The sequence below is a fragment of the Terrabacter sp. Soil810 genome, assembly GCF_001429645.1.
Taxonomy (GTDB): Bacteria; Actinomycetota; Actinomycetes; order Actinomycetales; family Dermatophilaceae; genus Terrabacter.
Map to the genome: position 1 here is coordinate 702,157 of NZ_LMSW01000001.1, position 54,681 is coordinate 756,837.

Sequence of the window (54,681 nt, forward strand, 5' to 3'; positions counted from 1 at the left end):
ATGGGGTGCAACAGTGACGTAGCGAGTGGGCCTGGTCACCCGGCGGGCGGTGGGGGTCTGACGGCTACGTCACTGCTGCGTGGGGTGCAGCAGTGACGTAGGGCGCGGTGGTCAGTTGATCTGGTTGGGCTTGGCCCGGCGCAGGGCCGCGGTGGCGGCGTCCTTGGCGCGGTCGGTGGCCTTGACCTTGTCGTCGGGGCGGATCCGCTTCGTCAGGTCGGCGCGCTCGACGAGGGCCGGGAGCAGCATGTCGGTCTCGGGGTGCACGCCGACCGCCTCGTCGCCGCTGAAGACGACCCAGTGGGCGGCGTCGCCCTTGTAGACCTTGAGGATGCTGCCGTCGGCGAGCGACTTGGCGTGCGCCATCGCCTGGCGCCGGGCGCGTTCGCTCGAGATCGCCTTGTTGGCCGCCTCCTTGGCGGGCTCGCGCAGAGCCTGCGTGGCCACCCAGATCTGGGGGCCGTACTTGATGCCGAGCTTGACGGTCTGGGTGACGAGCTTGCCCTTGCCTGCCATCGTTGGTGACTCCTCACAGCGCCCCGGGCGGCCGGGGCTGTCGCCGGGCCCGCGCGCGCCGTGGCCTGACGTCCGCGCGGACCTTCTCGGGTCAACCCTAGTGTGGGGGTCATGGACAGCTCACCCCGCCAGCCGGCCCGGGAGGGCCTCGCCGCAGTGCCTCGCGTCGACTACTCCGGCGAAGGCCTCGTCGAGTCCGACGTGGCCGCGTCGCCCTACCTGCAGGCCAAGGCCTGGGTCGATGCCGCTCTCACCGCAGCCGACGACCGCGACGACGTGCCCGAGCCGACCGCCATCTCGGTGGCCACCGTCGATGCGACGGGCACCCCCGACGTGCGCACCGTCCTCATGCGCTTCTTCGACGAGCGGGGTCCGGGCTTCGTCACCAACCTCGGCTCGGCCAAGAGCGAGCACCTCCGGAGCAACCCTCGCGTCGCGGCCGCCCTCACGTGGCCGGCCATCTACCGGGCGATCCGCTTCCGCGGCACCGCCGAGCTCGTCGGCCGCGACGAGGTCGAGGCCTACTTCGACTCCCGGCCCTACGGCTCGCGCCTGTCGGCCTGGGCGTCCGACCAGTCGCGCCCGGCGGCCGACCGGGCCGAGCTCGAGCGCAGATGGCAGGAGGTGCTGGAGCGCTTCCCCGACACGGGCAGCGACCACGACGTGCCGGTGCCGGACTTCTGGGGCGGGTGGCGCATCGTGTGCGACGAGGTCGAGTTCTGGGCGGGGCGGCGCAACCGCCTGCACGACCGGATCGTCTTCCGCCGCACGGGTGACGGCGACCTCGCCGACCCCGACTCGTGGACGCGACTGCGCCTCCAGCCCTGACCCTCTCCCGGCCGGCCCACCGCCCCGAAAGCTGCGTTCGACTGCTGGGTGGACCCGTCCGGTGAGGGACACGGAACAGGGCAGCCCGACGTGTCGGACTGCCCTGCTTCATCCCTGGGTGTGGATGGGGACGCGGCTATCGCGTGGCCACCTCACACGCTCCGGAAGAAATCACTTCTCGGATCACCTCCCTTCGGTTTCGATGTCACGACCGTACGTCGGGCCCCGAGCGGCGGCAAGACCTTTTACACCGACGGCTTGTCGGGGTCCTGCGGCCCGTCCGGAGCCGGCTCGGTGGGCAGCGGGTCGCTCGTCGTCTCGTCCGCCGGCCCGGTGTCGGCGCCCTCGTCCGCGACCTCGCCCGCGACCTCGTCCCTCGCGCTGCCACGGACCTTCCCGGACGATCGCCGTCGCGTGATGCGGCCGAGGGCGACGATCACCGCCACGATCGCCAGGACGACGAGCGCGACGACGAGCATCGGACCCCAGGCGTTCTCGGGCGGCGCAGCGGCGTCGGCCGGTGCGGCCATGAGCACGCCCGGTGTCACGGACCCACCTCGGGCTCCGGGGCGACCGCGGCGGTCGCCTCGGGCCGCAGGTCGGCGCCACGCGACCCGCCGCCGGCCGGCGGCAGCGGCGTGGGCGGGGTCGGCGGCGTCCCGGAGCCGGCGCTGTCGCGACGCGGACCGGCACTGCCGGCCGGCGCGGACAGGCTCCGCGCCCCGACGAGCAGGGCCAGCAGCACCGGGAGCTCGAGGTAGGCGTGGTAGCTCGCCAGGGCGGCATACAACGCCTTGCCCTGGGCGAAGTCGAGGCCGAAGAGGACGGCGAAGAGCGCGGCCGCCACGAAGCCCGCGGCCCACAGCCGGGGTCCGGTCACCCACGGCACGCGCGCCTCGAAGGCCGCCGACGCGTCCGGCGCGACGCGGGGCAGCAGGGCGACCCACACGACGTAGTGCATCGTCTGCATGAACGCGAAGACGGTGAGGAAGCGCATCCCGAGCACCGTCGCCGAGGCGCTCGGTGGGGAGCTCGCCGCCAGGACCGTCTGCCCGTCACCGACGACGCTGCGCACGATCCCGGGGTCGGCGCTCAGCGACCCGTCGAGCAGCCCGAGCAGGATCACGGCCGGGATCGCGACGACCCACAGCAGCTGGACGGCGCGGAACGCCCGGCGTCCGCGGCGGGAGGTGATGCGACGCGACCACTCCCAGAGGAAGAAGAGGGGCACGACGTTGTGGAGGTGGGTCAGGACGACGAAGTAGTACGTCGGGAAGCTCAGCGAGACGGCCGCCGCGGCTCCGATGACGGCCCACGCCGCGACGCGTCGCCGGCCGTCCAACCCGTGGCGGGCGGCGGCCGCGAGGATGGCGTAGCCGAGGACGATCTCGGCGAGCTGTGCGGGTCGCCCGATGACTCCCGCGAGGAGCCGGCAGACCACGATGCCGCTGATGAGCGCGAGGAGCAGCTCGAGGAACGGCCGGCCGAGGAGACCCGAGAAGCGGCCCATGACGTAGCGGATCTCGAGGAGGTTGTGCAGGATGCCGAAGAGGATGAGGCCGATGACGGCGGTCGCGATGGGCGCCCCGAGCGCGATCGCGAGCGAGAGGCCGACGGCTGTCAGCACGAGGAGCGTGATGGTGCCGGAGCGATGCACGGCCACGGACGGGGCGGGCGTGTCGGACACCGAGCCACCCGGCCGGGTCTCGGCGGTCACGAGGTGAGCCTCCCGGCCCTACAGGCCCTCGTGCTGACGTTCGCCGTCGAAGTGCCGGTGCTCGTCGCGTTCGCACGGGCCGCGGGCTGGGCCGGTTGGGGCCGCGCGCTCGTCGGCGCGGTCGGCGTCAACGTCGTGACACACCCCGTGCTGTATGCCGTGTCGACCGGCTTCGGGTCGCCGTGGCAGCTCGCGGGGGCGGAGGTCGTCGTCGCCGTCGTGGAGACGGCGCTGCTCTGCTGGTGGTGGCGCGTGAGGGGTCGCGAGGACGCGGTGACGCTGGCACTCGCGGTCATCGCCGCCAACGCCGCCTCCACCGCCCTCGGTCTGCTCGTCCTCTGAGTCCTGGCCACGCCCCAATGCTTTCGTCGGCTGGTCGGCCCGGCCACCCGAGTAACCCGATCGTTAGGGTCCTGTGGCGTGACCGAGATTCGGGGGGACGGTGCGCAGGGGCGCCGGGGCAGCCTGCGCGCCATCGCCCTGTCGGCATACGGGCCGACGCTTCTCGGTTCGACGGGGGCCGGCGCCGTGTCGCCGATCATCGCCGTCTCGGCGCGCGAGCTCGGCGCCTCGGTCGGGGTGGCCGCGCTCCTCGTCGCGATGCTGGGCGTCGGCCAGCTGCTCGGCGACCTGCCGTCGGGTGCGCTCGCGGCGCGCATCGGTGAGCGGCGGGCGCTGCTCGTCGCCGCCGTCATCGAGGCAGTCGGCATGCTCGTGGCGGCGCTCGCGGGCGGTCTCGTCATGCTCTTCGCCGGCGTGCTCGTCATCGGCCTCGCCGGCTCCCTCTTCGGCCTGGCCCGGCAGGCCTACCTCACGGAGGCCGTGCCGGTGGCGATGCGTGCGCGGGCGCTGTCGACGCTCGGCGGCGTGCACCGGATCGGCTACTTCGTCGGGCCCTTCATCGGTTCGCTCGTCATCGTGCGGTGGGGCACGGAGGCGGCGTATGCCGTCGGCGCGGTCGCGAGCCTCGCCGCGTTCGTCCTCGTCCTCCTCGCCCCGGACATCACCGGGTCGGCGCACCGGGTAGCCGGCGGCGGCCCGCCCCGCAGCGTGGCCTCGGTGCTCCTCCAGCACCGGCACGTGCTCCTGACGCTCGGCACCGGGGCGATGTGCGTGGCTGGTGCGCGTGCCATCCGCGAGGCCCTCGTCCCGCTGTGGGCCGAGTCGGTCGGCTTCACCCCGGCGCAGACGTCACTCGTCTTCGGCGTCGCCGGCGCGCTCGACATGGCGCTCTTCTACCCGTCGGGCTGGCTCATGGACCGCCACGGCCGAGTCGCGGCAGCCGTGCCGAGCATGCTCGTGCTCGGCCTCGGGATGATGCTGCTGCCGCTCGCGACGAGCCTCGTCGCGGTGACGGCCGCGGCCGCGGTGCTCGGCCTCGGCAACGGTCTCGGCGCGGGGCTCATCATGACCCTGGGAGCCGACGCGTCGCCCTCGGACGGACGGGCGCAGTTCCTCGGCGGCTGGCGCCTCTGCGCGGACGTGGGAAGGGCGGCGGGCCCTCTGGCGTTGTCAGGGCTGAGCGCCATCATGTCGCTCGGCGCCTCCGCCGTCGTGCTCGGCGTGGGGGCCGTCGTCGGGGCGGGCTGGCTGCGCATCTGGGTGCCGCGGCACGACCCGACCCGGGGCCCGAGGACCGGCCCCACGACCGGGCCCGCGACAGGACCGGCCACGAGCGGTCCCTGACCGCTCTCCGACTCTGAGAAGGTATGACCGTGACGGACCTGATCGACACCACCGAGATGTACCTGCGCACCATCTTCGAGCTCGAGGAGGAGGGCATCGTTCCCCTCCGCGCGCGCATCGCCGAGCGTCTCGGCCACTCGGGCCCCACCGTGTCGCAGACCGTCGCCCGCATGGAGCGTGACGGTCTCGTCGCCGTCTCGGGCGACCGGCACCTCGAGCTGTCCGACCACGGCCGGCTGCTCGCGACCCGGGTCATGCGCAAGCACCGCCTCGCCGAGCGGCTCCTCGTCGACGTCATCGGCCTCGAGTGGGAGTACGCCCACGACGAGGCGTGCCGGTGGGAGCACGTCATGTCCGAGAAGGTGGAGCGCAAGATCCTCGGGCTCATCGGCGAGGGCCTCGAGTCGCCCTACGGCAACCCGATCCCCGGTCTCGAGGAGCTCGGGGTGCGTCAGGACGAGGACTTCCTGACGGGCCTCAGCACGCTGACCGCCGCCGTCGGCGACGCCCCGGCCGTGGTGACGATCCGCCGCATCGGCGAGCCCGTGCAGGTCGACCCCGAGGCGCTCGCGCTGCTGACGAGCGCCGGTGTCGTGCCCGGGGCGCGTGTCGAGGTCGTCCGTGACGGTGGCCGGGTCCTGGCCGTCCGCGAGGGCAGCGAGCCGTCCACCGGCGTGTCCCTGCCCGACGACGTCGCCGTCCACGTCTTCTGCCAGGCGGCCTGAACACGCCGTGTCCGGCAGGGTTTGCCCCGGTCTGCGGGGTCGTTTTGGCATGCCTTGCCACACCTCGTCCGAGCCCTTCCTGGCGTCGCTGAAATTTCTTTGACTTCCGGGAACTCGAAGGTGACAAGGCCCATGGACTTGGGTACGGTGGGCGAACTTGCTCTCCCCGTCGAGTGAGTGCCCCGGGTCGGACCGCCTAGTCCTGCCATCGACCTGAGGCTCAGTACGAACCGCACGGCAGGAGCGGGGGAACCACTTTCTCCGGGCGTCGAGAGACGCCCTCGGGGTGAAGCCCTCCGTGGACCGAACCTGGTCCGAGCGAAGGCCGGGCAGTACCTCCAGCCCGAACCCGACAGCTCACCTCGTAGGCGTCGAGAGGTCAAACGTGGCTCAGAACGTTCCCGGGCGCCACCGCGCCCCCGGTCGCTTCAACGCGATCTCGGAGCTCAAGACGATCGCCAAGGAGTCGGCCCAGCCCGCCGTGAAGGGTGCCGCCATCGTCGCGGCCTCCGGTGGTCTCGTCGCCTCGTTCGCCGGCACGGCGAACGCCGCTGACGGTACGAGCAGCGCCGCCGCCGGCCCTGCGGCCGTCGGCCCGGCCGTCGGCACCCTCAAGGCCGGCAACGCCCTGTCGGCGATCGGCTACGCCAAGCCCGCCCTCAAGCAGGCCACGGTCAAGCCCGTCGTCATCGAGGACGTCAAGGTCAAGGCGGAGCGTGCCGAGAAGAAGGCCGCCGCGAAGGCTGCCGCCGAGCGGGAGGCCGCACAGGAGCGCGCGTCGCGCTCCGGCTCGACCACGCGCGCTGCCCTCAACGTCGCGCCCAACCCCAGCGCCACCGGCATCGTCGGCATCGCCCAGTCGTTCTTCGGCGTGCCCTACGTCTACGGCGGCACGACGCCCTCCGGCTTCGACTGCTCGGGCTTCACGTCCTACGTCTACCGCCAGGCTGGCATCTCGATCCCGCGCACCGCCTCGGCCCAGGCCGCGGCCTCGACGCCGGTCAGCAACCCGCGCCCCGGCGATCTCGTCTTCTTCGGCTCGCCGATCTACCACGTGGGCATCTACGTCAGCCCAGGCCGCATGATCGACGCCCAGCGTCCCGGCACCGTGATCGGCAACCACTCGATCTGGACCCAGCCGTCGATGTACGGCCGCATCTGAGCGGTCACCTCTCGCGCCTCACGTTGCGCCCCCACCGGATCCGGTGGGGGCGCAACGCTTTTCCGGCCTCGACGGCGTCCGTGGTTGACTGAGTCGATGACCGATCAGCCTGCCGCCGAGTCCACGACCCTCATCGAGCTCGACCTCTGGAGCGACCTGGTCTGCCCCTACTCCTGGGTCGCCAAGCGGCGGGTCGAGGCCGCCGTGGCAGCCTTCGAGCGCCCGCACGACGTCACGGTGCGACTGCGCTCCTTCGAGCTCGACCCGGACGTTCCGGTGGGTGGCGCGGTGCCCGTCAGCGAGCACCTGTCGGTGCGGCACGGCGGCGACGCCGGTGCCGGCCGGCTGATGAACGCCAGGGCGAGCGAGGTGGCCGAGGCCGATGACCTCGTCTTCGACTGGGACCGTGCCGTGCGCGCCAACACCTTCGACGCCCACCGGCTCTGCGCCCTCGCCGGCGAGATGGGTGGCCCCGCGCTACGCTCCGCGGCGGTCGAGCGCTTCCACTCGGCCCACTTCGGCGAGGGCCTCGCCATCGACGACCACGAGGTGCTGCAGCGGCTCGCCGCCGAGTGCGGCCTCGACGAGCGCCGCGTGTCGGCCGTTCTCGCGTCGGACGAGTACGCCGAGCAGGTGCGTGCCGACGAGCAGCAGGCGCGCTCCATGGGCGTCACGTCGACGCCCTTCGTCGTCGCCAACGGCTATGCCGCCGTGACCGGTGCCCACCCGGTCGAGGACTACCTCGCACTCATGCGCGGGGTCGCTACCCAGACCGTCTGACGGGTCCGGGGGACTCGCGGAGGCGGCCGGACGGCATACGCCCCCGGTCAGGAGGGGTGGTCAGCGGCCGGACGGCCGAAGGTCACCGCCTCGTCGACGGCCGGTGGCGCCTCGGCGCGCAGCTGCTGGTCGGGGAGCGGGCCGAGGGCGTCGTTTACCGTCGAGAAGGCACGGCGCAGCGCGACGAAGACGGTGACCGCGAAGATCTGGCGGTCGTCGAAGCCGGCCGCCCGCAACGGCTCGAGGTCGGCCGGCGTGGTGGCGTTGGGGTTGCCTGCGACGGTCCGGGCCCACGCCGCGAGGGCCGCGTCGGCGGCGTCGAGCCCGTCGTCGTCGCCGCGGAGCACGGCCCCGGCGACCTCCTGCCCGGCCGCGGTGGCGAGGCGGCCGCCCCACGCGAGGGCGCAGTACGAGTCGCCGATGGTCGAGGCGGTCGCGGAGATGAGGATGCCGCGCTGACGGAAGGTCAGACCGGCGACGGAGACCATGTCGGCGAGCAGGCGGAACAGCGTGTCGTGGGCGGCGGGGGACTGGGCCCAGACGCGGCTGAGGTTCATGACGTAGCCGTGGTCGGCGACGTCGCTCGCGAAGTAGGCCTCGACGTCCGGCGTCGCGGTCGGCTCGGTCAGGAAGCCGTGGCTCGGGTGGGTGGCCGTCATGTGCTGCTCCCGGGAAGCGGGTCGTGGAACCTCCATCGTCGCACGCGGGGCCGGGCCGGATCAGGCTCGTGGACAAGGGGTCCGGGCTCTGGTGGGTGCTCCCGTCCCCTCCTCGGGAGCACCCACCACGCGGTGGAAGGCGGCCACGTCGCGGCCGTCCGTGATGCGCTCCCGCCATGGCCCCCACTGCTGGCTCGAACGTTCGGCCGAGATGACCGGCGCGGCGCATCACCAAGGAAGACGCCGCGGCGCGCCGAGTGTGTCGCAAACGCACGCAAATCACCCACTCCGGTTCCCACCCTGTACATCCGTGGGCATGTCGCGCCATGATTCGGGACCTCGCACGTCTCCTGGGGGGAGGATGCGTGAGGTGCGTTGCTGACGTGCCGACGGGTCGGGGACGGGACCCGGCGCCCGGTCACGCACCCGATGGAGTGACGGTCGAGGCAGCCGACGAGCGGTCGGCGTACGGGTGGGGGACGAAAGAGCGTGGAGCGGGCGCACGGCGAGCACGACGGGGTGACGGGCGAGCCCCTGGCGGGGACCGGCGAGGGCGGACGCGTCGACGGAGTCGAGAGCGACGCGGCGCTCGTCGACCGCGTGCGCGCGGGCGACGACACCGCCTACTCCGAGCTCTGGTCGCGTCACGAACCGGCGGCCCGACGGCTTGCCGCGCGGGTGGCCGCACCGAGCGACGTCGACGACCTCGTCAGCGAGAGCTTCACCCGCACCCTCGACGCCCTCCGCGGTGGCGGCGGCCCCGACACGGCCTTCCGGCCCTACCTGCTGAGCACGCTGCGCCGGGCCAACATCGACGTCGCGCGGCGCTACACGAACCGGGTCGTGCTCACCGACGACGAGACGACCATCGACACCCGCACCGCCGCCTCGGCGGAGGACGAGGCCGTCGACGCGGAGGAGCGCGACGCCGTGTGGGCCGCCTGGCGCTCGCTGCCCGACGAGTCCCGGTCGCTGCTCTGGCGTCTGGTCGTGCACGAGGAGAAGCCGCACCAGATCGCTCCCGGCCTGGGCACGACCCCCAACGGCGTGGCGAGCCGGAGCAAGCGCGCGCGTGAGCGGCTGCGCCAGACGTTCCTGTCAGAGCTCGTCGCGAACGCGGGTGAGCCGGACTGCCGCGAGGTGCGCCGCCAGCTCGGTGGCTACGTGCGCGACTCCCTGCCCGTCAGGGCCCGCGAGCGCGTCGACGACCACCTCGACCGGTGCGCCCGGTGCCGCGCGGCCGTGCTCGATGTCGTCGACGTCGACGCGGCGATCCGGCTGCGCGTCGCGCCGGTGCTGCTGCCCGGCGCCTTCGCCGCGGCCTCCGGAGTGGGCGCTGCCGGTGCCGTGGGGGCTGCGGGTGGCGCGGTCGCGGGTGCCACGGCCGCGGGCGGTCCAGGCGCCGGAGCAGCGGCTACGGGCGCGGGGGCCACGGTCCCGGTCGCGGTGGGAGTGGCCTCGATCATGGACGGCGTCGACGACCGTGAATGGTTCGCAGCCGATGTGGGCGGTGCCGGTCCCGGCGGCGGTGCGGGCGGTGTGGCCGGTCGGGTGCTCTCGGTGTCGGGTCGCTCGGCGGCCGCGGTGGTCGTCGCGGCTGCGCTCGTCGTTGCGGCAGCCCTCTTCCTGCTCCAGCTCGACCCGACGGGGCGCGTCTCGGCGGACGCCCCAGTGGGCCGCGACTCCTCGAGGGGAGCCGTGGACGGCACCGAGTCGTCCTACCCGGCCGAGACGTCCGCCTCCTCGGTGCCCACGTCGTCCGGGCCTCGACCCGTCATCGGCGTCGCGACGGCGGAGGGCGTCTCCCGCTTCCAGTCGTCGGGCGGGCGTGCGGGGAGCGCCGACCGGCAGATCCGGACGACGTCGAGCTTCCGCGCGACGAGCCCCACCTCGACCGCGGGCCCGACGTCGAGCCGACCGGCGACGAGCTCGACCGGCCCGTCGGCGCCGGTCGCCCCGCCTCCTGCCCCGAAGGGCACGGTGACGACCCTGACGTTCCGGCCGAGCGACCGTGGGTACCTCGCCCACCTCGAGGCACCGGCCGGGTGGCTCATCACGTCGGTGCGCGACGAGCACGGCGCCAAGGTCGTCGAGCACGTGAGCCGGCCCACGTCGCAGTTCGACGGCCGGCTGCGCGCGGGTGAGCTCGTCGTCGAGGTCACCCGGGAGGAGCCTGGTCGGACCGGGACGCTCGTGGCGCTCTTCACCGACCGCTCGGGCTCGCCCCTGCCCGGGTCCGGGAGCTATCCGTTGCGGTGACCGTCCGCGGTGTCCGTCCCGTCCGCGTCGGGCTCCGCCGCGTCTGCGATCGGTGGGGGCTCGGTCGAGGCGGGCACGCCGTCGTGCGGGAGGGCGGCATACGCCATCGGGTCGCTCGGCTCGGGGGCGCTCTCGTCGACGGGGATTACCTGGCTCAACCGGGTCAGCTCGATCACGGCGCGGATGGGTGAGCCGTCGGGGACGACGAGGCGCAGGTCCTGGCGGCGGTCGCGCAGACGCTGGGAGAGGCGGAAGAACGCGGCGATGGCGGCGCTGTCGAGGTAGGTGGTGGCGCTGAGGTCGACGACGACGTGCGTGACGCCGGTCGGGACGGCGTGGCCCAGGGCGTCCGTGAGCTCGCGGGCGTTGGAGAGGTCGAGCTCACCGCTGATGCGGACGAGCTGGGTGGTGCCGGTGCGGCGCGTGTCGACGCGGGCGAGGTCGCTCATCCCTCGCCTCCCATCTGGACGCGACGGCGGAGGCGGACGTCGGTGCCGCCGGTGGTGTGCTCGACGTCGACGTCGTCCATGAGGGCGTCCATGAGCTGCAGCCCCCACCCACCCCCACGGTCCGCGGCGGGACGCCAGTGGCCGTGGTCGCGGACGCGGACCTCGAGCCGGTCGTCGTCGAGCCGGGCCTCGACGACGAGCTCGCCGGACGAGGTCTGACCGCTGTAGGCGTGCTGGACGACGTTGGCACAGGCCTCGCCGCAGGCGACGAGGACCTCGTTGACGTCGTGGTCCGAGACGGCGGACTCCTTGAGCCAGCGGCGCAGGGCGCTGCGGACCTGCACGAGGTTGCGGGCCTCCGCGGGCAGGCGCACGTCGAGCTCGCCGTCGACGGAGATCGCGGGCCGCATGACGAGGATCGCGACGTCGTCCTCGATGTGGTCCTCGTCGAGGAAGGTGTCGAGGAGCCGGTCGCAGAGGGCCTCGATGTCGTCGACGGGTGCGGCGGAGGCCTCGCGGTCGAGGCGGTCGAGCCCGGCGGTCAGCGACACGCCGCGTCGCTCGACGAGGCCGTCGGTGTAGAGCAGGAGCGTCGCGCCCGGGGCCAGGACCTGGCTGGCCTCGGTGAACGAGCCGTCGACGGTGACGCCGACCGGAGGGGAGAGCGCGCCCTCGAGGTAGGCGCCATGGCCGTCGGTGAACGTGAGCGCAGGCGGGTGGCCGGCGTTCGTCCAGCGCAGGCGGCGCGTGGCCGGGTCGTAGACGAGGTAGATCAGCGTGACCATCTCGGGGACCGGGAGCTGGGCGACGAGCTGGTGGACGCCGCGCATGACGGCGGGCGGCGACGGGTCCTGGAGGGCGTACGCGCGCAGGGCCATCCGCACCTGGACCATCGTCGCGGCAGCCGTGAGTCCGTGTCCCGCGACGTCGCCGATGGCGAGCCCGATGAGGCCGTCGGGGAGCTGGACGACGTCGTACCAGTCGCCGCCGACCTGCACGTCGGCCGTCGCGGGCACGTAGCGCGCGGCGAGCGCGACGCCCGGCACGTCGGGGAGGCGGTCGGGCAGCAGGCTGCGCTGGAGGGTCTCGGCGATCTGGTGCTCCCGCTGCGCCCGGGCCTCCTCGTGGCTCAGCTGCTCCTGGGCCTCGGAGCGCTCCTGGATCTCCTGGACGAGACGGGTGTTGGCCGCGGAGAGCTGGGCGGTGCGCTGCTCGACGCGACGCTCGAGCTCGGAGGCGGCTGCCGAGAGGGCGGCGGCGGTCTGCATGCGCTCGCTGACGAGCGCGGAGAGGAAGAAGGAGGTGAGGGCGACGCACGCGTTGAAGGCCTGGAGCGTCACCATCTGCTCGAGCAGCGTCCTGCCCTCGAAGGGCCCGACCTGCTCGGCGGCCGCCCACGTCGCGACGAGCGAGGCGATGAGGGCCGCCGGGGCCGCGCCCCGGAGCTGGAGGCGCCACGCGGCCCAGCCGAGGACCGGCAGGGTGAGGAAGATGATGTGCGGGCCGGTGGTCGCGACGCTCGCGACGACGAGCGTCGCCACGACGATGATCGTCACGGCCTCGACCCACCGCCGCAACGGCCAGCGGCGCTGCTCCCAGAAGAGGGGCAGGCACAGCAGGAACGGCGCGACGGCGAGGACGCCCATCGCGTCACCGGTCCACCAGACCGCCCATGCCGCCGGGAGCTCCGCTGTCGTGATGGAGCCCGAGGCGACGAGCGTGACCGCGCCGATCGTCGCGCTGACGAGCATGCTCGCGAGGGCACCGAGGAAGACGATCGCGATCGCGTCGCGCTGCCGGTCGAGCTCGCGACGGAACCCGACGCGCCGGAGCAGGGTCACGGCGACGACGGGCGCCAGCGTGTTGCCGACGGCCGTCACGACCGCCGCCAACGGGTTGGCGCTGATCGGCAGGTTCACCGCGAGTGCCGCGACCGCCACGGCCGGCCAGTAGGACCGTCCGAAGACGATCAGTGCCGCGACGGCGACACCGGTCGGCGGCCAGAGCGGCGTGACGTCGTTGCCCACGAGCGAGAGGCGCAGGCCCAACCGGGCACCGAGGTAGTAGGCGACGGCGATCGCGGCGAGACGGGCGATCCGGCGGGCAGGGGATATGACCGCTTCGTCCCGAGCCGGTGGGTCGAACGGGCCGGCGGCGGGCAGGGGAGCAGGGCCCGAGGTCCCCACCGCCCCCACGCCTGTCGTCATCGTCGGGAGCAGCCCAGCCGCCCATGCCCCGCCATGGCAGTGACTCTAGGAGCAGGGAGTGTCGCGTGACGAGCCTTTCGTGCAGGGCAGTGTGCAGCCACCGGTCAACGACGCGTTCCGGTAGTCGCAGGTGGCTTGGTGAGCGGTTGTGACCCGGTGGGGGGGCGATCAGGCGCGGTGAGGCGCGGTGAGGCGCGCGGTGGGGCGCGCGGTGAGGCGCGCGGTGGGGCGCGACCGTGGCGCGGGGGCCGAACCCCTCGAAGCCAAGCGATGGACCCGACGACGCTGCCGAGGACCAAGGTGACGAGCCACTGGTCCCGGGTGAAGGCCGCACAGCGGGCCCGTCGTGGACGTCGCGGCGTTCGCCGACGGACGCCGGATGTCCAGGCGGAGTCAGTGACCCATCGTGAGTCGTCGAGGACGACGACGACGGGCGTCACCGATCTGCGCGGCGATGGTCAGGTCCGGTCTGAATGACGAGGCCAGGCGACGGTCGTCAGCGATGTAGAAACCCTCACCTCTGGACCTGGCGACGAGCACGAGGGCGTCGTCGATCCGGATGGCGGCTCGCCATTGGCCACCCAGGTGGTACACCTTCCCGATGGAGACTTCCTCGGTCGGCATCAGCGGGTCTTCGTGGCGGCTGGCGTTGGACATGTTGTTCTCTCTCACGGCGTGAGCCGGGCGGCTGATCGGTTGCTGAGGCCAAGAGAGAGCTGCGAGCTCCTCTTGTGGGACCTCGAACCCGACCCCGCGTTCCTGTCAGGGCGGGTAACGGATCCGAAGTCGCCTCGTTGGAAGTACTCTATCAGGGATCTATGGGTGTGTTATGCGAGTGCTACTCGGCGGCATAGCAACACCCGTGCTACGTTGCGTCCCATGGCGCGCCCCTATGGAGACCCGGTAGAGATCGTGACTGCACCCATTCCGGCGCAGTCCCCGTTCATCCCCATCGACGCGAAGATCGTCGTCGGAGCGGTCGCCCCGGCGTCGCCGGAGCCGATCCCGCTGGTACTCCTTCCAGGTTTCGAGTACCGGCTCCGCGAGTGGCGGCACCCGGAGACCCACGAGGTCCACTGGCTGTTCGAGCGGAGAAAGTCCGCCCAGCAGGGCGACGACGAGTAACAGTCCCCACCGAACCTGGATGCGTCCAGACCCCGCCCGGCCCGAGCCGCACGCACGTCCGAGAGGCCCGGGGACAGGCGGCCTATAGCTGCGTGCGTGGCCGAGGGTGTCCCGGTCAAGCGTCGTGAACCCGCCGCAGATGGTCCGCACATGGTGCGCCCAGGGCTTGTGGTCGCGCAGACATCTGAGCCGTGGGGCTGGAGCGACCGGCGCCTGCTCAGCGGCAACACGATCGGCTCGGTCGTCGCGGGGAAGCGATGCGTGACCGGTGGGAGCTGGCGACCCCGGCCGCCCGGGCCCGCGGCGATCAGGACAACCGGCTGCAGCACCACCGCTGGGTAGTGGTCACCGAGCGGCGCAAACGACACACCGTCGCCAACGTCGCGACCGCCCGGGAGTCGGCTGGCTGGTGCTGGTCGCCGGCGGTCATGGACGCCTGACCACCCCTGAACCGCTCCAGGGCAGGTGGCCGGAGGCAGCGCGAGGAACGACCCGCGACTCAACTGTGGCGCCAATCCCCTCGGGAGACTGCGACGCTCGACCCTAGTGCGGACATCGACCCGGACGATGGGACCGATCTGCCAGATCCTCGAGCCCGTCATGTTCGTACCGGACCAGCCACGCGCGCAGCGTCTGTCTCGAGACACCCCACGCCGCGGCGACCTCGGATACCTGCCGGCCGTCGCCGATCACGGCCAACACCGTCAAGCATCAGGCGACGCCGGTGCAGATGCCGGCCAACGTGGCCGGGCGCCGACCGGGGCCGTGCGATGTTGGGACGCCCGGCGGCGGCTAGTCGTCGGCGTCACCCTGCAGGGCGGACTTTCTCCGCTCGAGCCAGTGCGTCTCGTGCGTCTCCGGGTGCCGCCACTCACGCAGCCGGTAGTCGAAGCCCGGCAGAAGCACCATCGGGATCGGATCAGGGGAGGCCGGTACGACCGCCCCCACGACGATCTTCGCGTCAGGGGATGAAGGTTGACTGCGCGGGAACCGGCGCAGTGTGGACCTCCAATGGGTCCCCAGACGGGCGAGGCATGAGGCTTATCTAGCATGCGTCTGTAATAGGGGACACACAGGGGCTGAATAGAAACCCCATAAAGACCTGATAGACTGGTCATCAACACCAAGTAGGTGTGCACGCTGGACCAGTTCCCGGTCGATGGGGACACGCTCCGAACCGCGCCCCACCAGGGCCGGCTCGGGCTGCAGGGCGTGCTCGAGCCGCCCGGCTCACCGACCCAGAGAACAGAAAGCAGCCCATCGTGAGCAGCAACGCCGAGTACAAACCCGGCGACGTCGCCAACGGCCACCTCCTCACCCAGGACGGCCAATGGGTGCCGCTGCCAGCGCCGCAGCCCATCATCCCGCCCGCCTTGGAGAAGAAGAAGGGCATGGGCAAGGGCGCGAAGATCACCATCGGCGTGGTTGGCGCGCTGGTCCTCATGGGCGCGTGCAACGCGATCACCTCGGCCGCTGGCGGGGGCACGACCCCAACCACGACCTCCGTCACCGTCACCGAGAAGGCCGCGCCCCCGGCTGCTGGCAAGGCCGCCGCTCCCAAGGCCGCCGCTCCCAAGCCCGCCGCTCCCAAGCCCGCCGCTCCCAAGCCCGTGGCGAAGCCGAAGGCCGCCTCGCAGATCGGCACGCCGGTCCGCGACGGCAAGTTCGAGTTCACCGTCAAGAGCGTCAAGTGTGGGATCTCCACGGTCGGCAATGAGTACCTGAACACCAAGGCACAGGGCCAGTTCTGCGCTGTGCAACTCCACATCGAGAACATTGGGGACGAGCCGCAGTCCATGTTCGCGGACAACCAGTTGGCCTTCGACGCCAAGGACCGGAAGTTCTCCGCTGACAGCACGGCCTCGATCTACGACGACAGTTCGCAGGTGCTGTTTGAGGAGATCAACCCCGGCAACTCCGTCAAGGGCAAGGTCTACTTCGACGTCCCGAAGGGTGCAAAGCTCACCCAGCTTGAGCTTCACGACTCGATGTTCTCCGATGGCGTGAAGGTCGCTCTCTGATTCGCCGAGAGTCCCAACCGCCTCACGCTGGTAGCCCCCCAGACCGTCGCGATCTGGGGGGCTGCCCGGTCCGGCCCGCGACAACAAGAGGATCGGGCCGTCCAACGAGCTGCCGGTTCGACCCGTTCGTCCCCCTGCATGTCGCCGTCAGACCGGCAGGGCCAGCCGAGAGAAGAGAAGGGCATGCCTGCTGACCTGCCCCTCACCCAGGTCGACAAGTTCGACTGGATCAACAACGGGATGCGTTTGCAGTAGCTGCGTTGCGGGAACCACCCGGACGTGGAGTACCTGACCTCGAACCCGTATCAACGGGATTTGCAGCCCAGGAAGACGTTGAAGGGCGTCGTCGAGGGCGCTCGCCGCGCGAGGTCACCGTCGAGCTGCCCACCGGCTACGGCGACAAGCCGTACACCGACGCCATGACGGGCCGTGCCGTGCAGCCGGTCAAGGGCAAGCTGACCCTGACCCTGCCCGCGCTGAGCGGCTCGGTGCTCATCACCAAGTGACCAGTACGCCCCCGTGACAGCGCCGTTGATCGGCTGCTATCCCGGGGGCGTCGTGGCACTGCCATTCGCCCTGGTTAGTTCTCGATCTCTACATCGCCGCCGTTGCAGCGCGTTCGGTCGGTCGGTGAGAGCGCGTGGGACGGTCCACCTCGAACGGGATAGCTCATTGGCAGTGGAAGGACGCGGATGCCCATGGACAGAACGAGCGGATCGGACAGTGCGGGCGTTGTTCTCGCCCGGACTGGGTAGTGGCCGCGGCCGGGGATCCTCGCGGCCGCGCAGTTTGGGCGAGGCCCTGACTGCCAGTTGTGAGGCGAGTGTCCGCACGTTCACATGTCCGCCAGCGCTGGCACGACCGTCTCGCCGATGAGTCGGACCGCCTCGACGTCATCGGAGTCCGCCAGGGTGAAGGTCACGTACTGCGAGCCAACCGCCGCATACTCGCGCAACCTGGCCACGACCGTCTCCGGGGTGCCGGCGATGCCGCCGAACTCGGGATGGCGCCGCGCCTTCGCGGCAAGCTCGGTCTCGTCGTTCGCGATGAGGATAGACACGTGGTTGCAGCGAGTGATCTCGCCAAAGGGTCGTCCAACCGCCTGACAGTGTCCTGCCAGAACGCCGAAGAGACGCTCCACCTCGCCGGGACTTCCCGACACGTTGCACATGTCGGCGCGGGTCGCGACGAGACGAAGAGTGACCCGCTCCCCGCTGCCTCCGATGAGGATCGGCGGTCGCGGATGCTGCACCGGTCGCGGGTCGTTGTAGGCACCGGAGACCGTGTAGTGCTTCCCGTCGAAGCTGGCGGGACGCTGGGTGAGCATCCGGTCGACGACTTGCACCGCCTCCTCAAGCATCTCCATGCGCTCTCTCACCAGTGGGAACGACCAGCCGTAAGCGTTGAATTCCGGCTCGTGCCAAGCCGCTCCGAGCCCGACGATGGTGCGGCCGTGGCTGATCACGTCCAGCGTGGCGCAGGTCTTCGCCAGCAGCGCCGGGTTGCGGTAGGGCACGCCGACGACGAGCTGACCGATGCGGATCCGATCTGTCACCGCCGCGATCGCGCCCAGCGTGGCGAAACACTCGAGGATCGGGACTTCACGCTCGGGGTTCTCCTCGTCGGAGAACATGAAGTGGTCGGCCATCCACACCGAGTCGAGGCCGGCTTCCTCGCAGGCACGAACCACCGCGAGAAGGGTGTCGGCGTGGTTTCCGTGCTCACTCGGGTGGGTGGGCATGAGCTGTAAGCCGAGAAGCATCGTGCTCTCCTAGGATCTGGCGATTCGCTAGATGCTCTGCCTTGAGCCGCCTGCCGACACGGCGGCACCGTGTCGATCTTTGCAAAGGAGAGGGATGCGGCGCCAGCACCCGCTAACTGCGGTCCTGGCCGCTGTTGCCTCCCGGTACGGGTGGGCCTCCCTGATGGTCACAAGCAACAAGCCGTTCGGACGCTGCGGGCGCCGTCAGGGAGCAAGTCCTGCAAACTCGTCGGTGCGCTCACTGCCAGCAGCGGTGTCCCGACGAACCTGCACATGAGACCTCAGTCAACGAGCCGACACACGCAGTAGTCGGCGGTGGACGTAGGTCGGCTGTGCTCGCGAGATCGATCGGACCACGCGGAGCGACTCTTGCAAGCCCACCCGCCGTGTGGCCGGCTTGCGGTGGGAGGATGTGGCCGCTGGACAGAGGGCGACCGAGCGGATCGCGGCAAGGACGCGTTTCGATCGACTGTCGGTTCTGCTCGCCCACGGGTGCCTAGCCCGGGTTGAGGCGCCACAGTCGGTAGCTCCACGGAACGTCGTAGGCGACCACCCAGAGGGTGTACGGCGTGAGGGCGATCATCGAGGGCCGGTCGGAGGTGACGGACCTCTGCAAGGCCAGAAGCGGAACGAGGAAGGCCAAGGTTCCGGCGAAGCCGTTGCGAGGACTGCGTCGGCCGATGAACGCCACATTCCACAGTTCGTTGCCTGCCAACACGACTAGCGCTAGATGGCGTACCCGTGAGTCCCTGTTCAGGTATGCCCGATAGAGGACCGTCCCCATCTGGACGTAGTAGGTGGCTCCCACGAGCCCGAATGCTGGCATCGGCAGTTGAAGCCGGGGTTGGCGCAGCTGGCGAAACCAGCGCAGCGAGTCTCGGCCGATGAACGCGTTGCCGGCAACCGCTGCGGCCAGCGGCGGTCCCATCGCCGCCGCGAGCCCTCTGACGTCGTGCGATCTACTCACTGACAAAGTCTGCTCGCCACCACCGCCGTTGGGAAGCAGCCGAACAAGGGGACGTTTCATGGCCCGGTCCGGCTGTTCGACACCGGGCATAACCGCAAGGCCCCCGATGCCCATGACGCGCGCTCGATCGCGGTGATCACCGTCCGAACGTGGGGAGCTCAACTCTTACGCAGGCCGTGTGCACGAAGTTCGCCGACGTACCGCCGGGCGACGTGCGTGTCTCTGGGCGTCGACCCACACCGGTGGCGCGACGGTCACGTCCTCGCTACGTCAAGGGGGCCCTGCAGACCGCAGAATGGGGCCGCGAGGTTGCAGGAGTGCGCTTCTTCGCCATAGTGGGGAGTGGGGTCACTAGTTAGCCCCGCCCGCTTCGCGGCGGTATGTCGCGCCATTACGAGTCGAGCGCGGTCCCTTGTCGCGGGCGTCTACCGCGGGGACCGGACCGCTTGGCAAGGACTGAACTCCGAGGTGCCACCGTGTCGGCGACCAGCGCCCGGTGCCGGCAGGTCTACAGCTCTACTTCGCGCAGCACATCCAGGTTGCGAAAGGTTGGCCGTTCATCGCATATCGCTGCCAGGAACGAGGCAAACTCTCCTGTCGCGGGGCGGTCGGAGTTCTCCATAGCCTGGTCGTGCGATGCGAACACCACCATCAGCATGTATTCGTCCTCGGCGTCTCGGTCCCTAGTCAGCACGGCGCGGTGCGGAATCCGATCACCCTCGGTCTTGGGCATCCAGGCATCGAGGTACTGGTCGAACTCGGCGATCCGACTCGACCTGAACTCGATCATGTGCGCAAACTTCACGACACCCTCGCCTCCAGCACGAGGTTGAACGGCGTCTCCGCGACCCGGCGGAACGTCGAGAACCCAGCGCCGACAACGACTTCGCGCAGTCTGGCCTCCCCGGCCTGCGCGCCCAGCGCTGCACCCACGTCCTGGGACAACGAGCTGGGAGTGCAGAGCAATGTCGAGAACCCGTAGTAGGCGGCGCCTACCGAGGTGAGGTTGTCGCCGAGGTCATCGTGGGCGAAAGGCTCGATGAGCATGAGAGTCCCGTCCGGCCCCAGGCGCTCGCGTGCGTGGGCACACGCACCGGCCGGGTCGCCCATGTCGTGGAGGCAGTCGAAGAAGCAGACGAGATCGAAGACCCCTTCGAACGTCGCGGCTGTCGCGACCTCGAATTGAACCCGATCGGCCAGTCCAGCGACGGAGGCGCGCCTGCGCGCTGCCTCGATCGAACCTTCGTGGGCATCGAAACCGACGATGCTCGACGCTGGGTACTCCTGCGCGAGGAGCAACGTTGACGCACCGTGTCCGCAGCCGACGTCGGCGACGTGCGCGCCGGCGGTGAGCTTGGCTTCGACACCGTCGAGCGCGGGGATCCAGGCACGGGCCAGGTTGTTGAGATAGCCGGGCCGGAAGAACCGTTCGCAGCCGCCGAGGACGTGACCGTCGTGCTCGCCCCAGGAGAAACCCTTCCCGGTCCGGAACCGCTCCGCGATCGTGTCTGTGGCGTAGACCGACCCGACGGCGATCTCGAAGGCTCCGATGACGCAGGCTGGGCTGGTCTCATCGGTGAGTGGGATGGCGTGTTCATCAGGGAGCAGGAACCGGCCGGCACCGTCATACAGCAGGTAGCCGCGCGCCGCTTGTGCACTCGACCACTCGCGCACGTACCGCTCAGCGGTGTCGGTGCGACTGGCCAGGTCCGTCGGGCTGAGCCAACCTGCCCCGGCCATCGCGCGGTAGAGGCCGAGCTGGTCGCCGATGACGACCATCGAACCGCCGAGCAGCGCTCCGACATCGCAGATGGCTTTCTCGACGAATTCGGCCATCTTCGTCTCATCCATGTCCTTGTTCCTTTCCGCTCATGGCACGTTGCCCGGTGTGGGTGAGGCCCGCGTCGCTCTCAACCAGTGATGGTTGGACTCGAACGGTCGCCATCCTGCGGGTCGCCGACAGCAGCCCGAAGTTCGAGACGCAGAACGGCGTCAGGTACGTCAAAGCGGCCTTCACCCAGACCAGGGCGGTCGCACGCCCGGCCAGGATGACGCCGAGCTGGTTCATCGCGAAGAACGCGGTGCCGACAACCAACATCACGGACACCGTCCGCTTGAGCTGCTGTGGCGCAAGAGCCACTGAGAGCAGTTCACGGGGCGTGGACCACGTCGACGCTGAGTCGTTCATCTCGACCTCCCTCAATCAACGGTTGTCGATCAAGGTAGGCACGGCCGGTGAGAGATACCTCCGTATAGATACGGGACTTCGCTAGATTCCGAACTCGGCGGCCCGGCGGACCAGTTCCGTCTTCGAACCGATCTCGAGCTTTTCGTAGACGTTGACGAGGTGACTCTCCACGGTGCGCTTGCTCACCCCGAGCTGACCGGCGATCTCGCTGGCCGTCTCGCCTCGCGACGCGAGTAGGGCCACCTCGCGCTCGCGCCGGCTCAGCGCATCCACTCCGAGGTTGGTCCGCCGCCTCGGACGGCTCTTTCGACCGGTCACGAAGATCTCGACCTCGTCAGCGATCGCGTCGACGTCGCCGAGCCAAGGCCGGTGGTCGGTTCCGGGCAGCTCGACGTAACGAGCTCTCGGAAGGTGCTCCGCGAGGTACCGCGCGTGGCCCACCTCGATCCACGTGTCCCCGGCACGATGCAAGATCAGGGTCGGCTGCTCGATCATCGGGAGCAGGTCGCGTATGTCCATCCGCATGTTCATCCGGATGGCGTTCTGCGCCATGGCCGGGCTCGCCGCCATTCGCAGGTACCGAGCCCACCACGCGCGATGTTGCGTATCATCGGCCGGGCTCGGGCGGCCGCCATCCCACCACGTGCCGGATGCCCACGCCCGGTCCATCCCGACGATGGTGTCCTCGAGCTGCTCAGCCGAGGGGCCGTAGGGGTAGTCGGGACCGGGAAGGCGACGTGCCCACGACCCGTACAGCACCAGTGCCCGCGCCCGCTCCGGGTGCTTGTAGGCGAACAGCATGCTGAGTGTGCCGCCCTCTGATATTCCGAACAGGGTGCCGCGGCGCGAGTCGGCGGCATCCATGACGGCCCGGATGTCGTCCATCCGCTGGTCCATCGACGGCGGACTGTCAACGGGGTCGGACATGCCCGAACCCCGCTTGTCGAACACGATCAGCCGCGAGAACGAGGCCAGTCGGCTCAGGAAATGGGCCAGCCGCGGTTGCTCCCACGCCACCTCAACGTGAGAGACGAAGCCCGGCACCAGGATCAGGTCGTGGGGCCCGTCACCAACAACCTGGTAGGCGACACTGACCCCATCACTCTTCGCGTATCGCGTCTCCCGCTTCATCACTCAGCGCCCCAGCCCGAGTCCGCCCCGAAACAGCCTCCCGTCAACGATAGAGCCCGGGCGTGGCACGAACCACGGATGCCCGGGCCTGACGACCGCGCATGCACGCGAGGGCCCCGAAGGATTGTCGTACCGTCATCCGGCCTGGGCAGCTGGCCGAAGCCGCGTCAGTCTGAACGCTGGGGACGCCCTTCGTCGAGGAGGTCTCAGAGTGGGCCGGAGGGGCTCGCACGCCGGCGACCCTGGCGGCGTTGTGACGCACGTGAGGCTCGCGCGCATTGCGAAGTCCGCACGCTCGGATTCTGGTTGTCCCCCGTTGGTGGTTGGTGAGCGCGCTCAGGGCAGTCAGGGCGCGAGCTGGGCCTGATGCCGGACTTGGAGAGCGAGTTCCAGGCGACGGCGATGAGGATGACTCTCGCGAGACCGGTCGTCCACGGAAGGGGCAGTGCGAAGCCGATCCAAAAGACGGCTTCAACCGGGAGTACTGCCAGGTTGAGTACAGCACCGATCCCTCCGCCCTGCCAGAGCAGCCAAGCTGAGCAGAAGGCCACCAGGGTCACCGCACAGAACAGGAGGAGTCCGACGAAGGTTCTGTCTGAGGTACTGGCCGACCAAGGGCCGCCGAACATCTCAAACAAGCCGAAGAAGCGGGGGCGCTGACCGCTTCTCAGCCAGTAGATCGAGACGGGCGCGGTGGCGAGTCCGAACCCGAGGGCGTACACCCAGGTCACGGTCGCCGCTGCCCGCGCGCTACTCAAGGCGAAGTCCTCCCGGGTTCACACCGCGCTCCCTCCGGCCGCCGCTCAGCCGGACCCTGGTGAGGTGGGATTGTTCCGCGACGCACACCCCGGTCGCGAACCTCAGCCGTGTCACGGGCGGGTGGTTGCCGACTCGTGCAGGATCGCGTTCTCGATCGTCTGCATGGGGTCGTACGCGTGGAGCTCGGCGCGCAGGTCCGCGACCTTCCCGGCGTAGGTGGGGTCCTCCAGGAGGGTGCGGACTGCCCGCCTGAGTCTTGCTGGCTTTGGGCGTTCGCTGCGCAGGTCGATGCCGAGTCTGTTGTAGCCGACCCGTGCGTTGATGTCGTTCTTGCCCTCGCGCTTGCCGGCCCCGACGACCGGGACGCCATGCAGGAATGCTGCGAGGTTGCTGCCGAAACCACCGCTGGTGACGAAGACGTCGACGTGCTGGAAGAGGTCGTCGTAGTCGATGAAGTCCTCGATCACCACGTTCGGGTCGGGGAAGCGCTCGCGGAGGGCCTGGGTGTGGGCTCCCGCGGTCGTGGCGACGACCATGTACTCGGAGTCCTTGAGTGCCTGGATGGTGGGGATGATCAGTTTGCCCGGGTCGGTGTTGTCGACGGTGCCCTGGGAGACCGCCACCACCTTCCTCGACGTCTGTACCACCGCAGCCGGCAGCGGGGTTCCCGGTCTGGTCGCCCGGCGGGCCGGGAGGAGCGGGCCGACGTACTCGGCGTTTGGGAAGGGGCTGGTAGCCGGGGAACTCCAGGCCTGGGGAGCCGTTGAGGAAGACCCGCGTCGTCCTCAGCATCGGCTCGTGGGGGAACCCATCGGGTCGGATCGGTGCGATGCCGTGTCGGGCGAGGATCTGGTTGTAGTGAGTGGTGCCGGCGTTCATGCCGCTGGAGAGCAGTCTGCGCACGAGCGCGTGGTGAAGCCGGCCCACGGGCGTGCGCGAGGGGCGCAACCCGAAGAACGGTGGCGGTCCCTGGGCGTCAGGCATCACCATGCTCAGGCCGATGGCGAACACCGGTAGATGCAGGGACTCCGCGACGAGCTGTTCTGCGTACAGGGCGCCATCACACACCATGGCGTCGAAGGGCCACTCCTGCCTGATATCCACGAGGTCCTGGAAGTGCTCCTCGACCTGGCTTACGAAGAGCTTGTCGAGGTCGAAGGAGATCAGACGTGGTCCCTTGAGAGCCACACGTTCGGGGAACAGGGTGTTGAGGGTGCTCGCCATGACCTCGGTGGCCTGCCGGTAGGCGAACCAGCGCATGCCCAGTCGGTCGAGCTTGGCGCCGTACTCCGGTCCGGCGTACCACCGCACGTCGTGACCACCGTCGGCCAGGTGGGCGGCGATCCCCGTCAGGGGGTTGAAGTGTCCATCGGCCGGCATCGACGCGAACAGGATTCTCATCTGCCATCCCATCCTCTCACTATAGTCAGACTATAGTGAACCTCCATGGAGCCTCTGTCTACCCCCACGACCCGCACGGACCGCGCCCTGATCACGCGACGCCGGATGGTCCGGGCTGCCTATGACCTGTTCTCCGAGCGCGGGTACCTCGGCACGACGATCGCCGAGGTGGCCCAGCAGTCAGGCGTAGCGGTTCCGACGATCTACTACACGTTCGGGACCAAGGCGGCGCTCCTCGCGGAGTCGCTGGGGGCGGCCGTCGTCGGCTTCGACCACTGGCGAGAGCCCCCACCGGACCCGGACATCACCGAGCTGATGCCCCGGCACCAATGGTGGGCCGCCTTCCAGGCGGCGCCCACATCAGAGGCGGCCTTCGCTGCCTTCTTCACCCACGGTGTCGGGATTCTCGAGCGGGTGGCGCCGCTCGTGGCCGCGTTGCACGGTGCCGGCGGCGACGTCGAGGCGGCCGCCGTGGTCGAGGTCAGTGAGCGCCGACGCGTCGAGTCCTACCGTGAGACGGTCCGCGACCTCGCACGAAAACCCGGCGGCCTGCGACCCGGGCTGTCACCGGCGAAGGCCACCGACATCCTGGTCGTGCTCTTCAGTGCCGAGCTTTACCAGTCGCTCCGCACCGGCCGGGGATGGTCCAGCGCGCGCACTACGGCGTTCCTGCGCGAACTGCTGTCAGCGCAACTGCTTGGAGAGTGACGCCGAACTCCTACGGACTGACCCGGCCCCTTCGCTGGCGACTCTGGCGTTGCCGGCCGACGCACCGACCTCCGACCTGCAACTCGCGGCGAAAGACGCGGTTCGCCGGCATCCTGTTTGTGGGACGCTCAAGCCAGTTCCAGGACGGGTCCCTTGTGGAGGGCGAGGTAGACGTCGTTGCGGATGGCGTTCGCTTCGGCATCGGTCAGTGTGCGTGCCAACGGTCGTAACGTGAGCCGGACAAGGCAGTTGACCTGTCCCGGGGTGATACCCAGGCGCTGCTGCGCCCGCGTGGGTAGTTCGTCGTGGTCGGTGCGGCTGAGCACCTGGATGGACTCGATGTCCTCGACCCGATCATGCAGCGTCGACCGGACGGTGTCCCCGATGTTCTCGTCGTCGGTGTCTGGCGCGACGACGACGGAGAGGTCTCGGGTGATCGCCGGAAGCCTCGAGACGGGTCGCCATGGCTTCAGGTCCTGCATCTGGGCAGCGATGCGTGGTTCTGTTGCGCGCAGATAGCGTATGTCGGGAATTCCCTTGGCCAGCATCAGGGCACGTTCGAGGCCCATCCCGAGTGCGAGCCCGGACCAGCGGCTCGGGCGCAGTCCGGCGCGGGTGAGGACGTCGGGATGAATCCGTCCGCACTCGGCGATCTCCATCCATTGCCCGTCGTGCCATACGTCGATCTGCCGGCCGCCGTCGGTGTAGGCGTGCGCCGATGCGATGGTGCGGTACCGGGTCCCGGGCAGGATGGCTTCGACGAGCAGCGCAATCATGTGCTGCAGGGTGGCGCCTGTGGTGTCGGGGTAGGAACGCAGACGCCAAAGGTCGACCTGATGCGGTTCAGCGACGTGGGTGCGGTCGACGACATCGCGGCGATAGACGAGCCCGGGAATAACGATGAGTTCATCCACCGGACCGGAACGCGCGCGGTATCGCTGCAGCGTGTGAGGGATGTCGGCGCTGGTGTGGCTGCGCAGCATCGTGGTCGGGCTGATGTAGCGAGTGTGCCGGGCGTCGCGGGTGATGCTCCCGGCGTCGAAACCCAGGTGGTCGTAGTTGTCGTGGACCGCGACGATCGGGGGGTTGCGCACCGTGATTGTCGTGGAGGCCCACGCCGTTGCCAGGGCAGAGACGATGCGCTCGAGCAGGATCTGCATCGCGTGTGGCCCCTGGGCGGGGTTACTCAGGTCTCGCAGGGTAAGGGCGCGGTGAAGGTCACAAGGGGCGAGGTAGCCAGGTTTCACGAGAATGCTCCAAGTGCGTGTCGGTTCGGGTGGGGTGGCTTCCCCCGACCCGCGCGACGCAGGAGCTGCTACACGAACGTACGCGCGCAAACGAACCCGCGGCCATCACCAGGCCGGGGGCAGAGAAATCGCTGACTCGCGTTCATGGAGAAATTTTACGACGTTTGTCGGACTATGGCCCAGCGATTATTGGCCGTCCGCGTTCGGCCCAAGAGCCTGTTCACCCCTCACCGCCCCCTGCGCGTGTCTCATTGCCGGCTATGCACGTGTCCCGTCGCGGCGGTTGGTCACGCATGACCCAGCCGCGCGACTCGCGACATGGTCAGGCGTTCGGGGGACGTGCGCTGAAGGTGGTCTTGGAGCAGGTTGTGAGGGCGCGGCGCGCGCTGTCCTCGGCGCCTACCAGACGAAGGGGATGACGCGCCTGGTCCGTGCCATGTAGCGGACGTAGTCGTCGCCGAGCTCGGCAACCAAGAACTGCTCTTCGATCCGTGTTCGGTAGGCCAAGGCGGCAGTTGACACGAGCAACAGCAGCACGAGCGCGACCCATGATTGAAGAGCGAGCCCGAGCCCGATCATCCCAAACAGCACTCCTGTGTAGCCGGGATGGCGAAGGATGCGATAGGGCCCGGCGTCAACCACTGTGTGGTGACGTTGAACCTGCACCTCGAGGGAGAAGTTGGTCCCCAAGGTGTGATACGCCCACGTTGTGAGTGCCATCCCGGCAGCGAACATCACGAGGCCCGGGTAGAAGGTCCAGCGGGCAAGGAGTGGCCCGACTCGGGCGTAGCCAGCCCAGATCGCGACGGCTACCGCCGGAATGATGGCGAGGTTCGTGAATGTCGATGCGTCCCGTCGGGGCTTAGCCCTGGTTGACGGCGCGTTTCTGGTACTCCATCGAGCGAAGTAGAGGAGTGGAACGCTGAAGCCGCCCAGGAAGACAACCCAAAAGAGGATCTCCTGAAAGCTGGAGGTAAACAGGGGAGTCATGTGCGACCTCGACAGCTCATGACCATGGTTTTGCGGCAAACTCAAGGCTAGGAGCGTGACACCCATGGGTCAATGGAGGCGCCTTGGTACCACGTTGGCTGGCAAGGCGTGGCAGGCCGAGCGTCCGCCACAACACCCTGCACGACGCCCGACGCAGCTCCCCGGCGGGAGAGGGCCCGAGCGCGCACTCATCGGCAGATCCGGTACACAGGGCCGGAGGCCACGCCAGGCAGGTGGCGGATAGACGCACTCCGGAACCGTCTGGATCGCGGCGAAGCCGGGCGGCCATACTCGTCGGCTCGATGGTGTCAGGTTGCGGCGGCGATCGGGTCTTGGGGGAGGGCGAGCGCGGCCTGCATGCCGCTGATGAGCGCCACGAACGCCTCGCGCCAGATCTCCTCCGCGTGGTCCGGTGGAAGTCCGTCACGCAGCTCGAGGAGCGCCAGCCCCTCGCAGAGGGCGTCGATCTTGATGGTTGCGTCCCGGACCTCTGGGTTGGTCAGGCCACCCTCCAGACCCAACGCCCGACTCACCATCTCGACCAGGTCGGCCAGCGCCTTCAGCCGCGCCGGACGGAACCGCTGCGTGAGGTCAGGCGGTAGTTCCCCGATGCGCTGGAACGCAATCCGGAACAGCGCCGGATGCTCCAGCGCCCACCGGCGGAAGTTGTCGACGATGGAGTTGACCAGGTCGGCCGCGGGATCATGCGTTCGCGGGTATTCGTTGACCCAGGAGCCCAGGAGCTGGAAGGCGCGGTTGCCCAACGCGACGAGCAGGCCCTCCTTGGACTCGAAGAGGCTGTAGACGGCGCGTGTCGTCGTTCCCGCCGCGGCGGCCACCCGCCGCATCGAGAGCGCATCGGGGCCGTCCGCGGCCACAATCCGCTCTGCCGCGTCCAGCAGTGCCTCCGCGGTTGCTTCGTCGTGAATTCGCGGTCTACCCATATTGACAGCATAGTGGCACGTCGTTACGGTACGACGTATCGCAACGGAGTTGCGAAACGGCACGAGGGCCCGGGAGGACAGGATGGACACACGGCCAAGCAGACAACGGCCACCGCGGTCGGTGGCGACGGACCCGCTGACGAGCCCGGGGGCATACCCACGAGGCGTTGACGACCAGAGGCGGGAGTTCGAGGAACGCCGCCTGGCCGCGTTCCGACGCCGCGGGTTCTCCGGTGTCGGGCGCCGGATCCCTGACCACGCCGGGCGAGAGACCTACATCCTGGTCAGCGAGGAGTCGCCCTGCCCCGCGGTCCTGGTCCACGGTGGCGTCGGCAACACTGTCGAGTGGGCCGACCTCGCACCCCAGCTGGGGAGCCCGCTCATCATCCCGGACCGGCCCGGCTTCGGACTCTCCTACCCGACCGACTACCGCCGCCTGGACTTCCGGGCCGACGCGGCGCGGTGGCTGCTCGAGCTGACCGACGGGCTCGGTGTCGACAAGATCGACCTGGTCGGCAACTCGATGGGCGGGTTCTTCGCGATCGCCTTCGCCGCAGCGCACCCCGACCGGGTCCGCAAGCTCGTTCTCTGCGGCACAGCCGGCGGGCTGTTTCCCAAGCCCGGCCTCTTCCTCCAGCTCTGGGCGACCCCCGGCGTCGGGACACTGATCTCCAAGATCCAGGTCCGGGACGCTGAGACGCTACGCAAGCGGGCCTTCGGCAACTACCTGGTGCACCCCGAGCGCGTCCCGGCCGACCTCCTGGAAGTTGCCCTCCTCGGGATCAACCTGCCCGGAACCGCCCAGACGAACCAGGCGATCATGCAGGCCGTCGCCACCATCCGAGGATGGCGCCCCCAGCTTCGCCTGGAGAGCGCCCTGGCCACGCTACCGGTGTCCACGCTCCTCATCTGGGGAGACCACGACGCCCTGGCCGGTCCCGACATCGGTCGCGACCTCACCACCCGAATGCCCAACGCGCGCATCACCGTCATCCCGGACGCCGGGCACATCCCACACCTCGACCAGCCGGAACCCGTCGCGGCGGTCCTCAACGAATTCCTCGGTCAGCCACTCCACTGACCCCGGGGCGAAACCGCCGCACATCGGCCGCTGTGATCATCACTGGTTCGCCCGCACGCAGGTTCAGCTCCACTTGCCACCGCCGGGGGTGAGCACGGGCAGCGTCTTCGACCTCACCCCTCCCCTGGACCAGGCAGCCGACGGCCGCCGGCCGTGGACGAGCGCACCGCCACGATGGTCCTGCTCACCCTCTGACGACACATGCCGGGCCGCGGTCGCGGATCCGCCGCGGATCCGCCTCGCGGGCCGGCGGCGTGGTCAGGAGTGCCAGCGGACAGGGCCGGCCTGAATGGGCGGGTCGTCCGGCGTCGGGGAGGCCCGGTGGACCCGGACCTTGACGGGGACGGCTGATCCGGAGGAGGTGCGCAGCTGGTCGTAGGCGGCGCGCCGGGCTGGGTCACGCAGCACCTCGTAGGCGGTCATGACCTGCTGCACAGCTTGATCTGCCAGGTCTGCCGCGTCGGCGGCTGGGCCGGGTCCGGCCCCGCGGGTGTCCGGGTGGTGCTGGCGGAGCATCGCTCGGTAGGCGTGCCGTAGCTGGGCCGGCGTGGCGTCCGGCGTGAGTCCCAGGACGGCGTAGAGGTCGGTGGGTGTTGTCCTCATGAGCGTGGCGTGACTGGGGCGTGGTGCGGCGGGTGGGATGGTCGTGGTCCCGGCCGAAGGATCGGCCGGGACCACCTGGTGTGGACGACTGCGTTGCCGGCCCGCTGAGGTGTGCGCCGTGCGGGCGCGGGCGCCGCGAGCTGTTGCGACAGGCGCTCAGGGTGAAACGTGCGGGCGGGAAAGGCAGTCACGTCCCAAACGGTGCCTCACGTCTGGCCATCACCTACCTCTCGTTTCGTGGTTGTCGTGTAGCTGGCGTCATCGCCGCGGGTCAGCGGGGGGCGATCGTTGCCGGCTCCCTTCCCCGGCGCCTGGGTGTCGCGGCCGGCTCGGGGGCGCAGCGGGGCGACCTCTCGTTGAGGACGATGACCCTGGAGGGCCTTGCCGGGCTATGTTGCTTTCGGCTGGCTGGTCCGGTGGCGGGCTCGGCCATTCGGCAGCCACGATCGCCTCGAACTCGGCCCGCAGCAGGTCTTCGTCGGCGCAGAGCAGTTCCAGGAACAGGTCGCTGGTGCTGGGGGCGGCGGCATCCACGCTGTCGGCGGGCAGGATCGCGGGCAAGTGACTCACCCTCCTGGCTCAGGCGTTGATGGAGCGCCGGTCCTCACCGTTGCTGGTGATGGAGATCTTGGGCGGCTTCGCCTGCTCGGCGACCGGGACGTGCAGGGAAAGGACCCCGCTGTCATAGCTCGCCGTGATGTGCTGCGTGTCGAGGTTGTCGCCGAGGATGAGCTGGCGGCTGAACACCCCTCGAGGGCGTTCGGCGGCGATGAGCTCGGCGTCGCTCGCTCGAGCCGGACGTTCGGCCTTGACCGTGACCACGTTGCGTTCGACGTCCAGGTCGATCGAGTCCGGGTCGACGCCCGGCAGGTCGAACTCGACGTGGAAGGTGTCACCGTCCCGCCAAGCGTCCATCGGCATGACCGACGGACGGGCCAAGGTGCCGTTGGTGCCGAGAACCTGTTGGGTCAGGCGGTCCAGCTCACGGAAAGGGTCGGTGCGCATCAGCATCGTCACCACCTCCATCGCTTGTCTTCTGATGCTCCTTGTCTGGTCCACGATCGCCGTGCGATCTGTGGCATACGCAATAGATTTTTTGTAGCACTGGTGGGACGCTGGTGCAAGAGGCAACGCGAGGAAGTTGCCGCCGAGAAAGGGCGTGGTCGATGCGCGTGCCGGAACCAGCGAGCGACCGGGGCGTCTACGGGATCTCGACCGCCGCGGAGCTGGTCGGAATGGGCGTGCAGAACCTGCGGCTCTACGAGGCCCGCGGTCTGCTGGAGCCCGACCGCACCGAGGGCGGCACGCGCCGCTACAGCGCCGACGACCTCGACCGGCTGCGCCGCATCAGCGTTCTGCTCGGGGCCGGACTCAATCTGGCCGGCATCGCCATGGTGCTGGATCTCGAAGCCGAGAACACTGCACTACGAGCGCGGAAGAGGAGGACGACAGTGGCTGACAACCGCATCGACCCCGGCGAGGAGGTCCCCGAGGCCGACCTCCTCGAACAACGAGCCCCGCTCGATCCGGACGCGGTGGCCGACACACTTGCGGCGGTCCCCCTCGACGCGCCGGCAGACCTCGTTGACGAGGCAGACCGACTCGAACAGCAGGCGGTCGTGCCCGACGAGGGCGAGGACGACTATCCACACGCATAGCGTCGAGAGGCCGTGGTGAACGGGTCGTCCGTGAGCGCCTCGCGGCGATAGGACCCAGGCCCCTTGGGCAGTCCGGGAAGCTACGCACCCACCGAATTGAGCGCCGCGAGCGACATCCACGACGGATCTCGTGCGACTCTTCCACGGCGAAGCTCGTCGAGAAACTCCCACGAAGGCCGTGACAGGATGGCCCCGTGGCGGCAACGGTGATCGCGGTATACAGCACCAAGGGTGGGGTCGGAAAGACGACGACCGCTGTCAACCTCGCCTGGCAGGCGGCATCCGAAGGGCGAGACGTTCTCCTGTGGGATCTTGACCCGCAGGCCGCGGCGACCTGGCTGCTGCAGGTGAAGCCGCATCTGCGAGGAGGCGCTGAGGCGCTCGTGCGGGGCAGGAAGCCCGCGAACAAGGTGGTGCGCGAATCGAAACTCGAGCGGATCGACGTGCTCCCCGCTGATGAGAGCTACCGCGACCTCGACATTGCCCTCGACGCGGCGAAGAAGCCGTCGTCCCGCGTGACGGAGGCACTGCGGCCTCTCCGCAGGCACTACGACGTCATCATCCTCGACACCCCGCCGGGCGCGTCGCTGGTCGCCGAGAACGCGCTGCGCGCAGCGGACGTCGTCGTTCTGCCGCTCATCCCGTCGGCGCTGGGGCTGCGCTCGCTGGAGCAGGTGCGCGGTGTGATCAAGGATGCCGGCGGCCACGTCAAGCTCGTTGCATTCCTCTCTCAGGTGGACCGACGAAAGCGCGCCCATGTGGACGCGCTCGAGCAGCTTCCTGCGGCGCACAAGGAGGTCGGCGACGGCTACGTCGGCGCGAGCGTCGTCGTGGAGCGCATGGGCGAGCACCGCGCGCCGATAGGCGTCTACGCCCCGACCTCGGACTCTGCCAAGGCGTTCGCGGACCTGTGGAAGCGCGTCCGGCGCGCTTCTTGAGGCCGCGCTCGGGCTGGTTCGGATAGCCGGTACGAAAACCGCGATCGAGCCCGGTTTGAGAGCGGAGAGAAATCAGCGCGGTGGGGGACATGGCGGACGACGGCATAGACCCGACCGAGGATGTGCCGCCTGGCCCGCAACCCGTCAGCCACCCGAGCGGTCGCTCCATACCGTCGGGAGAACGCTGGTGCGGTGAAACTCCCGATGGGAGTTGTCAGAGGCGGGACACGGCCACGAGGCCGGGGTCGAGGCCGAGTGTCTCGGCGACTTCGGCACGCACGGCGGATGCCAGTGCGGACTCGGCTGCCTCGTCCCGTCGGCGTCCTGCGAGGCTCACCATGGCTCCAGGTCCGGAGACCGCCCCAGCCGGGCTGACCAGCACGACGACGTCATCGGGGACGAGGTCGAGGGCCACCGCTGCGGCTGCAGCGACCTTGCGTGACAACGCACGGGCTGCCTCGTCGGGGAGGTCGGGGCCGGTGGTGACGCAGATCCAGGGCATGGGCGATCCTTTGTCGATGGCGATCGGATCCGGACTGGTGGGGTCAACGTACGTCGTCGTCGGTGCCTCCGGCATCCTCGCCCCGCTCGGCCGGTCGCTGTTTCGTGTGAGGGAAGGGGAGGGCCACCCCTTCCGGGTCGGGATCTCACGGGGATCGCGTCTGGCGGAGGGGGACTGGGACCGACGGTTCGCGCTCGACGCCCGTGACCCCCGGGCCGTGCGCAGGATGCTCGCTGACCTCCGGTCCGATGGGGTGGGCGTAGACGTGGCGGTGGGCTATGCGGGCGCGTTGAGTCCGGAGTCGTGGTCCGTCCTCGCGCGCGCCGCGGCGCACGCAGTCATCGTGCTGCCGAGCCGATTCGCGGATCCGTTGGGGGGCGAGGAGGCGGCCGCCGCCTGGCTGCCGACCCGGGCCACCACCCGCGTGCTTCTCGGATGGGCTGGAGGCGACGGTGACGTGCGGTGGCACACACCAGAGGAGATCTCTCGCGTCGTCGCCGACGCTGTACTGGACGAGCGAGCGGAGCCGCTCACAGTCGGACGCGTCACGCCGTGGAGCGAAAGGCCCGCCTGACGCGCCGACCGTCGGTCTGCCGCGGCGCGGGTGGAGGATGCGCTCATGAGCGACGTCGCCAGCGATCCGATCCCGCCCCCCGACCGGCAGCACGTGCGCGAGCCGTGGCCGCCGGTCAACGGCACGCCCGGGACGACGCAGGGTCGCTACGGCAGGGCCGGCAACCTCGAGCTCGTCGCGCCGGCGGTCGACGACGGTCTGTGGGTCGGCTGGTTCAACGCGGACCCGGAAGAGACCTACCAAGGTGCGGCAGTGGGGTCGTGGAGCGGTGCGTTGCGCTTCGGCAGGGGCATGCGATACGTGTCGGCCACGATTGCCCAGCTACAGGCCGGTCCCGACTTCCTCGAGGTGCTTGCGATGAGCGAGGCGGGTGAGCTCCGACGCCACGTGTGGACACCGACAGACGGGTTCGTCGACCACGGCGCCGTTGCCCACGGGGTATCGGGTTCGTCCGGAGTGGTCGAGACACCGGACGGCGATCACGTGGTGGCCGTCGTGGGCGCGCTCGGCCTGCAGATCCTGAGCGGAAGGCCGGGGCGTGGCTACCCGGTCATGACCCTCGAGTCCGCGGTCGAGCGGCCCGGCCTCGGCAGGCTCGGGAGACCCGAGCTCGGTGACGACGACGCAATCGTGGGCGTGGACGCTGCGTGGCACGTCCGGGTGGCGGGGGGCGAGGGGCATCTGGACGTCCTCATCCGTTCGCAGAAAGGCCAGGTGCTGCTGGGATGCGCGTCTGGTTCGCGGGTCTGGACGTGCGTCGCACAGAGGGCGGGCGCGGCAGCCCTGGCAGCAGCGGGTCAACAGCGGGCCGTCGTTGTCATCGTGGAGGGCCACGCCTGGCTACACGTTCTCGATCGCGACGTGCAGGACGCGCCCGCCCAGCCCGCCCAGCCCGTCGCGCCCGACGAGCTCGTCGACCTCGGACCGGCGGAGGCGGTGGCACTGGCGGCCGGGCGGGTGCATGGACGCGGTCCCTGGCAGGTCGTGCTTCGAAGTGGCGACCGCCTCCGGCACGTCAGCGGCGGCCGGTCGAGCGAGGTCACCGCCGACGGCTGGGCAGCGACCGGCATGGCTTCCCTGCACCGCGGCTGACCCCGGCTGGACGACGCGGCCTTCGGGGCAAGGGCTCATGCCCGTGCTCAGCCTGAGAGTTTCTGAGAGTTTTTGCGCAAGAATGCTTGCGCACGCTTGATTCTGGTACCTACAGTGGGTCATCGATCCGCCTTGCGGCCTCTCCAGAAGGGACCCCCCATGTCACAGCTCGACCGCCGCACCTTCCTTCTCTCCACCGGCCTGATCGGCGCCACCGCCGCTCTGGCCGCCTGCTCGGGCGGTTCGGAGACGCCCACGTCGACCGGCGGCGCACCTGCCGTGTCCACCGGCAAGCTCAGCGGCACCGTCACCCTGACCACATGGGGCAGCGACCAGGAGGTCGCGGCCTTCAAGAAGATCGCCGCTGACTTCACCGCGGCCCGCGGCGCCCAGGTCAAGATCGAGGTCCTTCCCTACGACCAGATCCGCACCGTCGTCGACCGTAGGCTCCAGGCGAACCAGGCGCCCGACCTCTTCCGGGTCTCGTACACCGACGTCACCGGCTACGCCGCGAACGGTGTCCTCGCCGATCTCAGCGACCACATCGACAGCTCGTTCGGTCAGCAGTTCTTCCCCGGGCTCTGGGCGGCGATGCAGTACGACGGCGCCCCGATCGGGGTGCCGCACCACACCGACACGTCGGCGCTCGTCTACAACAAGGCACACTTCGCCAAGGCCGGCATCACCTCCGTGCCGGACTCGCTCGAGTCCGCCTGGACGTGGGAGGAGCTGGTCGGCGTCCTCGGCAAGCTCAAGACCGCGAACCCCGGTGTCTCCCCCTTCGCCTTCAACTACCAGCTGTACGGTGCCTACCGCTGGTTCAACACCCTCTTCCAAGCCGGCGGTACGGTGCTCGACGCGTCCATGAAGAACGTCACGCTCGACACCGAGCAGGCGAAGAAGGCGCTCACGTGGACGCAGAGCCTGTACACCCAGGGCCTTCACGCCCCGAGTGTGCTCGTCAAGCGACCGACCTACCCGGACGAGATCTTCCCCACACAGAAGATCTCGATGATCCAGGCCGGCGACTTCCTCGTGCCCTCGCTCGACGGCGCCATCGCGAAGAAGTTCGAGTGGGGCGTCACCTACCTGCCGCACGACAAGGCGGCAGCCACGGACCTCGGCGGCAACGCGGTGGTCGTGACCGAGGGCTCGCCGAACAAGGACGCGGCGATCGAGTTTGCCAAGTTCCTCGTGACCAAGGAGAACATGCAGTACTTCTGCGAGAAGACGACGGTCCTTCCAGTCCGCAACGACCTCGCCGACGCCAAGCTCGCGTTCGATGTGAAGCCCGACCTCATGCCGGTCTTCCAGAAGCAGGCGACGACGATGCCCGAGGCGCTCGTCAAGACGTCGACGCTGCCGTCCTTCCCGGGCATCAACCAGGCCCTAGTCGACAACATGGACCAGTTCCTGTCGAACCCGTCGGCCACGGTCGACTCGGTCGTCGGCGGCCTCACCACGGCCATCCAGAAGGCCCTGCAGGTCTGAGCAGCGAATCGTTGCCCTGACCAGTTCCCGACCGAGCGGAGGACCATGACCACGGTAGTAACGAGACGGCGTGCGCCGGAGCCCCCGGTGCGCGCCGGCGGGAGGCGGCGCGTCGCCTCCGCAGCCCTGAAAGCCGAGCGCAGGGCAGGCCTGCTCATGGCGAGCCCCGCGCTGCTCGTCTTCACCCTGTTCATGTTCATCCCGCTCGCGCTGACCTTCTGGTACAGCCTGCAGCGATACTCGGGCTTCGGCCGGATGCGCTTCATCGGGCTCGACAACTACGCGGCCATCATCAACGACGCGACGTTCTGGACCGCGTCGCTCAACACGCTGCTCTACACGGCGCTGACCGTCCCGATCGGCATCGTGTGCGGCCTCTCGGCGGCCCTCCTGCTCAATCGGTGGATGCCTGCGCGCGGGCTCTTCCGGGCCCTCTTCTACGTGCCGGTCGTCATCTCCGGCGTCGCGTCCGGCATCATCTTCCTGCGTCTCTTCGACCCCATTGTCGGCATCCTGAACCAGATGCTCACGACCATCGGGCTCCCGGCCATCGACTGGCAGGGCAACGGCACCTGGGCGCTCGTCTCCATCATCCTGGTGAGCACCTGGCAGGGCATCGGCTTTGGCATGGTCGTGTATCTCGCTGCCCTGCAAGGCATTCCGCGGGAGGTCTACGAGGCTGGAACGGTCGACGGTGCGGTCGGTTGGAAGCGGTTCATCCACATCACGTGGCCGCTCCTGCGCCCGACGACCTTCTTCCTCGTCGTCTACTCGATCATCGGCAGCTTCCAGGTCTTCGACGTGGTCTACGTCCTCACCCGCGGGGGTCCCGGAACGTCCACGACCTTCCTCGTGCAGTACGCGTACGACCAGGGCTTCAACCAGCGACGCCAGGGATACGCCGCGGCCATCGGCGTGATCATCTACCTGGTCGTCCTCGTCTTCACCGTGCTCCAGTGGCGCTTCTCCAAGAGCAGAGACGACGCATGAGCACCGCACTGACGAGTGTCGCCACGACCGAGGTCACCGCGATCGAGGAGGCGAACGCCACCCTTCCGAAGGACGAGGAGCGGCGCCAGCCACGACGCGTCGTGCTGACCCGCGTCGCGATCGCGGTCGTCGCCGCGATCATCCTGATGTTCCCGATGTACTGGATGCTGCGCACCTCTGTCGCCACGAGCGACGAGCTGTCCACGTTGCCCGTGCCGCTGTGGCCTCAGGACTGGCACTGGGAGAACTACACCCAGCCGTGGAGCCAGTACCCCTTCGCGCGGTGGCTCGCGAACTCCGTCGTCATCGCCGTGCTCTCGGTCGTCTTCACGCTCGCCATCAACCTCATGGCCGGCTACGCCTTCGCGAAGCTGCGCTTCCCGATGCGCAACCTGCTCTTCCTGCTCATCATCAGCACGCTCATGGTGCCGGTTCAGGTCATCATGGTCCCGCAGTTCCAGATGGTCATCGACCTCCACCTGCTCAACAGCAACTGGGGCGTAGTGTTGCCGCGCCTCGCCGAGGCGTTCGGGCTCTTCATGGCGCGCCAGTTCTTCCTCAGCGTGCCGGACGAGCTCATCGAGGCCGCGCGCATCGACGGAGCCGGTCACTTCCGGACCTTCTGGAGCGTCGTGCTGCCCCTGTCCAAGCCGCTCATCGCGTCCCTCGTCATCTTCACCTTCATGTGGCGATGGAACGAGTTCGTCTGGCCGCTCATCGTGCTCAACGACCCCGACGCCTACACGCTGCCGGTCGGCCTCCAGTTCCTCATCCAACAGTTCAGCTCGAACTTCGGGCCGCTGCTCGCGATGTCGTTCCTGTCGATCCTGCCCATGCTTCTCGTGTTCGCCTTCTTCCAGAAGTACTTCGTCGAGGGTGTCGCCCGGACGGGGCTCAAGTGACGACGCCCGCGAGGTCGGCCCTCGCGCCCCTGCACGTGCTGGTCACGCTGGACTTCCCGGAGTCGTTTCTCGACCGGGTGCGAGCCGTCGACCCACGCGTCGTCCTGGACCACCACCCGGTAGCCGAGCACGAGGACCCGGCGGGCGTCGTGCCCGCTCACGTGCTCGCGCGCGCCGAGGTCATGTACACCAGTGCCGTCCTGCCCGGGCCCGACACGGCACCGTCCCTGCGGTGGGCTCAGCTCGACACGTCGGGAATCGACCACGTCCGGGGAACTTCCTTGTGGCACAGCGACTGCGTCATCACGACCCTCGGGGGCGTCAGCCCTGCACCTCTCGCCGAGTGGATCATCATGATGGTCCTCGCACACGCCCACCACCTGCGCACCACCGAACGCCTCGCCGCCACGCACACCTGGCCGTCGCGGGAGTACCGGTGGAACAGCCTGATGCCCCGCAACCTGCGGGCGAGCACCATCGGCATCGTCGGCTACGGGCGCATCGGCAAGGAGGTCGCGCGGATCTGCCGAGCCCTCGGCATGGACGTGGTCGCGCTCCGTCGAGGAGGATCCGCACCCGTCGAGGCAGGCTCGCCCGTCCGCACCGAGGAGCGGTTCGGCGACTCGGGTGACGTCGAGGGCGTCACCGAGCTGCCGGCCTCGCAGCTGCACGATCTGCTCGCGCGCAGCGACTACGTCGCCCTCACCGTGCCTCTCACACCGCAGACCGAAGGCATGATCGGGGCGAGCGAGATCGCCGCCATGAAGCCGACGGCCGTTCTCGTGAACGGCAGTCGAGGCGGCGTCGTCGACGAGGCCGCCCTTCTGGCGGCCCTCGACCAGGGACACCTCGACCTCGTCGCGAGCGATGTCTTCGACGCCGAGCCGCTGCCGGTCGACCACCCGTTCTGGTCGCACGAGCGATCCGTCGTGACGCCCCACGTGGCGGGCTTCGCGCCCGACTACCTCGACGTCGTCGGCACCCTCTTCACCGACAACCTCCGCCGCTATCTTGCGGCAAGCCCGTTGCTCAACGTCGCCGATCGCGAAAGGGGCTACTGATGCTCCCCGTCCAGCGCCACGCGGAGACGCTCGGCCTGATCACCCGGCAGGGCGTGGTCAGCGTCGAGGACCTCGCCGCGCATCTCGAGGTGAGCCTGTCAACGGTACGGCGTGACCTGGACGAGCTCGAACGCCAGGGACGCGTCAGGCGAGTCCACGGCGGCGCTGTGGTGGACGGTCCGCAGGTGCCAGACGCACCCGAGCTGCCCCCGGCGATGCGCGAGGTCGAGCGCCAGGAGGAGAAGCAGGCCATCGCCCGTCGGGCCATCCGTCTCATCGAGCCCGGGTCGGCGCTGCTCCTCACCGGTGGCACGACGACGGCGGCCCTGGCGCCGCTGCTCGCCGCGGTGCCCGACGTCACCGTGGTGACGAACTCTCTCGACGTCGCGATCCGCCTGGCCGACGTGGACGTCGACCTCGTCGTGCTCGGCGGGGCGCTTCGGCGCCCCGAGCTCAGTCTGCTCGGCTCGCTGGTCGGCCTGACCCTGGGCGAGCTGCACGTCGACCACGCGATCATGGGCGTCTACGGCGTCGACCACCGCAGCGGCCTGCTGGGGGCCAGCGCGCTCGAGTGCGAGACGGACCGCCGACTGGCGGGAAGCGCCGACCGCCTCACCGTGCTCGCCGACTCGAGCAAGTTCTCGCGCCGTAGTCCCCACCGCATCTGCCCGCTCGACGCGGTCACGGAGCTCGTCACCTCGGCTGCCGCTGACGAGACCGACGTCTCCGTCCTCCGCGACCAGGGACTCGTGGTCCACGTCGCCTGAGGCGACGACATCCGCCCCAGCAACCGTGATCCGCCAGCTCCACCACCCGCCAGCACGTCCCGTCCCTCGAGCCACCGAAGGAACCATGTCATGACCACCCGCAAGATCGTCCTCATCGGGGCGGGCAGCGCCGTCTTCACGCGTGGCCTGCTGGCCGACCTGATCTCCGCCGACGACCTCGGTGCCTGGGAGATCTCGCTCGTCGACGTCGACGAGGTCGCGCTCGGTGTCGCGGTCGGACTCGCCGAGCTCATGGTGCAGGCGCGCGGAGCGGGGGACCGCATCAGTGTCCGGGGCACCGCAGATCGCACCCAGGCGCTGCCCGGCGCTGACTTCGTCGTCACGTGCGTCGGCGTCGGCGGACGCGACGCGTGGCTCCGCGACCACGAGACGTGTCAGGCCCACGGCGTCTTCCAGCCGGTCGGCGACTCCGTCATGCCGGGTGGCATCAGCAGGCTGCTGCGCACGGTCCCGGTCATGGTGGAGGTCGCGCGCGACGTCGTGCGCCTGGCGCCGGACGCCCTCTTCTTCAACTACAGCAACCCGATGACGGCCAACGTCATGGCCATGACCCGGCACGCCGGTGCCACCGTGGTCGGTCTCTGCCACGGCATGCACCACGTCCAGCGCGAGCTAGCCCAGCTCATCGACGAGCCCTTCGAGCGCACGTCGACCTTGTATGCCGGCATCAACCACCTGACCTTCATCTACGACTTCCGCCTCGACGGCCAGGACGCCTGGCCGCTCGTCGCGAAGGTCCGCGAGCAGGAGCGCTCCGAGCCGGCCGACCCCGGCGACATCGGCAACATCTTCGTCGACCGCATCAAGGCGGCACAGAACCCGTTCTCGTGGGAGCTGTTCGACACCTACGGTGCCTACCCGGCCGCCAACGACCGGCACGTCACGGAGTTCTTCCCGCAGCGCTGGCCGTCAGGGGCCTACTACGGCAAGACGCTCGGCGTGGACGCCTTCTCCGTGCCCGAGATCCTCGAGTGGGGCGAGAACCGCTACCAGTCGATGAAGGCCCAGGCGGAGGGTCGAGCACCGTTGGACGAGAGCATCTTCGGACGCTCCACGGGTGAGCAGGAGCAGCTCATCGCCATCATCCGGTCGGTCATCGAGGACCGCCGTGAGATGTTCTCGGTCAACGTGCTCAACAACGGTGCCGTGCCCGGCCTGCCCGATGACGTCGCCCTCGAGGTGCCGGGCGTCGCGACGGCCCGAGGCCTGCGCGCGATCCAGGTGCCCGACCTGGGCTCGCCGCTCACCGCGATCCTGGCCCAGCGGCTCGTGTCGGTCTCGCTCGCCGTGGAGGCGGCCATGACCGGCGACCGGGGCCTCGTCGTCGAGGCGATGATCGCCGATGGCGCCGTCGCCGACCCGGAACGCGCGCGTGCGCTGACGGACGCACTCATCACGGCCCAGGCCGAGCACCTCCCGGCATTCTCATGAGCGCGCACGAGGGCCCCGTCGCAACGTCCGGCCTGCGCAGCGCCGGCTGGTTCCAGGCGCCGAGCAAGAACGGCATCCTGCACCGGTCCTGGTTGCGCAGCGAGGGACTCCCCGACGACTCCTTCGACGGTCGCCCCGTCATCGGTGTCGCGACGAGCTGGTCCGAGCTGACGCCGTGCAACGCGCACCTGCGCGAGGTGGCCGAGCACGTCAAGCGCGGCGTGTGGCAGGCCGGCGGGGTCCCGTTCGAGTTTCCGACCGCCTCGATCGGCGAGACCATGGTGCGCCCCTCGGCCATGTTGCTGCGCAACCTCGTCGCCATGGACCTCGAGGAGACCTTGCGCGGCAATCCGATCGACGGCGTCGTGCTCCTCGCCGGCTGTGACAAGACGACGCCCGCCTACCTCATGGGTGCGGCGAGCACCGACCTCCCGTCGCTGCTCATCACTGGTGGACCGATGCTCAACGGCCGGTGGCGTGGCCAGACGGTGGGCTCCGGCACGTCGGTCTGGAGGATGACCGAGGAGCACCGGGCCGGCCGGATGACCGATGCCGATCTCGCCGAGGCCGAGTCGTGCATGAGCCGCAGCCGCGGCCACTGCATGACCATGGGCACGGCGTCGACCATGGCCTTGCTCACCGAGACGCTCGGCATGCAGATGCCGGGCACCGCGGAGCTGCCGGCCGACGACGCCCGGCGTCGCACGGCCTCGCACCTGGCCGGCCGGCGCATCGTCGACATGGTCGCGGAGGACCTGCGGCCGAGCGCCATCCTGACGCGCGAGGCGTTCGAGAACGCCATCCGGGTCAACGCCGCGATCGGCGGCTCGACCAACGCCGTCGTCCACCTGCTCGCCCTCTCCCGGCGGGTCGGGGTGCCCCTCGACCTCGACGACTTCGACCGCCTCGCGCGTGAGGTTCCGACGCTCGTCGACGTCATGCCGTCCGGTCGGTTCCTCATGGAGGACTTCGCGTATGCCGGCGGGCTCGGTGCCGTCGTCGCCCAGCTCCACGACCTGCTGCACCGGCAGACGATCGGCGTCAGCGGCAGATCGCTGGCGGAGGCGTACGCGGGCGCGCAGCGTTGGGACGCCGAGGTCATCCGCGACTTCGACGCGCCGTTCCAACCAGCGGGGAGCGGCACCGCTGTGCTGCGCGGCAACCTCGCGCCGCGCGGCTGTGTCGTCAAGCAGTCGGCTGCGAGTCCCGACCTCATGGTCCATCGCGGGCGGGCGGTCGTCTGGGACGACTACGAGGCCTACCTCCGTGACGCGGACGACCCCGACCTCGATGTGGAACGCGACGACATCCTCGTCCTACGTGGTGCTGGTCCGAAGGGCTACCCCGGCATGCCCGAGATCGCGAACCTCCCGCTTCCTGCCAAGATGCTCGCCGCGGGCGTGACCGACATGGTCCGCATCAGCGACGCCCGGATGTCCGGCACCTCCTACGGCACCGTGGTGCTCCACGTCTGCCCGGAGTCGGCCGTCGGTGGTCCGCTCGCCGCGGTGCGGACCGGCGACCTCATCGAGCTCGACGTGCCCGGCCGCCGCCTGCACCTCGACGTGTCCGACGAGGAAATTGAGCGTCGCCTCGTCACCGAACCGCCGCAGCCATGGCAGGCCAGGCGCGGCTACCAGCGCCTCTACGTCGACCACGTGCTCCAGGCCGACGAGGGCGCCGACTTCGACTTCCTCGTCGGGGCCGAGACCGCCATCATCCCCAGGAGATCGCAATGATCGACCACCTCAGTGACGCGGGCACGCTCGCGGCCCCGGCAGCCGTCGACGTGCCGGCCGTGCTCGCCGCCTGCCACGGCCGACTGCTCGAGCGCGAGGGCATCGCCATGTTCGTCGCCCTGGACGATGCACGGCCCGGGGGCGACCTACGGGTGGGCGACGTGACCGCACTCAGCGACGGTGCACGGGCTGCCGAGCTGCTCGACGGCTACTACACGGGGCTGGAAGCCGTCGGCTTCCCCGCGCAGTACCCGGACGAGCCCGACGAGACGGGTGCGCGCGAGCTCATCGACGCGCTCGTCGTCCTCAGCGACCAACACCTCCGCGCGCACGTCGACGGCGAGGTGACGTCATGAGCATCCTGACCAAGGACTACCAGCGCCAGGCCTTCGCCGACGGCAAGCTGCTACGAATCGTCAACTGGCACAACACTCCCGAGTCGCAGCGCGGAGTGCTCAAGGCCGAGCTGTCGTGGTATCTCGACCACTACGTGCCGCTGCTGCCCGAGGACCTCGACCGGTTCACCGACACGGGCGAGTGGCACCTGCCCAAGCCCGGCTTCATCCCCGTCTTCTACGACAGCTACCTCAACAACGCGACCGTCGCGGCACCCGTGTGTGACGAGCTGGGGCTGACGGCCTGGTTCTTCCCGACCACGGCGATCCTCGACGTGCCGCCGGAGGAACAGTCGGCCTACGCCGAGAAGCACGACTTCTCGATCCTCGACGAGGAGCGCGACCAGGCGGCCTACGCCATGACGTGGGACGACCTCGCCGTCATCGCGAAGCGCCACGTCATCGCGGCGCACACCGCCAACCACGCCGCGGCCAAGGACATCGTCACCCCGGACGACGTCGAGCGCGAGATCACCGCACCCATCCGGGCCCTGACCGAGCTGACCGGCGTCGCGCCGGCCGCCTTCGCGTTCCTCTACGGCACGCCTCCAGACCCGGCCACGCCGGCCGGGCGAGCCGTCCTGGACAGCGGCATCCGCTACGCGACGACGAACACGGCCTACCTGAGGATCAAGGACTGAGATGGCCACGCCTCCCGCCCCCGAGCGTCGGGTCGCCCTCGTGACCGGCAGCAGCCGCGGCATCGGTGCAGCTGCGGCACGTGGCCTCGCTCGCCGCGGCCACGACGTCGTCGTGACGTATGCCGTCCGGCACGACGCCGCTGCGGAGGTCGTCGACGTCTGCGCCGCCGAGGGCGTCCGGGCCGTCGCACTGCCGTTCGACCAGGGCGTCCTCGGTGGGGTCGACCGGCTCTTCTCCGAGCTGGACGATCGATTCGACCGCCTCGACGTGCTGGTCAACAACGCCGGCATCCTCCCCCCGGCCGCCCGGGTCGTCGACCTCACGGCGGAGCGCCTCGTGCGCACGCTCACCGTCAACGCAGCGGGGGCCGCGCTGTGCGCCGCCCGAGCCGTCGAGAGGATGAGCACGGCGCGCGGGGGCCACGGGGGCGTCGTCGTCAACGTGTCGTCGCGAGCGGCCGAGCGCGGCGCCGCAGGCGAGTTCGTCGACTACGCGATGAGCAAGGCGGCTCTCGACGTCCTCACGACCGGCCTCGCCCAGGAGGTCGCCGGCGAAGGCATCCGCGTCGTCGGGGTGCGCCCCGGGCTCATCGACACCGACATGAACGCAGACCAGCCCGGGCGCCTCGAACGCCTGGCTCCGACGGTGCCGCTCGGTCGCATCGGCACCCCGGACGAAGTCGCCGAGGCCATCTGCTGGCTCGCCTCGGACGCCGCCGGCTACGTCACCGGTGTGACCATCGACGTGTCGGGAGGGCGCTGATGTCCATCCACGGTGCCATGGACCAGGGAGCCGGCGGATCGACGGCCGGCACGATCCTCGTCGTGGGAGAGCTGTGCCCCGACATCGTCGTCACCGGGGTGCCCACGTCCGGGACGAGCCTGCGCTTCGGGCAGGCGGAGGACCTGGTCGGCGCGACGACGATGACGCTCGGCAGCTCGGCCGGCATCACGGCCTGCGCTGCCGCGGCCAGCGGTGCCGACGTCGCCCTCCTGGCGGTCGTCGGCGACGACGAGCTCGGACAGACCTGCCGCGGCTGGCTCAGCCGGCGGGGCGTGCGCACCGAGCTCGTCCGCGTCGACGAGGCCCGGCCGACCGGCTCGTCGATCGTCCTCGTCAGGGCCGACGACAACACGGACCGCCAGATCCTCACTCACCTCGGTGCGATGGAGTCGCTCCGCTCGGATGAGGTCACCGACGCCGTCCTCGCCGCCGTGCGCCACGTGCACGTCAGCTCCTTCTTCCTGCATGTGTCTGCGAGAGAGTCCTTGCACGAGAGGCTCGCCCGTGCTCGCCAGCTGGGCCTGTCGACGAGCCTGGACACGAACGACGACCCTGACCGTGTGTGGGCGAGCGGTGCTCAGGAGGCCGTCGCGCAGTCGGACGTGCTGTTCGTCAACGACGCCGAAGCCGTGGGCCTGGCCGGCCTCGGGCCGGGCGGCTCTCCCGATGCGGCAGTCGAAATCCTGCTCGCATCGATGCCGACCGGGACAGACCCGCGACTGCCCGCCGTCGTGCACAAGCGCGGCGCCGAGGGGGCGACGGTCCGTTTCGGGGGTGGAGCCGTGCACATCCATGCTCCGGAGGTCGCGGTGGTCGACACCGTGGGCGCCGGGGACACCCTCGCGGGCACGGTGCTCGCCGCCCTCGTGAGCGGTGCCGACTGGCCAGTCGCGCTCTCCCTCGGTGTCGCGGCCGCGAGCCTGTCCACGCAGGGGGCAGGAGGCGTCGCCGCGCAGGCCGGACGCAAGGACGTCGGCGACCTCGCCGCCACGCTCAGCGCAACCGCCTCCTCGAGCGTGGCCACCACGCGGAGCGCGGACGAGCGCCCACCACACGAACCTGCATTCGAACCGTACAAAGCCTGGGAGGGCACACCGTGACCACGACGACCGAGCCCACCTCTGCTCAGGACCCCGCCGGCGCCCTGAGTCCTGCGACGCGAGCCGAGATCGCGAGCCAGCCTGCGCTCTGGCGCCGCGCCATCGAGATGGCGCACGACGGCATACCCGGGCTGCCGACCGCAGGAGAGCGCGTGCTCGTCCTGGGCTGCGGCACCTCGTACTACGTGGGTCTCGCCTACGGCTCGATGCGCGAGGCCGCCGGCCTCGGTCCCACCGATGCACTCATCGCGAGCGAGATCCCGCCCGTGCTACGGGCGTACGACCGGGTCATCGCCATCAGTCGATCGGGCACGTCGTCCGAGCTGCTCGACGCCGTGCGCACGCTGCGCGAGCAGCAGCCCGGTGTGCCGGTCACGGCCCTGCTCGGAGAGCAGGGGACTCCGCTCGCCGACCTCGCGAGCGACATCGTCGACCTGTCGTTCGCCGACGAGCAGAGTGTCGTGCAGACCCGCTTCCCGACCGTCCAGCTGGTCCTCCTGCGGGCAGCTCTCGCTGCCCAGACCACGAGCGTGGACGCCGCCACCTACGACCGGGTGCCGCTGGCTGGGCTCGACTCGCTGCCCGAACGTGCCCAGGCGGCGCTGGAGAGTGCCCTGCCCGCCACCGGCATCCGCCAGCTCGTCATCCTCGGCCGGTCGTGGGGCCAGTTCGTCGCGGAGGAGGCAGCTCTCAAGGTCCGGGAGTCCGCCGGCGCGTGGACCGAGTCGTACGCGGTGGGGGAGTACCGTCACGGGCCCGTGGCCACCCTTGGGCCCGGGACCCTTGTGTGGGGCCTCGACCGGCTGCCCGACGACATCGTCGCCACCGTCGAGACAGCAGGTGGCACAGTCGAGCACGGCTGCGGCGAACCGCTCGTCGAGCTCGTCCGACTCCACCGCTACGCCGTCGAGCTGGCGGCCGAGGCCGGGCGGGACGCGGACCGGCCGCACCTGCTCTCGCGCTCGGTCGTGCTCGGCGAGGATGGGGAGCCCGGATGAGCGTCGTGCGCACCGACGTCCTCGTCCGCGGCGCCCGAGCCGCGGGTGAGGCCGTCCTCGCGGTCAACGTCGTGACCCTCGAGCACGCAGAGGCGGTGGTGGCGGCGGCCGAGGAGGCGGGGCGCCCGGTGATCCTGCAGGTGAGCGAGAACGCCGCGGCCTTCCACGGTGGCGCGCTCGCCCCGCTCGCTGCCGCGTGCCGACTCGTGGCCGAGACGAGCAGCGCGCGCATCGCCCTGCACCTCGACCACGTGACGGACTGGGCCCTCCTGCGCCAGGCTGCCGACTGCGGCTTCTCGTCGGTCATGTTCGACGCGGGCGCCCGGCCCTACCGCGACAACGTCCGGGACACCGGCGCCGCTGCGGACTGGGCCCACGGCGCCGGCCTGTGGATCGAGGCCGAGCTGGGCCATGTCGCGGGCAAGGACGCGCCGGTCGGCAGCGCACACGCCGAGGGCGTGCGCACCGACCCGGTCGAGGCGCGGACCTACGTCGAGGCCACCCGCGTGGACGCGCTGGCCGTCGCGGTGGGCAGCCGCCACGCCATGCGCACCCGCTCGGCGCAGCTCGACCACGACCTCATCGCCCGGCTCAGGAACGCGAGCCCCGTGCCACTCGTGCTGCACGGCTCGTCGGGCGTCGCCGACGACGAGCTGCGGTCCGCCGTCCGCCACGGCATCACGAAGGTCAACGTCGGGACCGCTGTCGGCGTCGCCAACACCGCGGCGGTGCGCGCCATTCTGGCGGCGGACCCGGATCTGCAAGACCCGCGGCACTACCTCGCGGTGGCGCGCGCCGCCATGCGTGACGCGGTGATGGCGCTGCTCGTCGCCCTGCCGGTGGGCGGGGTCCGCACCCCGCAGCGCTCGACCCCCTCGCCGTCGACCATCTCGCACGACCCTTCGGAGGAAGCATGCCCCGCGTGACCGCTGCCATCGTCGGTCCCGGCAACATCGGAACCGACCTGATGGCCAAGCTGCTCCGCTCTCAGCACCTGGACCTGCGCTGGATGGTCGGCGTCGACGCCCGGTCCGACGGGCTGGCCCGAGCACGGTCGGCGGGGCTCGAGACGTCCGCGGAGGGCGTCGGGTGGCTCGTCGCCCGGCCGGAGCTGCCCGACATCGTGTTCGAGGCCACGTCGGCGGCCGCCCACGCCGCCCACGCGCCCCTCTACGCGCAGGCCGGGATCAGGGCCGTCGACCTGACCCCGGCGGCGGTCGGTCCGTTCGTCTGCCCACCCGTCAACCTCGACGCCGTGCACGACGAGCCGAACCTCAACCTCATCACGTGCGGCGGCCAGGCGACGATCCCCATCGTCGCGGCGGTCTCGCAGGTCGCGCCCGTCGACTACGCGGAGATCGTCGCCTCGATCGCGTCGCGCTCGGCGGGTCCCGGTACCCGGGCCAACATCGACGAGTTCACGCGGACGACCTCACGCGCCATCGAGAGCGTCGGAGGGGCCGCCCGCGGGAAGGCGATCATCATCCTCAACCCCGTCGACCCGCCCATGGTCATGCGCGACACCGTCTTCTGTGCCGTCCCCGTGGACACGGACACCGACGCCGTCACCGCGTCCGTCGTCGCGATGCTCGAACGGGTGCGGGGCTACGTCCCCGGCTACGCCCTCAAGGCGGAACCCCAGTTCGACCCCGTGCAGACCCCGGACGGTCAGCGCCTGCGCGTCACCGTGCTCCTCGAGGTGACGGGGAACGGCGACTACCTCCCGCCCTGGGCGGGCAACCTCGACATCATGACCGCTGCCGCTGCCCGCGTCGGCGACGTGCTCGCCCACCAGCTGGAGAAGGTGACCCCGTGACGACCGCTCCCCGACCCAGGCACCCAGGGGCCGTGCGCCTGACCGACACGACGTTGCGCGACGGCAGCCACGCGATGCGTCACCAGTGGACCGTCGAGCAGGCCCGCGCCGTCGTGCGGGCCCTCGATGACTCCGGCGTCGAGGTCATCGAGGTGTCGCACGGTGACGGCCTCGGTGGCTCCTCGTTCAACTACGGCTTCTCCGGCACCGACGAGCTCGAGCTCATCCGGGCCGCGGTCGAAGAGACACGACGGGCTCGTGTCGCAGTCCTGCTCCTGCCCGGAGTGGGGACCGTCGAGGACCTGGACCGGGCGCACGACCTCGGCGCCTCCGTGGCGCGCATCGCGACCCACTGCACCGAGGCCGACGTGTCCGCCCAGCACTTCGGGCGCGCCCGCCGGCTCGGCATGGAGACGGTCGGCTTCCTCATGTTGTCGCACCGCATCGGGCCCGACGCGCTTGCCGCCCAGGCGCGGATCATGGCCGACGCCGGCTGCCAGTGCGTCTACGTGGTCGACTCGGCCGGCGCGCTCATCCTCGAGGCCGCCGGCGACCGAGTGTCTGCGCTCGTAGCAGAGCTCGGCACGGATGCCGAGGTCGGCTTCCACGGCCACCAGAACCTCTCGTTCGGTGTCGCGAACTCAGTCCTCGCGCAACGAAACGGCGCGAGCCAGATCGACGGCACGCTGTGCGCCGTCGGCGCGGGCGCCGGCAACGCGCCGACTGAGGTGCTGGCCGCGGCCTTTGAGCGTCTCGGTGTCGAGACCGGTGTCGACGTCCAGGGGATCCTCCGCGCGGCCGACGAGGTCGTGCGCCCCATGCTCCTCAGACTGCCGTGGATGGACCGGGCAGCCATCGTCCAGGGCACTGCGGGTGTCTACTCGAGCTTCCTGCTGCACGCCGAGCGTGCTGCGAAACGTTACGGGGTGCCTGCGCATGCGATCCTCCGCGCTGTCGGAGAAGCCGGATACGTCGGCGGGCAGGAGGACATGATCATCGACGTCGCGATCAGGCTAAGGGACGGTGCACCGTCCGACTCCGTCGCCTGACAACGCGGCCAGCTGGGTGGGGGGCTGGCCCAGGCCATGCGGGCGATGAGCAAGGGCGCGCCGAGACCTGCAACACGGTAAGCAGTCCCGCGCTCCGAGGACCACTGCGTTGGGAGGCACGACGGGCAGCCTGACACCTCCGTCCGACGGCTCACCCGCCCGTCCGTGCGTACCGTGTCGGCACGGCGAGCCCGGATCCCCAGGAGCAGCCCGCGTGAGTGTGAGCGCGACGACCGGCCTGCTCCTTCTCGACCTCGCAGGTACCGCCGTCTTCGCCCTCAACGGAGCGCTCACTGCCCTTCGCGCGGCGCGGCTGGACCTGGTCGGGGTGCTGAAGCTCGGCATGATCACGGCCCTGGGCGGCGGCATCATCCGCGACGTCATCATCGCGTCTCTGCCCCCAGCGACGTTCCGTGACTGGCGGTATCTGGCGGTCGCCGGTGCCGGTGCCCTCATCGCCTTCGGGTGGGGCCGAAGCTCGACCGGCTGAGCTTCCCGATCGAGGTACTCGACGCCGAGGGCCCCAGCCTGTTTGCCATCACGGGAGCCACCAAGGCCATGGATGCCGGGCTCGGGCCCCTTCCGGCCGTCATCCTGGGCGCGGTGACCGCGGTCGGGGGCGGCACGATCCGCGATGTGCTCATCGGCCGGGTCCCGACGGTCCTGCGGAGAGCGGCCTCTGTGCCGTCCCGGCCCTGATCGGCGCCGTGATCACCGTGGTGAGCCTCGAGATCGGCCTGCACGGCTGGATCCCGGGGTTGGCTGGCGGCCTGGCGTGCTTCGCCGTCCGCCTGATCGGGATCCGCTTCGACCTCAACGTGCCGGTCCCCCCGGGGTCACCCGACGAATGAGACGGCATGGCGCATCCCGGCGCGCGGCGCGGTGCCAGGTCCTCAGGCCCTCAGCTCGTCCGAGTGGCCCTGCCCCGCGAACGCGCGGGGCAGGGCCTGGACGCCCCAGGTCGGCAGGTCACCACAGGTGCAAGGTGCCGTGCGCGATGTTGAAGTACATCCCGATGTGCGTGTAGTAGTTCATCGCCCCGAAGAGCAGGAAGACGGCGCCGCCGACGACCCAGGCCCGGACGGCCCACGGCAGCAACGACGGCCGGTTCAGCAGCTGCGCGATCGCGAAGAGCAGGGCGCCGACCGCGACCACGCCCCACAGGCCGCCGAGGAACAGCGCCTCCAGGATGGGCAGGTGGCCGAAGCGGCCGCTGATGGGTTCCTCCGCTGGTGCCGCGCCGAGCTGGAACCGAACGAACGTGATGGCCAGGACGCCCATGGCCAGCCCGAGTGCGCCCACGAAGACCGAGATCGGCTTCAGGGCCGCAAGTGCGGTCGCGTTGGCCTCGTCCGGCTCGCCGGCGAACAGGGCTCGGTGACGCCACAGGTAGACGGCGGCGAACAGGAGCAATGCGCCGAAACCCGCGGCCGGCTGGCCGAACGCGACGTTCGCGTACTCGAACCCGTCGCCGCCGAAGGGCCACGTCACCGTGGTGTGCAGACCCAGCGCGAGCAGCAGCAGCCCGGTGACGCCGAAGAAGGCGGCCCAGCCTTCGCTGTCGATGCGCTTGCCTCGGATCAGTCGGGCGAGGAACCAGGCAAATCCCAGAAGTCCCGCTCCCGCCGAGACCGCAACCAGCTCGTTGTAGACGACCACGTCGTCCACCTTCCTTTCATCGGCGGAGCTGTTGGCTCCGCCGCTCGTTCGTTCAGTTCCGTGGTGTTCCGGCCGGGTGCAGCAGCGGCACCCGGTTGCCGTCAGCGCGAGGTCTCCGACCGGGCAGTCCCGGGTGTCCCGGTGCGGGTGCCGGTACGACCTTTGTGTCGGTCAGGCCGGGTCGCGTCGATCAAGCCGAAGACGAACCACGCGACCACGAAGAGGATCGCGAGGGCGCCGGGGACGAGGACGTCGCTGGGTGTCATGAGGATCTCCATCTCTGGTTGCAGGCTCAAAATATCGATACACTCTCTGTAGCGATATTGCCCAGGCTTTTGTTCCCGAGAGGACCGTGTATGCCAACTGCGGCCGGCCGACCGCGCGACCCGTCCGTCGACGAGCGCATCTCTCGTGCGGCGCTGCTCCTGCTGCGTGAGAACGGGCCCCAAGCCGTCCATATCGACGCGGTGGCGGCCCGCTCCGGAGTGGCTCGTACGACGATCTATCGCCGCTTTCGGGATCGAGCCGCTCTGCTCACCGCGACCCTCGAACTCTTCGTCGATGCACCCTTCCCCGCCGCGGACCTGCCGGTTGAGGACAAGCTGCGGTGGGTGCTCGACCAGGTCCGAGAGCTCGTCGAGGAGCAGCTGGGGCGAGGTGCGATTGCTGCGGTGCTCGCGGACTCCGACCCCGCGTTCAGCACGGCCCTGCGTGCCCGCCTGAGGCGCCGGCTCGAGGCCCTACAGGTGCAGATCGACGCCGACGTCGCCAGCGGTCGACTGAGGGATGGGATCGACGTGGAGTCGCTCGCCGGCGTGGCCTTCGGGGCCTACCTCGGGGAGGCGCTGCGGCACGGCAGGGTTCGACCCGGCTGGGCTGACGGGGTCGCCGACCTGCTCCTCAGAGGCATCAGCACCTAGCCCTGCCCTGGACATTCACCGTGCTTCCCGCCCGATGGCCTCGAATGGCCGTGGACGAGATCCCCTCTAACGTGGTCTGAACCTCCTCCCGCCACGGCTGTAGCAAGGCGGCCTCGACAACGTCCCAACTCGGTATGACAGGACGACTTCGACCATCGCCAATGCGTGGTGAATGTGCCGCGGGCGTGCCCGACACCAGGGGAGCGGGCGAGGTCAAGCAGGCCGCGTCTAGTTGTACTGACCGGGCACGTTGGTTGAGGGAATGCGACTCCGCGTTGTGAGCTGCTGACGTGGGAGGGCCTCCCACGGTGGAGTGGAACTGCTCAAGGTTCACTTCGCCAAACAGGAGGCCCTCGTGTCCCACGCTAACGCTGCCCTGACCCCACGCGCCCGGCTCCGGGTGGCCCAACTCGTCGTGGACAACGGGGTGGCGATCACGGAGGTCGCGGCCCGGTTCCAGTGCTCGTGGCCGACCGTCAAACGCTGGGCCACCCGGTACGCCGCCGGCGAGGCGATGACCGACCGGACGATCTGCTCTTCCCGGCACCGGAGGGCGGCTACCTATCTGCGCAGAACTGGCGTAGAGCGGTTCACTGGACGACCACGGGACTCGGGCGTCGTCCCCACGACCTCCGGCACACCGCGGCCAGTCTCTGGATTTCAGCTGGCGTGGACATCAAGACCGTGTCCTCGTGGCTCGGTCACTCGACCGCGAAACTGACTCTCGACACGTACGGCCACCTCATGGGGACGGACGCCGGCAGGGCGGCGCTCGATCGCGTGAACACGGCTCTTAGGCACCCCACGGGCACCCGGCAGGGTTCGGTGTTGCCGCGCATCGCAGAGTTCGGCGCTGAAAACAACCCCTGAACTGCGGAAACGTGTGGTGCCCCCGGCAGGATTCGAACCTGCGACACCCGCTTTAGGAGAGCGGTGCTCTATCCCCTGAGCTACGAGGGCGGGGCATGGCTGAAACCCTTGCTAGAAACCTCGCTGCAAGGGTCGCTGTGACCCTCGCTGTAACGAGGCCCTGTCGGGCCGGCCAACGGGGACAGGCTACTGGACCCGTGGGGTGGTCCCGCGCGGGGCTGCCGCCAGCACCATGACACGCATCATCAGCGGCATGAGCGCAAAAGTCAGTCGACCATCTCCACCCGGAGTGGGGTGCCCGCAAGCTCCTCCACACGCGAGACAAGTGCGGGCGCTACCTCGCAGCAAGATCCCCGCGCAACGACTCGGATGCGTGGGGGCGGGTCACCGACAAGACGCACGCTCGAGGCCGGCTGGAACTCGCTCAGGTGGAACCGGGCTTGGTCCCAACCGTTCTCTGAGAACTCGAGGTGTCCCCCCTCGGCGACTAGGTCGAATCGGTAGGTCACGCTCGCAGCGTACGGCCGATGACCGCCCGCGACTGGTGCGCGTGTCGCGGCGCCAGACTCTTCTGTGTGCAGCAGCGGCGTCGTCCACGTCCACGTGCCCAACGACCTGACACACTGCCGTGGCATGACCTCCGAGACGCAGGCCGCCGAGCAGCAACCGGACCACTATGACGCCTTCGCTGATGCGTACACGCGGGCGAACGAGAACGGCCTGTTCAACCGGTGGTACGCCCGACCGGCGGTGCTGGACCTGCTCGGGGACGTCGCCGGGCGCCGGATCTTGGATGCTGGCTGTGGTTCCGGGCCGCTCCTCGCCGACCTGAAGGAGCAGGGCGCGAACGTGGCTGGTTTCGACGCGAGCCCCGCGATGATCCGGCTCGCCCGCGAGCGGCTCGGAGACGAGGCCGACCTCAAGGTGGCCGACCTGACCCAGCCCCTTCCGTACGACGCCGAGGCGTTCGACGACGCGGTGGCCGTGCTCGTGCTGCACTACCTCGAGGATTGGTCGCGGCCGCTGGCCGAGCTGCGCCGCGTGCTGAGCCCCGGCGGTCGGCTGGTCGTGGTGGTCAACCACCCGATCATCCCGCCGGTGATGTATCCCGAGGTCAACTACTTCGCGACCGTGGCGAACGCGGAGGAGTACGACTTCGACGGCGTATCTGCGACCCTCACGATCTGGTACCGCTCGCTCAGCGCGATGTCGGAGTCGTTCACGGCCGCGGGCTTCAGGATCTCGGGGATCAGCGAGCCGCCGGTGTCGCCCGATACGCCGCCAGAGCTGCTGCCTCCGAGCGAACCCGACCCCACCCGTTTCATCGGGTTCATCTTCTTCGCCCTGGAGGCCGTCTCCTAGGTACGC

59 protein-coding genes, 1 tRNA gene, 2 pseudogenes and 1 riboswitch are annotated in these 54,681 nt (G+C 69.9%); of the genes and pseudogenes, 39 read left to right on the top strand and 23 right to left on the bottom strand.

All coding sequences use genetic code 11. From position 1 onward, the window contains the following. Positions 1-111 precede the first annotated feature (111 nt). Complete coding sequence (locus ASG96_RS03150) at positions 112-516, bottom strand: hypothetical protein (protein WP_056759759.1); 405 nt, start codon at positions 514-516, stop codon at positions 112-114. A 111-nt stretch (positions 517-627) separates the two neighbouring features. Between ASG96_RS03150 and pdxH the strand changes: the two genes are divergently transcribed. Next, positions 628-1,344 (top strand): pyridoxamine 5'-phosphate oxidase, encoded by a 717-nt coding sequence (gene pdxH, locus ASG96_RS03155; protein ID WP_057586535.1) that lies wholly within the window; start codon positions 628-630, stop codon positions 1,342-1,344. A 245-nt stretch (positions 1,345-1,589) separates the two neighbouring features. Here the strand turns inward: pdxH and ASG96_RS03160 are convergent, their stop codons facing one another. Both ASG96_RS03160 and ASG96_RS03165 read right to left on the bottom strand, forming a co-directional pair. Continuing rightward, the gene (locus ASG96_RS03160) at positions 1,590-1,892 is read right to left on the bottom strand and encodes a hypothetical protein (protein WP_057586536.1); all 303 of its coding nucleotides are present in this window, start codon (positions 1,890-1,892) and stop codon (positions 1,590-1,592) included. Continuing rightward, positions 1,889-3,061, bottom strand: coding sequence for a hypothetical protein (locus tag ASG96_RS03165; RefSeq protein ID WP_057586539.1), 1,173 nt, complete (start codon positions 3,059-3,061; stop codon positions 1,889-1,891). The genes ASG96_RS03160 and ASG96_RS03165 overlap by 4 nt, the downstream gene beginning before the upstream one ends. Before the next feature lie 3 nt (positions 3,062-3,064). Between ASG96_RS03165 and ASG96_RS03170 the strand changes: the two genes are divergently transcribed. The 5 genes from ASG96_RS03170 (at position 3,065) to ASG96_RS03190 (ending at position 7,414) form a co-directional block, all read left to right on the top strand. Continuing rightward, positions 3,065-3,403: a hypothetical protein gene (locus ASG96_RS03170; RefSeq protein WP_057586541.1), complete on the top strand. Its 339-nt coding sequence runs from the start codon at positions 3,065-3,067 to the stop codon at positions 3,401-3,403. Positions 3,404-3,481: 78 nt separating this feature from the next. Further along, positions 3,482-4,747, top strand: coding sequence for an MFS transporter (locus ASG96_RS03175; protein WP_056759750.1), 1,266 nt, complete (start codon positions 3,482-3,484; stop codon positions 4,745-4,747). Between the two features lie 29 nt (positions 4,748-4,776). Then, the gene (locus ASG96_RS03180; protein WP_056760267.1) at positions 4,777-5,472 is read left to right on the top strand and encodes a metal-dependent transcriptional regulator; all 696 of its coding nucleotides are present in this window, start codon (positions 4,777-4,779) and stop codon (positions 5,470-5,472) included. 207 nt (positions 5,473-5,679) lie between these two features. Next, a riboswitch (cyclic di-AMP (ydaO/yuaA leader) is annotated at positions 5,680-5,855 on the top strand. A 2-nt stretch (positions 5,856-5,857) separates the two neighbouring features. After that, on the top strand, positions 5,858-6,634 hold the full coding sequence (locus ASG96_RS03185) for a C40 family peptidase (RefSeq protein ID WP_056759748.1): 777 nt from the start codon (positions 5,858-5,860) through the stop codon (positions 6,632-6,634). A 96-nt stretch (positions 6,635-6,730) separates the two neighbouring features. Next, positions 6,731-7,414 (top strand): DsbA family protein, encoded by a 684-nt coding sequence (locus ASG96_RS03190; RefSeq protein ID WP_056759746.1) that lies wholly within the window; start codon positions 6,731-6,733, stop codon positions 7,412-7,414. Positions 7,415-7,461: 47 nt separating this feature from the next. Here the strand turns inward: ASG96_RS03190 and ASG96_RS03195 are convergent, their stop codons facing one another. Continuing rightward, a complete protein-coding gene (locus tag ASG96_RS03195) occupies positions 7,462-8,073 on the bottom strand; it encodes a hypothetical protein (RefSeq protein ID WP_056759744.1) in 612 nt (203 codons plus the stop codon). Between the two features lie 489 nt (positions 8,074-8,562). Between ASG96_RS03195 and ASG96_RS03200 the strand changes: the two genes are divergently transcribed. Further along, complete coding sequence (locus ASG96_RS03200) at positions 8,563-10,332, top strand: sigma-70 family RNA polymerase sigma factor (RefSeq protein WP_057586543.1); 1,770 nt, start codon at positions 8,563-8,565, stop codon at positions 10,330-10,332. On the opposite strand, the gene ASG96_RS03205 is transcribed toward ASG96_RS03200, so the two are convergent. Both ASG96_RS03205 and ASG96_RS03210 read right to left on the bottom strand, forming a co-directional pair. Next, entirely contained in the window at positions 10,317-10,781 is a 465-nt protein-coding gene (locus ASG96_RS03205) for an STAS domain-containing protein (protein ID WP_057586545.1), read from the bottom strand. The genes ASG96_RS03200 and ASG96_RS03205 overlap by 16 nt on opposite strands. After that, the gene (locus ASG96_RS03210) at positions 10,778-12,988 is read right to left on the bottom strand and encodes an MASE1 domain-containing protein (RefSeq protein ID WP_235506785.1); all 2,211 of its coding nucleotides are present in this window, start codon (positions 12,986-12,988) and stop codon (positions 10,778-10,780) included. The genes ASG96_RS03205 and ASG96_RS03210 overlap by 4 nt, the downstream gene beginning before the upstream one ends. 879 nt (positions 12,989-13,867) lie before the next feature. On the opposite strand from ASG96_RS03210, the gene ASG96_RS03220 reads away from it, so the two are divergent. Together ASG96_RS03220 and ASG96_RS03225 are read left to right on the top strand one after the other, a co-directional pair. After that, positions 13,868-14,113, top strand: a complete 246-nt coding sequence (locus tag ASG96_RS03220) for a hypothetical protein (protein WP_056759738.1) — start codon at positions 13,868-13,870, stop codon at positions 14,111-14,113. Positions 14,114-14,370: 257 nt separating this feature from the next. Beyond that, entirely contained in the window at positions 14,371-14,553 is a 183-nt protein-coding gene (locus ASG96_RS03225) for a hypothetical protein (protein WP_056759737.1), read from the top strand. A gap of 103 nt (positions 14,554-14,656) precedes the next feature. On the opposite strand, the gene ASG96_RS22465 is transcribed toward ASG96_RS03225, so the two are convergent. After that, positions 14,657-14,815, bottom strand: a complete 159-nt coding sequence (locus ASG96_RS22465) for a helix-turn-helix domain-containing protein (protein ID WP_369793631.1) — start codon at positions 14,813-14,815, stop codon at positions 14,657-14,659. 560 nt (positions 14,816-15,375) lie between these two features. Here ASG96_RS22465 and ASG96_RS03230 point away from each other — a divergent pair. Continuing rightward, positions 15,376-16,134: a DUF4352 domain-containing protein gene (locus tag ASG96_RS03230; RefSeq protein WP_057586547.1), complete on the top strand. Its 759-nt coding sequence runs from the start codon at positions 15,376-15,378 to the stop codon at positions 16,132-16,134. 260 nt (positions 16,135-16,394) lie between these two features. After that, a complete protein-coding gene (locus ASG96_RS23070) occupies positions 16,395-16,640 on the top strand; it encodes a hypothetical protein (protein ID WP_157610607.1) in 246 nt (81 codons plus the stop codon). A 329-nt stretch (positions 16,641-16,969) separates the two neighbouring features. On the opposite strand, the gene ASG96_RS03235 is transcribed toward ASG96_RS23070, so the two are convergent. From ASG96_RS03235 to ASG96_RS23730, 7 genes and pseudogenes are all read right to left on the bottom strand, one after another. Beyond that, complete coding sequence (locus tag ASG96_RS03235; RefSeq protein WP_057586549.1) at positions 16,970-17,896, bottom strand: TIGR03560 family F420-dependent LLM class oxidoreductase; 927 nt, start codon at positions 17,894-17,896, stop codon at positions 16,970-16,972. A 496-nt stretch (positions 17,897-18,392) separates the two neighbouring features. Continuing rightward, complete coding sequence (locus tag ASG96_RS22470; RefSeq protein ID WP_082591580.1) at positions 18,393-18,977, bottom strand: TspO/MBR family protein; 585 nt, start codon at positions 18,975-18,977, stop codon at positions 18,393-18,395. A gap of 394 nt (positions 18,978-19,371) precedes the next feature. Continuing rightward, the gene (locus tag ASG96_RS03245; protein ID WP_200962642.1) at positions 19,372-19,653 is read right to left on the bottom strand and encodes a hypothetical protein; all 282 of its coding nucleotides are present in this window, start codon (positions 19,651-19,653) and stop codon (positions 19,372-19,374) included. Between the two features lie 11 nt (positions 19,654-19,664). Then, positions 19,665-20,714: a trans-aconitate 2-methyltransferase gene (locus tag ASG96_RS03250; RefSeq protein WP_056759718.1), complete on the bottom strand. Its 1,050-nt coding sequence runs from the start codon at positions 20,712-20,714 to the stop codon at positions 19,665-19,667. Continuing rightward, a complete protein-coding gene (nrtS, locus tag ASG96_RS03255) occupies positions 20,707-21,051 on the bottom strand; it encodes a nitrate/nitrite transporter NrtS (protein ID WP_157610608.1) in 345 nt (114 codons plus the stop codon). The genes ASG96_RS03250 and nrtS overlap by 8 nt, the downstream gene beginning before the upstream one ends. 81 nt (positions 21,052-21,132) lie before the next feature. Beyond that, positions 21,133-22,182 carry an alpha/beta fold hydrolase gene (locus ASG96_RS03260; protein WP_157610609.1) on the bottom strand — a complete coding sequence of 350 codons (1,050 nt, stop codon included), beginning with the start codon at positions 22,180-22,182 and terminating at the stop codon, positions 21,133-21,135. A gap of 869 nt (positions 22,183-23,051) precedes the next feature. After that, positions 23,052-23,654 (bottom strand): annotated as a pseudogene (locus ASG96_RS23730) (glycosyltransferase); the annotation flags it as partial. Between the two features lie 793 nt (positions 23,655-24,447). Between ASG96_RS23730 and ASG96_RS03270 the strand changes: the two are divergent. Further along, entirely contained in the window at positions 24,448-25,050 is a 603-nt protein-coding gene (locus ASG96_RS03270) for a TetR/AcrR family transcriptional regulator (protein ID WP_057586559.1), read from the top strand. 128 nt (positions 25,051-25,178) lie between these two features. Here the strand turns inward: ASG96_RS03270 and ASG96_RS03275 are convergent, their stop codons facing one another. The 3 genes from ASG96_RS03275 to ASG96_RS03285 form a co-directional block, all read right to left on the bottom strand. Then, positions 25,179-26,210 carry a hypothetical protein gene (locus ASG96_RS03275; protein WP_082591581.1) on the bottom strand — a complete coding sequence of 344 codons (1,032 nt, stop codon included), beginning with the start codon at positions 26,208-26,210 and terminating at the stop codon, positions 25,179-25,181. A gap of 486 nt (positions 26,211-26,696) precedes the next feature. Beyond that, positions 26,697-27,353 (bottom strand): isoprenylcysteine carboxylmethyltransferase family protein, encoded by a 657-nt coding sequence (locus ASG96_RS03280; RefSeq protein ID WP_082591582.1) that lies wholly within the window; start codon positions 27,351-27,353, stop codon positions 26,697-26,699. A 242-nt stretch (positions 27,354-27,595) separates the two neighbouring features. Next, positions 27,596-28,231, bottom strand: a complete 636-nt coding sequence (locus tag ASG96_RS03285) for a TetR/AcrR family transcriptional regulator (protein ID WP_057586562.1) — start codon at positions 28,229-28,231, stop codon at positions 27,596-27,598. Between the two features lie 121 nt (positions 28,232-28,352). On the opposite strand from ASG96_RS03285, the gene ASG96_RS03290 reads away from it, so the two are divergent. Then, positions 28,353-29,312, top strand: coding sequence for an alpha/beta fold hydrolase (locus ASG96_RS03290; protein WP_057586563.1), 960 nt, complete (start codon positions 28,353-28,355; stop codon positions 29,310-29,312). A 258-nt stretch (positions 29,313-29,570) separates the two neighbouring features. On the opposite strand, the gene ASG96_RS03295 is transcribed toward ASG96_RS03290, so the two are convergent. After that, positions 29,571-29,915 carry a J domain-containing protein gene (locus ASG96_RS03295; protein ID WP_057586564.1) on the bottom strand — a complete coding sequence of 115 codons (345 nt, stop codon included), beginning with the start codon at positions 29,913-29,915 and terminating at the stop codon, positions 29,571-29,573. A gap of 579 nt (positions 29,916-30,494) precedes the next feature. Next, positions 30,495-30,926, bottom strand: coding sequence for an Hsp20/alpha crystallin family protein (locus tag ASG96_RS03300; RefSeq protein ID WP_057586751.1), 432 nt, complete (start codon positions 30,924-30,926; stop codon positions 30,495-30,497). Between the two features lie 155 nt (positions 30,927-31,081). Between ASG96_RS03300 and ASG96_RS22485 the strand changes: the two genes are divergently transcribed. Then, entirely contained in the window at positions 31,082-31,573 is a 492-nt protein-coding gene (locus ASG96_RS22485; protein ID WP_082588855.1) for a MerR family transcriptional regulator, read from the top strand. Between the two features lie 194 nt (positions 31,574-31,767). Beyond that, a complete protein-coding gene (locus ASG96_RS03310) occupies positions 31,768-32,511 on the top strand; it encodes a ParA family protein (RefSeq protein ID WP_057586566.1) in 744 nt (247 codons plus the stop codon). A 214-nt stretch (positions 32,512-32,725) separates the two neighbouring features. Here ASG96_RS03310 and ASG96_RS03315 read toward each other — a convergent pair whose 3' ends face one another. After that, positions 32,726-33,013: a hypothetical protein gene (locus tag ASG96_RS03315; protein ID WP_056759698.1), complete on the bottom strand. Its 288-nt coding sequence runs from the start codon at positions 33,011-33,013 to the stop codon at positions 32,726-32,728. Positions 33,014-33,029: 16 nt separating this feature from the next. On the opposite strand from ASG96_RS03315, the gene ASG96_RS03320 reads away from it, so the two are divergent. The 20 genes from ASG96_RS03320 (at position 33,030) to ASG96_RS24005 (ending at position 50,715) form a co-directional block, all read left to right on the top strand. Then, on the top strand, positions 33,030-33,587 hold the full coding sequence (locus tag ASG96_RS03320) for a hypothetical protein (protein WP_157610610.1): 558 nt from the start codon (positions 33,030-33,032) through the stop codon (positions 33,585-33,587). A 45-nt stretch (positions 33,588-33,632) separates the two neighbouring features. After that, positions 33,633-34,679 carry a hypothetical protein gene (locus ASG96_RS03325; protein WP_057586570.1) on the top strand — a complete coding sequence of 349 codons (1,047 nt, stop codon included), beginning with the start codon at positions 33,633-33,635 and terminating at the stop codon, positions 34,677-34,679. A gap of 159 nt (positions 34,680-34,838) precedes the next feature. Next, entirely contained in the window at positions 34,839-36,170 is a 1,332-nt protein-coding gene (locus ASG96_RS03330; RefSeq protein WP_056759694.1) for a sugar ABC transporter substrate-binding protein, read from the top strand. Between the two features lie 45 nt (positions 36,171-36,215). After that, the gene (locus tag ASG96_RS03335; RefSeq protein ID WP_082588854.1) at positions 36,216-37,160 is read left to right on the top strand and encodes a carbohydrate ABC transporter permease; all 945 of its coding nucleotides are present in this window, start codon (positions 36,216-36,218) and stop codon (positions 37,158-37,160) included. Then, positions 37,157-38,062: a carbohydrate ABC transporter permease gene (locus ASG96_RS03340; protein WP_082591584.1), complete on the top strand. Its 906-nt coding sequence runs from the start codon at positions 37,157-37,159 to the stop codon at positions 38,060-38,062. Before ASG96_RS03335 ends, ASG96_RS03340 begins: the two co-directional genes overlap by 4 nt. Next, the gene (locus tag ASG96_RS03345; protein WP_057586572.1) at positions 38,059-39,123 is read left to right on the top strand and encodes a D-2-hydroxyacid dehydrogenase; all 1,065 of its coding nucleotides are present in this window, start codon (positions 38,059-38,061) and stop codon (positions 39,121-39,123) included. The genes ASG96_RS03340 and ASG96_RS03345 overlap by 4 nt, the downstream gene beginning before the upstream one ends. Beyond that, on the top strand, positions 39,123-39,890 hold the full coding sequence (locus tag ASG96_RS03350; RefSeq protein ID WP_056759689.1) for a DeoR/GlpR family DNA-binding transcription regulator: 768 nt from the start codon (positions 39,123-39,125) through the stop codon (positions 39,888-39,890). Before ASG96_RS03345 ends, ASG96_RS03350 begins: the two co-directional genes overlap by 1 nt. Positions 39,891-39,980: 90 nt before the next feature. Next, a complete protein-coding gene (locus ASG96_RS03355) occupies positions 39,981-41,342 on the top strand; it encodes a hypothetical protein (RefSeq protein ID WP_057586574.1) in 1,362 nt (453 codons plus the stop codon). Continuing rightward, positions 41,339-43,081, top strand: a complete 1,743-nt coding sequence (locus ASG96_RS03360) for an IlvD/Edd family dehydratase (protein WP_057586575.1) — start codon at positions 41,339-41,341, stop codon at positions 43,079-43,081. Before ASG96_RS03355 ends, ASG96_RS03360 begins: the two co-directional genes overlap by 4 nt. After that, positions 43,078-43,437 (top strand): hypothetical protein, encoded by a 360-nt coding sequence (locus tag ASG96_RS03365; RefSeq protein WP_057586577.1) that lies wholly within the window; start codon positions 43,078-43,080, stop codon positions 43,435-43,437. The genes ASG96_RS03360 and ASG96_RS03365 overlap by 4 nt, the downstream gene beginning before the upstream one ends. Further along, positions 43,434-44,117: a polysaccharide deacetylase family protein gene (locus ASG96_RS03370; RefSeq protein ID WP_057586578.1), complete on the top strand. Its 684-nt coding sequence runs from the start codon at positions 43,434-43,436 to the stop codon at positions 44,115-44,117. Before ASG96_RS03365 ends, ASG96_RS03370 begins: the two co-directional genes overlap by 4 nt. A gap of 1 nt (position 44,118) precedes the next feature. Next, entirely contained in the window at positions 44,119-44,880 is a 762-nt protein-coding gene (locus ASG96_RS03375; protein ID WP_057586580.1) for an SDR family oxidoreductase, read from the top strand. Continuing rightward, entirely contained in the window at positions 44,880-46,001 is a 1,122-nt protein-coding gene (locus ASG96_RS03380; protein ID WP_057586582.1) for a carbohydrate kinase family protein, read from the top strand. Before ASG96_RS03375 ends, ASG96_RS03380 begins: the two co-directional genes overlap by 1 nt. Next, positions 45,998-46,999 (top strand): SIS domain-containing protein, encoded by a 1,002-nt coding sequence (locus tag ASG96_RS03385; RefSeq protein ID WP_235509039.1) that lies wholly within the window; start codon positions 45,998-46,000, stop codon positions 46,997-46,999. The genes ASG96_RS03380 and ASG96_RS03385 overlap by 4 nt, the downstream gene beginning before the upstream one ends. Beyond that, positions 46,996-47,925 carry a class II fructose-bisphosphate aldolase gene (locus tag ASG96_RS03390; protein ID WP_057586585.1) on the top strand — a complete coding sequence of 310 codons (930 nt, stop codon included), beginning with the start codon at positions 46,996-46,998 and terminating at the stop codon, positions 47,923-47,925. The genes ASG96_RS03385 and ASG96_RS03390 overlap by 4 nt, the downstream gene beginning before the upstream one ends. After that, complete coding sequence (locus ASG96_RS03395) at positions 47,913-48,815, top strand: acetaldehyde dehydrogenase (acetylating) (RefSeq protein ID WP_057586587.1); 903 nt, start codon at positions 47,913-47,915, stop codon at positions 48,813-48,815. The genes ASG96_RS03390 and ASG96_RS03395 overlap by 13 nt, the downstream gene beginning before the upstream one ends. Then, positions 48,812-49,864, top strand: a complete 1,053-nt coding sequence (gene dmpG / locus ASG96_RS03400) for a 4-hydroxy-2-oxovalerate aldolase (protein WP_056759676.1) — start codon at positions 48,812-48,814, stop codon at positions 49,862-49,864. Before ASG96_RS03395 ends, dmpG begins: the two co-directional genes overlap by 4 nt. A gap of 214 nt (positions 49,865-50,078) precedes the next feature. Next, positions 50,079-50,354, top strand: coding sequence for a trimeric intracellular cation channel family protein (locus tag ASG96_RS23995; protein ID WP_235509040.1), 276 nt, complete (start codon positions 50,079-50,081; stop codon positions 50,352-50,354). Beyond that, entirely contained in the window at positions 50,330-50,563 is a 234-nt protein-coding gene (locus ASG96_RS24000) for a trimeric intracellular cation channel family protein (protein WP_235509041.1), read from the top strand. The genes ASG96_RS23995 and ASG96_RS24000 overlap by 25 nt, the downstream gene beginning before the upstream one ends. A gap of 8 nt (positions 50,564-50,571) precedes the next feature. Then, on the top strand, positions 50,572-50,715 hold the full coding sequence (locus ASG96_RS24005) for a hypothetical protein (RefSeq protein WP_235509042.1): 144 nt from the start codon (positions 50,572-50,574) through the stop codon (positions 50,713-50,715). Between the two features lie 118 nt (positions 50,716-50,833). Here ASG96_RS24005 and ASG96_RS03410 read toward each other — a convergent pair whose 3' ends face one another. Both ASG96_RS03410 and ASG96_RS23075 read right to left on the bottom strand, forming a co-directional pair. Next, positions 50,834-51,532 carry a DUF981 family protein gene (locus ASG96_RS03410; RefSeq protein ID WP_235509043.1) on the bottom strand — a complete coding sequence of 233 codons (699 nt, stop codon included), beginning with the start codon at positions 51,530-51,532 and terminating at the stop codon, positions 50,834-50,836. Between the two features lie 92 nt (positions 51,533-51,624). Beyond that, the gene (locus ASG96_RS23075) at positions 51,625-51,789 is read right to left on the bottom strand and encodes a hypothetical protein (protein ID WP_157610611.1); all 165 of its coding nucleotides are present in this window, start codon (positions 51,787-51,789) and stop codon (positions 51,625-51,627) included. Between the two features lie 90 nt (positions 51,790-51,879). Here ASG96_RS23075 and ASG96_RS03415 point away from each other — a divergent pair, with 90 nt between their 5' ends. From ASG96_RS03415 to ASG96_RS22495, 3 genes and pseudogenes are all read left to right on the top strand, one after another. After that, a complete protein-coding gene (locus ASG96_RS03415; protein ID WP_056759675.1) occupies positions 51,880-52,443 on the top strand; it encodes a TetR/AcrR family transcriptional regulator in 564 nt (187 codons plus the stop codon). 355 nt (positions 52,444-52,798) lie between these two features. Further along, positions 52,799-52,972 (top strand): annotated as a pseudogene (locus tag ASG96_RS22490) (helix-turn-helix domain-containing protein); the annotation flags it as partial. Continuing rightward, positions 52,909-53,313, top strand: coding sequence for a tyrosine-type recombinase/integrase (locus tag ASG96_RS22495; RefSeq protein WP_235506819.1), 405 nt, complete (start codon positions 52,909-52,911; stop codon positions 53,311-53,313). The pseudogene ASG96_RS22490 and the gene ASG96_RS22495, both read left to right, overlap by 64 nt. Positions 53,314-53,327: 14 nt before the next feature. Here the strand turns inward: ASG96_RS22495 and ASG96_RS03425 are convergent. After that, a tRNA-Arg gene (locus tag ASG96_RS03425) sits at positions 53,328-53,403 on the bottom strand. Between the two features lie 543 nt (positions 53,404-53,946). Between ASG96_RS03425 and ASG96_RS03430 the strand changes: the two genes are divergently transcribed. Next, positions 53,947-54,675 (top strand): class I SAM-dependent methyltransferase, encoded by a 729-nt coding sequence (locus tag ASG96_RS03430; protein WP_056760256.1) that lies wholly within the window; start codon positions 53,947-53,949, stop codon positions 54,673-54,675. The last annotated feature ends 6 nt before the right edge of the window (positions 54,676-54,681 follow it).

What these genes read in the sequence shown, in the direction of transcription:
- ASG96_RS03270 (WP_057586559.1), top strand. Translation starts at nt 24,448, where the DNA reads ATGGTCCGGGCTGCCTATGACCTGTTCTCCGAGCGCGGGTACCTCGGC.
- ASG96_RS03245 (WP_200962642.1), bottom strand. Translation starts at nt 19,653, where the DNA reads ATGATCGAGTTCAGGTCGAGTCGGATCGCCGAGTTCGACCAGTACCTC.
- ASG96_RS22470 (WP_082591580.1), bottom strand. Translation starts at nt 18,977, where the DNA reads ATGGGCATCGGGGGCCTTGCGGTTATGCCCGGTGTCGAACAGCCGGAC.
- ASG96_RS03365 (WP_057586577.1), top strand. Translation starts at nt 43,078, where the DNA reads ATGATCGACCACCTCAGTGACGCGGGCACGCTCGCGGCCCCGGCAGCC.
- ASG96_RS03260 (WP_157610609.1), bottom strand. Translation starts at nt 22,182, where the DNA reads ATGAAGCGGGAGACGCGATACGCGAAGAGTGATGGGGTCAGTGTCGCC.
- ASG96_RS03430 (WP_056760256.1), top strand. Translation starts at nt 53,947, where the DNA reads ATGACCTCCGAGACGCAGGCCGCCGAGCAGCAACCGGACCACTATGAC.
- ASG96_RS03325 (WP_057586570.1), top strand. Translation starts at nt 33,633, where the DNA reads ATGAGCGACGTCGCCAGCGATCCGATCCCGCCCCCCGACCGGCAGCAC.
- ASG96_RS03395 (WP_057586587.1), top strand. Translation starts at nt 47,913, where the DNA reads ATGCCCCGCGTGACCGCTGCCATCGTCGGTCCCGGCAACATCGGAACC.
- ASG96_RS03355 (WP_057586574.1), top strand. Translation starts at nt 39,981, where the DNA reads ATGACCACCCGCAAGATCGTCCTCATCGGGGCGGGCAGCGCCGTCTTC.
- ASG96_RS03380 (WP_057586582.1), top strand. Translation starts at nt 44,880, where the DNA reads ATGTCCATCCACGGTGCCATGGACCAGGGAGCCGGCGGATCGACGGCC.
- ASG96_RS03370 (WP_057586578.1), top strand. Translation starts at nt 43,434, where the DNA reads ATGAGCATCCTGACCAAGGACTACCAGCGCCAGGCCTTCGCCGACGGC.
- nrtS (WP_157610608.1), bottom strand. Translation starts at nt 21,051, where the DNA reads ATGAACGACTCAGCGTCGACGTGGTCCACGCCCCGTGAACTGCTCTCA.
- ASG96_RS03360 (WP_057586575.1), top strand. Translation starts at nt 41,339, where the DNA reads ATGAGCGCGCACGAGGGCCCCGTCGCAACGTCCGGCCTGCGCAGCGCC.
- ASG96_RS03320 (WP_157610610.1), top strand. Translation starts at nt 33,030, where the DNA reads ATGGCGATCGGATCCGGACTGGTGGGGTCAACGTACGTCGTCGTCGGT.
- ASG96_RS03210 (WP_235506785.1), bottom strand. Translation starts at nt 12,988, where the DNA reads ATGACGACAGGCGTGGGGGCGGTGGGGACCTCGGGCCCTGCTCCCCTG.
- ASG96_RS23075 (WP_157610611.1), bottom strand. Translation starts at nt 51,789, where the DNA reads ATGACACCCAGCGACGTCCTCGTCCCCGGCGCCCTCGCGATCCTCTTC.
- ASG96_RS03300 (WP_057586751.1), bottom strand. Translation starts at nt 30,926, where the DNA reads ATGCTGATGCGCACCGACCCTTTCCGTGAGCTGGACCGCCTGACCCAA.
- ASG96_RS03220 (WP_056759738.1), top strand. Translation starts at nt 13,868, where the DNA reads ATGGCGCGCCCCTATGGAGACCCGGTAGAGATCGTGACTGCACCCATT.
- ASG96_RS03280 (WP_082591582.1), bottom strand. Translation starts at nt 27,353, where the DNA reads ATGGGTGTCACGCTCCTAGCCTTGAGTTTGCCGCAAAACCATGGTCAT.
- ASG96_RS03150 (WP_056759759.1), bottom strand. Translation starts at nt 516, where the DNA reads ATGGCAGGCAAGGGCAAGCTCGTCACCCAGACCGTCAAGCTCGGCATC.
- ASG96_RS03295 (WP_057586564.1), bottom strand. Translation starts at nt 29,915, where the DNA reads ATGAGGACAACACCCACCGACCTCTACGCCGTCCTGGGACTCACGCCG.
- ASG96_RS03375 (WP_057586580.1), top strand. Translation starts at nt 44,119, where the DNA reads ATGGCCACGCCTCCCGCCCCCGAGCGTCGGGTCGCCCTCGTGACCGGC.
- pdxH (WP_057586535.1), top strand. Translation starts at nt 628, where the DNA reads ATGGACAGCTCACCCCGCCAGCCGGCCCGGGAGGGCCTCGCCGCAGTG.
- ASG96_RS03315 (WP_056759698.1), bottom strand. Translation starts at nt 33,013, where the DNA reads ATGCCCTGGATCTGCGTCACCACCGGCCCCGACCTCCCCGACGAGGCA.
- ASG96_RS03205 (WP_057586545.1), bottom strand. Translation starts at nt 10,781, where the DNA reads ATGAGCGACCTCGCCCGCGTCGACACGCGCCGCACCGGCACCACCCAG.
- ASG96_RS03235 (WP_057586549.1), bottom strand. Translation starts at nt 17,896, where the DNA reads ATGCTTCTCGGCTTACAGCTCATGCCCACCCACCCGAGTGAGCACGGA.
- ASG96_RS03275 (WP_082591581.1), bottom strand. Translation starts at nt 26,210, where the DNA reads ATGCAGATCCTGCTCGAGCGCATCGTCTCTGCCCTGGCAACGGCGTGG.
- ASG96_RS03340 (WP_082591584.1), top strand. Translation starts at nt 37,157, where the DNA reads ATGAGCACCGCACTGACGAGTGTCGCCACGACCGAGGTCACCGCGATC.
- ASG96_RS03250 (WP_056759718.1), bottom strand. Translation starts at nt 20,714, where the DNA reads ATGGATGAGACGAAGATGGCCGAATTCGTCGAGAAAGCCATCTGCGAT.
- ASG96_RS03285 (WP_057586562.1), bottom strand. Translation starts at nt 28,231, where the DNA reads ATGGGTAGACCGCGAATTCACGACGAAGCAACCGCGGAGGCACTGCTG.
- ASG96_RS03195 (WP_056759744.1), bottom strand. Translation starts at nt 8,073, where the DNA reads ATGACGGCCACCCACCCGAGCCACGGCTTCCTGACCGAGCCGACCGCG.
- ASG96_RS03190 (WP_056759746.1), top strand. Translation starts at nt 6,731, where the DNA reads ATGACCGATCAGCCTGCCGCCGAGTCCACGACCCTCATCGAGCTCGAC.
- ASG96_RS03225 (WP_056759737.1), top strand. Translation starts at nt 14,371, where the DNA reads ATGCGTGACCGGTGGGAGCTGGCGACCCCGGCCGCCCGGGCCCGCGGC.
- ASG96_RS03335 (WP_082588854.1), top strand. Translation starts at nt 36,216, where the DNA reads ATGACCACGGTAGTAACGAGACGGCGTGCGCCGGAGCCCCCGGTGCGC.
- ASG96_RS03330 (WP_056759694.1), top strand. Translation starts at nt 34,839, where the DNA reads ATGTCACAGCTCGACCGCCGCACCTTCCTTCTCTCCACCGGCCTGATC.
- ASG96_RS22485 (WP_082588855.1), top strand. Translation starts at nt 31,082, where the DNA reads ATGCGCGTGCCGGAACCAGCGAGCGACCGGGGCGTCTACGGGATCTCG.
- ASG96_RS03390 (WP_057586585.1), top strand. Translation starts at nt 46,996, where the DNA reads ATGAGCGTCGTGCGCACCGACGTCCTCGTCCGCGGCGCCCGAGCCGCG.
- ASG96_RS03415 (WP_056759675.1), top strand. Translation starts at nt 51,880, where the DNA reads ATGCCAACTGCGGCCGGCCGACCGCGCGACCCGTCCGTCGACGAGCGC.
- ASG96_RS03350 (WP_056759689.1), top strand. Translation starts at nt 39,123, where the DNA reads ATGCTCCCCGTCCAGCGCCACGCGGAGACGCTCGGCCTGATCACCCGG.